A 57,090-nucleotide genomic window follows, 5' to 3' on the forward strand; every position below is an offset into this window, starting at 1 on the left:
CCGAACAGAGAAGTTAAGCCCGACTGCGCAGATGGTACTGCAGTTATGTGGGAGAGTATGTCGTCGCCTTTCTTTTAAAACCCTCATCATTTTTGATGAGGGTTTTTTGTTATTTGTAATTATACATGATTACTTATAAGTATATCTAATTTTGTATGTGCTATAAAAGATTTGTTTTAATTTATTTTTAGATATCTAAATTTAATAAATAACTCTAATGCATGTCTTTTTATTTATATATAAAAATGCTTTTGCGGAACATATAAGGTATTTGGAATAATAAAATTTTATATATAGAAAAATGTAAGTATTATGTTTGATAAATATTTTTTTTAATTATTATGATGTTTTTTTGTTGTAAGAAAGATGTTAAAAATAGGACATTTAAGTAAATCTTAATAAAATATTTTAATTATGTAGATTCTTGTTTTTGTTATCTTTTTTCTTTTATATTTGTTTTATGCAGTATTTTATAGATGTTATTTTGCCTTTAGCTGTTAAAAAAACTTTTACTTATGAGGTTTCAGAAGCTGAATTTAAATATATAATTAATGGGATGAGAATTGCTGTTCCATTTGGTAAAAGTAAAGTTTATACTTCACTGGTTGTTAATAAGCATACTGTATCTCCTTTGCTTTATAAGCCAAAAGAAATTGACTGCATTTTGGATAATGAAGCTATAGTTAATTCTAATCAATTAAAGCATTGGAATTGGATATCAGATTATTATATGTGTTCTTTAGGTGAAGTTTTTAGAAGTGCTTTACCTTCAGGTTATATGTTAGAAAGTGAAACTATAATTTCTGAAAAGAAAAATTTAAAACTTGACACTTCAGAGTTTAAGGATGATGAATATTTAATTTATGAAGCTTTAAAATCTCAATCTTCAATTACAGTAAAAGATATCATAAAGATATTAGGGAAAAAGACTGTTTTTCCTGTAATTAATGGCTTGTTAGCTAAGGGGATTTTAGTTTTACAAGAGGAAATCAAAGAGGTTTATAAGCCTAAATTGGTTAGATATGTAAAAATGCAAGATGAGTTTTTTAATAAGGAGAGATTTCAAGACTTGTTGAGTATTATTTCTAAAGCAAAGAAACAACACCAAATGGTATTGTCTTTTTTTCAACTATATGCTTCTGAAAATAAAGTTGTTACAGTTAAACAATTATTGGAATTTACTAATTCTACTTCTTCTGTTTTGAAAGCTCTGATTGATAAAGGTGTGTTTGAAGAATATTATTTAAATGAAGATAGAGTAATTTTTGAAAAGGATAATGATGTTTCTTTTATCTTAAGTTCTGTTCAAGAAAAAGCTTTAAATGAGATTAAGAGTATTAAAGATAAGTTTGATGTTACTCTATTGCATGGTGTAACTGCTTCAGGTAAAACGGAAGTTTATATAAAGTTAATTGAAGATTTTTTATTAATTGGTAAACAGGTTTTATTTCTTTTGCCAGAAATAGCTTTAACAACTCAATTGGTTCAACGGTTAACCTCTTATTTTGGGAATCAAATTTCGGTTTACCATTCAAAATATACTAATAATGAGCGAATAGAGGTTTGGAATAATGTTTTGGATCAATCTGAAAAGGCTAAAATAGTTATTGGTGTTAGAAATGCTTTATTTTTGCCTTTTTCTAACTTGGGATTAATAATTATAGATGAAGAGCACGAGCAAACATTTAAACAGCAAGATCCAGCACCTAGATATCATGCTAGAGACGCTGCTATTGTTTTAGCTAAACAACATAATGCTAAAGTTTTGTTAGGTAGTGCAACACCTAGTTTAGAATCCTATTATAATGTCGCAATTGGAAAATATGGTTTAGTTGAATTAAAGGAACGTTATGGTAATGTTCTTTTGCCAGAAATAAAATTAGTTGATATTAAGGATAAATATTTTAGAAAAAAAATGCAAGGACATTTTTCTGATGAATTACTTGAATCAATGAATGAGGCTTTAAAGCTTGGAGAGCAAATAATTCTATTTCAAAATAGAAGAGGTTTTTCTCCATTTGTAGAATGTATTACATGTGGTCATGTACCTCATTGTCCAAATTGTGATGTTAGTTTAACTTATTATAAGTTTAAAAACCAACTGAGATGTCATTATTGTAGTTATTCTATGGCTAATCCAACTCATTGTCATCAATGTCAATCTACTGAATTGTCTACTAAAGGGTTTGGTACAGAACAAATAGAAATGGAATTAAAAGCTTTATTTCCTGATAAATCTATTGGAAGAATGGATCAAGATACAACAAGAGGTAAATATGGTTATGAGAAAATTATAGATGCTTTTAAAAATCAGGAATATGATGTTTTAATTGGTACTCAAATGCTAGCCAAAGGGTTACATTTTGATAATGTAACGCTTGTGGGAATATTAAATGCAGATAACTTATTAAATCAGCCTCATTTTAGAGCATATGAAAGGGCTTTTCAAATGATGACTCAGGTTGCAGGAAGAGCAGGTAGAAAACAAAAGAAGGGAACTGTGATTATTCAAACTTATAATCCTTATCATAATACCATTCAGCAGGTAGTTACTAATGATTATAAAGCGATGTATCGTGAGCAAATATATGATAGACAAAACTTTAAATATCCTCCGTTTTTCAGGCTTATAAAACTTACTTTAAAACACAGGGATTTTGAGAAATTAAAAGAAGGATCTTTATGGTTGTATAATGTACTAGTTCAGCAACTGCAAATTCCTGTACTTGGTCCTGAGGAACCTGTAATCAGTAGGATTAGAAATGAGTATATAAGAAATATAATTATAAAGATTCCTTGTGATAATCATTTGGGTAAAACAAAAAAAACTATCGAAAAGGTGATAGTTAGTTTTGATTCTATTGCACAATATAGAGCAATTAAAGTAGTAATAAATGTTGATAATTATTAGATGGCTTCAATTGCTTTGCTTATAACATCTTTTTTATTTCTACTTATTGGTATTTTTTGACCATCAATTTCTGCAAATTTACTGTTGAATTTTTCAACTCTATCTAAATTTACTATGTATGATTTATGAACTCTTATGAATTTTCCTTGAGGTAATTCATTTTCAAATGATTTCATTGTGGATAATACTAAATGGCTTTCTTCGTCCGTTACTACTTTTATGTAGTCGCCATAAGCTTCAATCCATTTAATTTTGTGTGTAAATACTTTTAATTTCTTTAAATTACTTTTAATAATAATAGCTTCTCCTAGCTCTTCGTGTGATTCATTTCTTAATTGATGAAGTTCAATAGCTTTTTTTACTGCTTTTAGAAAACGATCTTTTGAAATAGGTTTTTGGAGGAAATCAGTAGCTTCATAATCAAAAGCCTTAACTGCATAATCAGCTTTAGAAGTAATAAAGATAATTTGTGGTTTTACTTTTAAGCCATCTAATAAATCAAAACCACTAATTAGCGGCATTTCAATATCTAGAAAAATTAAATCAACATCATTATTATTGAGGGAATTTTTAGTTTCTAATGCATTAGCAAAATCCCCAACTAAATGTAAATTAGTTGATTCATTAACTAGTTTTGTTATTGTCATCCTTTGTATCGCACTATCATCGACCACTATACAATTCAACTTCATATATCTAAATTTAAAGTTAAAAGTATACTAAAAAAATTAATAGAACAAATAAAAACGTAAATATTATGCAATTAATCGCAGATGTATTGTTATTTGAAATAATTTTTCTATTTTTGCACCCAATTTAAACAAAATTAATATTTATTATTATGAATCATTATGAAGCTGTTTTCATCTTGAATCCCGTTTTGTCTGAACAACAGATAAAGGAAACAGTAAGCAAATTTGAAGATTTTCTTACTTCTAAAGGGGCTGAGATGGTATCAAAAGAGGATTGGGGCTTAAAAAAATTAGCTTACGAAATTCAACACAAAAAAAGTGGGTTTTATCACTTATTTGAATTTAAAGCACCAGGAGAAATTATTGCAGGTTTTGAAACTGAATTCCGCCGTGATGAAAGAATTATGCGTTTCTTAACTGTTTCTTTAGATAAGCATGCAATTTCTTGGGCTGAAAGAAGAAGAGTAAAATTAAAATCTAAATCTAACTAATCATGTCAACTTTAGAACAATCTGCAAAAGGTAAAAAAGAAGGGGATATCAGATATCTTACTCCTTTAAATATAGAAACTAACAAACAAAAGAAATACTGTCGTTTCAAAAAATCAGGTATTAAATATATCGATTATAAAGATGCAGATTTCTTGTTGAAATTCGTAAACGAGCAAGGTAAAATTTTACCAAGACGTTTAACAGGAACTTCATTAAAGTATCAAAGAAAAGTGTCTGTAGCTGTTAAAAGAGCACGTCACTTAGCTTTAATGCCATATGTAGCGGATTTATTAAAATAATTTATAAATAAAGTTGTTGGTTTTCATATCATTGAAACCTAACTTCTATTAAAAGGACAACAACATGGAACTTATCTTAAAACAAGACGTTCAAAATTTAGGATTTAAAGATGATGTAGTAACTGTGAAAAACGGATACGGTCGTAATTATTTAATTCCTCAAGGATTTGCTACATTAGCCACTCCATCAGCAAAAAAAGTTTTAGCTGAAAACTTAAAACAGAAAGCGCATAAAGAGCAAAAATTAGTAGATGATGCTAACAGAATTGCAGAATCTTTAAAAGCTCTTGAAATTAAAATTAGTGCAAAAGCTGGTGGTGATAAATTGTTTGGATCAATTACGAGCATAAACATTGCTGAAGCATTACAAACTAATGGTCATTCAATTGATAAAAAATTCATTACTAGTGGTATTGTTAAGCGTGTAGGTAAATATTCTGCAAGTATAAGGCTTCATAGAAATGTAATTGTTGAATTACCATATGAGATTATTGCAGAAAAAGCATAATTTATAAAGAAAAATATTTATTAGCCCTTCATAATTGGAGGGCTTTTTTTTTATATTTACGCCATGAAGTATGTTAGACTTACCAAAGAGCAATTAGAAGAACTTCATCCGGAGTTTATTACTTTTTTAGCAACACAATCAATTGATAAAAAAGAATGGGATGATATAAAAAATAATAAACCAGAAATAGCAGAACAAGAGATAGATGTCTTCTCGGATATGATATGGGATAGAGCAATTTCTAATGTAAACTATATAGATCATTTTTCTAAAAATTATATTTTTTTGTTTAAATGTGTTGAAAATGCTATTTATTCTTATGTAATTAATAGTAATATTGATAACATAGATTTTCTTACTGTCGATGGAATTAATTGGCTAAGCGATAATATTTTTTCAGATGATATTGAAATAAAAAAAGGGAAAAAGGATATTTCAGAAGATAGAAATGGTTCTTTATTTTCAATTATCAAACAGGGTGGAATTATAAGTAAAGGAGAATTATTCACTAAATTAGATTATCTTTTAAATCAATAGTTTTATGGACATTTTGAATACGCTTCAATCTTTAAGAAACGAATTAAATCAACATAATTATAATTATTATGTATTAGACAAACCAACCATTTCAGATTTTGAATTTGATACCAAGTTGAAACAGCTTCAAGATTTAGAAATGAAACATCCAGAATTTTTTGATGAAAACTCTCCTACAGTTCGAGTAGGAGGAGCTGTTACTAAAAATTTTGAGACCATACAACATGAATATAGAATGTATTCTTTAGATAATTCTTATTCGAAAGATGATTTATTGGACTGGGAAAAGCGTTGTCAAAAAATATTAGGAGATGTTTCCTTAGAATTTACTTGTGAGTTAAAATATGATGGTGCTTCTATTAGTATTTTGTATGAAAACGGAAGTTTAAAAAGAGCAGTCACACGAGGTGATGGTTTTCAAGGAGACGACGTGACTAATAATATTAAAACTATAAAATCTGTTCCTATAAGGTTAAAAGGGGATTATCCTGATAAATTTGAGATTAGAGGTGAAATTATCCTTCCTTTTGCTGGATTTGAAAAAATGAATCAAGATTTAATTGAAATTGGGGAAACTCCTTATTCAAATCCTAGAAATACTGCTTCTGGAAGTTTGAAGTTGCAAAATAGTGCAGAAGTAGCAAAACGACCATTAGATTGTTTGTTATATACTTTAGTTGGGAATAATTTGCCTATTTCATCTCAATTTCAAGGTTTACAAAAAGCTAGAGAATGGGGTTTTAAAGTGCCAAATGAATCTAAGTTGGTAAAAAGTATTGAGGAAGTTTTTGAATTTATTAACTATTGGGATATTCATCGTCATGATTTGCCTTATGAAACTGATGGCGTAGTAGTTAAAGTAAATCAAGTTCAGTATCAAGAAGAATTGGGTTATACTTCGAAATCACCTCGCTGGGCTATGGCTTATAAGTTTAAGGCAGAACAAGTAGTCACAACTTTAAATTCAATATCTTATCAAGTAGGTAGAACAGGTGCAATTACTCCAGTGGCTAATTTAGAACCAGTACAGTTGGCAGGAACAATTGTAAAGAGAGCATCTTTGCATAATGCAGATCAAATTGAAAAACTTGACATAAGAATAGGTGATACTGTTTTTGTTGAAAAAGGAGGAGAGATTATTCCAAAGATTATTGGTGTAAATCTTGACGAAAGAAGACCAGATAGTCAACCTACACAATACATAACGCATTGTCCAGAATGTAACACGGAATTAATTCGAATTGAAGGTGAGGCGAATCACTATTGTCCAAATTTTTATGGTTGTCCACCACAAATAATAGGTAGAATTCAGCATTATATCTCTAGAAAAGCTATGGATATTGATGGTTTAGGAGGTGAAACAGTTACATTATTATATAATGCAGGATTAGTTTCTAACTATGCTGATTTATATGAACTTAAAAAGGAACAGGTAATTCCTTTAGAGAGAATGGCTGAAAAGTCAGCTGAAAATTTGATAAATGGAATAGAGAAATCTAAAAAAATTCCATTTGAAAGTGTTTTGTATGCCTTAGGAATTAGATATGTTGGTGAAACAGTTGCTAAAAAATTAGCTAAGCATTATAAAAATATTGATGCAATAGCCTCAGCAACTATTATGGATTTAATTTTAGTAGATGAAATTGGTGATAAGATAGCGCAAAGTGTCATTCAGTTTTTTGAAAATAATTCTAATGTTGAAATTATCGATAGACTGAAACGGTATGGAGTTCAATTTGAAATAAATGAAGCGAATAGTACAACAGTTTCAGATGTGCTTAAAGGTAGTATTTTTGTTGTATCTGGTGTGTTTGAAACTTATTCTAGAGATGATTTAAAAAAAGCTATTGAAAATAATGGAGGAAAGGTAGGTAGTTCCATTTCTTCTAAAACGAATTATGTTATAGCAGGATCTAATATGGGACCTGCTAAATTAGATAAAGCAAATCAATTAAAAATACCAATTCTTGATGAATATGAATTTAATAAAATGATTGATGCCTAAATTAAATGCTTCATTATTATTGTATGTTATTGCAGGAGTTATATATGTTATATCATCATGTATGTATAATGAATTTCTAACTTTAATAACAAAGCCAGTAATTATTCCATCAATTGTGTTTTATTATTTTACACAAATAAGGAGAAGGAGTGATGATTTATTTGTCTTGTCGCTTGTTTTGTTTTTTTTTGGAGATATTTTGTATCTGATTAATGTTGAAGATTATTATTTTTTTGGACTTTTTTTATTTCTTATACCTTATTTAATTATAATTCATTTTATTTATAAAGACTTTAAGTTATTGCTTCAGGTTAGGCAAATTAAAAAAATAGATGCTTCATTAATTATTGTTTTCCTAACAATGATTTATTTAGTTTATAGTTTACTGAATTTGATTGAATATAATTCTTATAAAGAGTTTGTTTATATTTTAATTTTTAGTTTAGAGCTAATTTTAATGTCAATTTTAACTGCTTTTGTTTTTTTTTATTCTACATACAGAAAAAATGCTTATCTAGCTTTTACAGTTCTGTCTTTTATTTTATCAGATGTTTTTTTTATGTTAGATAAACAATTTGGTTTAGTGGTTTTTAAACTTGTTAATACATTGGCACAAACCATTTCATATTATTTTTATGTAATGTATTTTTTAGAGAGAAGTTCATTAAGAAGGAGGTATCTTAAATAAAATTTAGCCTAAAATAATGTTTCTGGTGGTGTTATCGTATTTTGTGTCATCAGATAAATAAAAATCAATTCTACCTAAATTAATTCCAAAACAGCCTACTTGATTGATTAATACTTCTTTTCCTTCTAAGTTTTTTTCTAAAACTGGTTTGTCTAAAAAAGTATGGGTATGTCCACCAATAATTAAATCAATATCTTTCGTCTGTTGAGCAAGAGTTATATCACAAACCCTTTCTGGTTCATTTCTATATTTAAACCCAATGTGAGACAAGCAAATAACCAAATCACATTTTTTATCTTCTTTTAATGTTCTTGTAATGCTTTTTGCTACTTCAATAGGATTGTTGTAAATAGTTTCTTTATATAGTTTTTTATCTACTAATCCATCTAGTTCAACACCTAAACCAAAAACTCCAATTTTAATTCCATCTCTATTTATAATTTTATATGGTTTAACAATTCCATCTAAAATGGTGTTTTTAAAATCGTAATTAGCAGAAACAAAGTCAAAATTTGCATGACCCAATTGGGCGTGAAAACCATCTATTCCATTATCAAAATCATGATTTCCCATTGTTGCCAAATCATATTGCATCATGCTCATTAATTTGAATTCTAATTCACCTCCATAATAATTAAAGTAAGGTGTTCCTTGAAAAATATCACCTGCATCTAAAAGAATCACACTTTTTTCTTCTTTTCTAATTTGATCAATGATGGAAGCTCTTCTAGCAGCTCCTCCCATATTTGGGTTTCTTGGATGATCAGCAGGAAAAGGATCTATATGGCTGTGAACGTCGTTTGTATGTAAAATGGTGATTTTTTTTGTTTCTAATGTTGAAAAGCTGCTCAAGGACATTCCTCCTAAAGATAATAAAGCTGAACTTGCAACTGTTTTTTGTAAAAAATCTCTTCTTTCCATAATGTTTAACTTTATTTTATTATTACTCTTTCAGTAGTTATATTAGGTAGTGTGTCTATTTTTTTAAAATAATCTATAAATAAATTTCTTAACTTATAATCTAGGTCAAACTTAATTTTGCTATCTCTAAAGAAATTCATGTTATCTCCTCCATTTGCTAAATAATCTGTTGTAGCTACATAGTATGTTTTTGAATCTTCAATGTGTTTGTTGTTTACTAATATATCTATAACATTGGTTTCGCTAGAATCTGTATAAATTGTAAGCCCAGCTAATGGATGTGGTTTTTTTTCTTTTAAGAAATAGGCAGCTAGAGTTCTAACTTCGTCTGCAGATAAACCAACAATCATTACGCTGTTTTCAAATGGCATAATTTCAAAAGCTGTTCTAGAGGTTATGTTGCCTTCTGGAATGATAGATCTAATACCTCCATGATTTAAAAGACAAAAATCTATTTCTTTATTTTCTCTTTTCTTAAAAATTGGATTGCTTAACGCAATTGTGGTTTCAGCAAATAAGTTACCAATATTCGTTTGCCATTTCCCTTTACTTTTTTCCTGAGTGACGGGATTGAATGCTAAAATGCTATCTAGATCATTATTTATGTGTTTTCTATAAGGAGCAATAAAATTTTCAATATTTGAATCACTAATATATTGTTCATTTATATTAATTCTTTTTCCATCTACTTCATAAATATTGTTCTTATGAGTTTTACAAGATAATAGAGTTAGGAATGTTAATAATATAACAAAATAACTAGTATTTACTCTTTTCTTTTTTACATTTACCATCCTTTAAATAGGTTTAAATATTTATTTTTGTCAAACACGTAAAATTACTATGTTTTCTAGAATTATAAAGGACTTTTTCCTAAAAAAAAATATTAATAAAAAGTTAACAAAAATAACTGAAGCTTCTAATGATAAAATAAAAACAATTGGAATAATTATAGATTCAACCTATTTCTTTGATGCTGAGAAACTATTAACTGAGATAAAATCAAAAAAAAATGATTTTAATGAAATAAAAGTATTGTTTTTTAATGATAAAGTAGGTCATAAAGATAGTTTATCTCAATTGAGTTTTTCTTTAAGAGATATCAGTTTGTTTGGAAAAATAAAAGTGGTAGAAGTTCAGGATTTTATTGCATATCCATTTGATTTGTTGGTTAATTTTTATAATGAAGACAAACCTGCATTATCTTACGTTTCGTTATTTTCAAAATCAAAATTTAAGGTAGGTTTTACCGATATGAATATTTGTATTGGCAATCACTTATTAATAAAATCAAATGTTAAAGAATATAAAAACTTTGTTTCGGAATTGTTTAAATATTTAAAAATACTTAATAAAATATAGAATGAAAAAATTTGTTGGTACTGGTGTTGCACTGGTTACTCCATTTAAAAAAGATTTCTCTGTTGATGTTGATGGTTTAAAAAGAGTAGTGAATTATGTAATAGAAGAAGGAGTTGAATATTTAGTAGTATTAGGAACTACAGCTGAGACTGCTACTTTAACTCAAGAGGAGAAAGAGTTAATAATAGCTACAGTAATTGAAGCAAATGCAGATAGATTACCATTAGTACTAGGTGTTGGAGGAAATAATACAATGAAAGTTGTGGAAGAATTGAAAACTAGAGATTTTTCAAAATTTGACGCAATTCTTTCTGTTTCACCTTATTATAATAAACCAACACAAGAAGGTATTTATCAGCATTTTAAGGCAATTGCAGAAACATCTCCTATTCCTGTTATCTTATATAATGTGCCAGGAAGAACGGCTAGTAATGTCCTTCCAGCAACTGCTATTAGATTAGCAACAGATTTTAAAAACATAATAGCTATAAAAGAAGCTGCAGGAGATATTGTACAAGCTATGCGATTAATTCAAAATAAACCAGAAGAATTCTTAGTGATATCAGGAGATGATATGATAACTTTACCAATGGTTTTAGCTGGAGGTTCAGGGGTTATTTCTGTTATAGGTCAAGGATTTCCAAAAGAATTCTCTGAAATGGTTCGATTGGGTTTAAAAGGAAACATAAATGAAGCTTATCGGTTACATTATCAGTTAATGGATGCTGTAGATATGATTTTTGAACAAGGTAACCCTGCAGGAATAAAAGAAGTATTTAAAGCTAGAGATTTAGTCGAAAATACTGTGAGATTGCCACTGGTAAATGTGGATAGTAATTTAGCAGGTAGACTGCATAATTTTACAATAAAAAATAGCTAAAAAAGATTTCCATAGTATATAAATAATGTCTAAATTTGCAGTTGCTTTTTTAGGTGACTAAATTATGAATTTAAAAAAGTAAAAAAATAAATCAATGAATAAAATTATTAGTGTTCTCCTTATTATAATTTCACTTTCATCGTGTAGTGAATACCAAAAAGCTTTGAAAAGTGAAGATTTAGCATTGAAAAACAAAGTAGCTAATGAAATGTATGATAAAGGGAAGTATACAAAAGCTATAAGGATTTATGAACAAATAGTTCCTGCTTACAGAGGAAAACCTAATGCAGAGCGATTATTTTATATGTTTTCAAAATCATATTATAATACAAAACAATATTATTTAGCAGGTTATCAATTCGAAAGTTTTGCTTCAAATTATCCAAAAAGTGAAAAAAGGGAAGAGGCTGCTTTTTTATCAGCGGAGTGCTTTTATAGATTGTCTCCTAGATATAGTTTAGATCAAACTGATACTGAAAAGGCATTAACTAAATTACAAAAGTTTATAGATACTTATCCAGATTCAGAATATTTGACAAAGGCAAATGAATATGTTAAAGAATTAAGAGAGAAGTTAGAAAAAAAAGCATTTGAAATTGCTAAGCAATATTATACGATTTCAGATCATAGATTAGAGTATAATGCAGCATTGACAGCATTAGATAATTTTATTTCTGATTATCCAGGAACACCATTTAAAGAAGAAGCTTTATTCTTAAAGTTTAGTACAGCTTATAAATTAGCAATGAATAGTGTTCAATATAAAAAAGAAGATCGTTTAAATTTTGCTAAAACAACTTATAATAGTTTTACCAAATTTAAGTCAGATTCAGAATTTAAAGATAAAGCTGACCAAATGTTAGCTACAATTGATAAAGAATTACAACAATTTTCTAAATAAGTTAAATCATGGATTTAAAAAAAACGACTGCTCCAGTAAATACAATTACATATAATAAAAGTGTAATTGAAGAGCCAACAGGTAATATATATGAAGCCATTACAATTATGGCTAAGAGAGCTGGTCAAATTAATTCTGAAATTAAGAAAGAATTAATTGAAAAATTAGAAGAATTTGCAACTTATAATGACAGTTTAGAAGAAATCTTCGAAAACAAAGAACAAATTGAAGTTTCAAAATTTTATGAAAAATTACCTAAGCCTCATGCTTTAGCAGTTCAAGAATGGTTAGAAGAAAAAATTTATCATAGAGAAGCAAAGTAATACATGAATATGTCTGTATTAAGTGGTAAAAAAATCTTACTAGGTGTTTCTGGTGGAATTGCTGCTTATAAAACGGCACATTTAGTTAGACTTTTTATAAAGGCAGGTGCTCAAGTACAAGTAGTTATGACACCTGCTTCTAAAGATTTTGTTACACCCTTAACATTATCTACTCTTTCAAAGAATCCTGTTTATTCTTCTTTTTTTGATGAAGATCAAGAAAATGGTGTTTGGAATAATCATGTAGAACTAGCTCTTTGGGCAGATTACATGATTATTGCTCCTGCAACTGCTAATACGCTTTCCAAAATGGCTAACGGCAATTGCGATAATTTATTAATAGCTGCATATTTATCTTCTAAATGTCCTGTTTATTTTGCTCCAGCAATGGATCTTGACATGTATAAACACCCTTCTACTTTAGATAGTTTTCATAAATTGAAACAATTTGGTAATACTATTATTCCTGCAGAAAGTGGTGAATTAGCCAGTGGATTGTCTGGTGAAGGTAGAATGGCAGAGCCTGAAAATATTATTGCTTTTTTAGAGAACGACATTTCTTCTAAATTACCTCTAAGAGGAAAACATATCTTAATAACAGCAGGTCCTACTTATGAAGCTATTGATCCCGTTCGGTTTATAGGAAATCATTCTTCAGGTAAAATGGGATTTGATATAGCTAAAATAGCTGCTCAAAATGGTGCAAAAGTAATTTTGGTAACAGGTCCAACTCATCTTTTTGTTGATAATGCTTTAATTACTTTAGTTCGTGTTAAATCGGCTCAAGAAATGTATGATGCTTGTTTTTCTTATTTTGATATAGTTGATGTAACAATTGCAGCTGCAGCCGTTGCAGATTATAGACCAAAAAAGGTAGCGCAACAGAAAATAAAGAAGGATGATACTACGTTTATAATAGAGTTAGAGAAAACAAAAGATATTTTAGCTTCTTTAGGGAAAGTGAAAAAAAATCAGTTTTTAGTAGGTTTTGCATTAGAAACAGAGAATGAAATTGAACATGCAAAATTGAAAATTCAGAAAAAAAACTTAGATTTGATAGTTTTAAATTCATTAAATGATAAAGGTGCAGGTTTTGGACATGATACTAATAAAGTAACTTTTATAGATAAGAACTTTAGTATTCAACCTATGGATTTAAAAAGTAAAGAGGAAGTAGCACAAGATATTATTAATAAAATTATTCAACATTATGCGTAACTGGTTAACTATTTTTATTATCGTATTTTCATTTCAAATGAATAGTGCGCAAGAGCTAAATGCAACTGTGTCAGTTAATGCTGATAGAATGACCGACGTTAATCCACAAATATTTAAAAACTTAGAGAAACAAGTTACTGAGTTTTTAAATAACACAAAATGGACAAATAGGGAATACAAACTAAAAGAAAAAATAGCCTGTAATTTTTTTATTAATGTATCTGAATTTAATTCTAATAATATAGTTGCTACATTACAAATTCAATCATCAAGAATCGTATTTAATTCTACATATAGCTCTCCTATTTTAAATTTAAATGATAAAGATTTTTCATTTCGATTTATTGAATTTGAGCAGTTAATTTATGATCAAAATACTTTTAATTCCAATTTAACCTCTGTTTTAGCTTTTTATGTTAATATTATTTTAGGTGTTGATATGGATACTTATAGTGATTTAGGAGGAACAAAGTATTTAGAAATTGCTTCAAACATAATGAATGTTTCTCAATCTAGCGGTTACAAAGGATGGGAGCAATCTGAAGGAAACAATAATAATCGTTATTTTTTAATTTCTGATTTATTATCAAACACTTATGTTTCTTATAGAAAGTCACTTAATCAATATCACTTTAATGGTTTGGATTTAATGGCTGATGATTTAAAGAAAGGAAAGGAAGGAGTTTCAAATTCTATCGAAACATTAGCTCAAATACAAAAATCAAGACCTAATGCTTTACTTACTAGAACTTTTTTTGATGCAAAAACAGATGAAATAGTTCAAATATTTTCAGGCGGACCACAAACAAATAATAGTAACTTATTAGAAAATCTAAATAGAATTTCTCCTTTGAATTCTATGAAGTGGAATAAAATAAGATAATTTCTTAAACCTTTTACAGCAAATATATTATGCTTTTATCACTTTCGATAAAAAATTACGCATTGATAGAGTCGTTAGAAATAGATTTTTCTAATCAGTTTTCTATTATAACTGGAGAAACAGGTGCTGGTAAGTCTATATTACTAGGTGCTCTTGGTCTTGTTTTAGGTAATAGAGCTGATCTAACAGCTTTAAAAGATAAAAGCCAGAAATGTGTTATTGAAGCTATTTTTTCTTTATCTAATTATAATTTAGAAGATTTTTTTTCCAAAAATGATTTAGATTATGAAAAGCAAACTATTATTAGAAGAGAAATTTTACCTTCAGGTAAATCTAGGGCTTTTATTAATGATAGTCCAGTTAATTTAAGTGAACTACAACAATTAGGTGTTTTTCTTATTGATATACATTCTCAACATAAAACTAGAGAATTGTTGAATGAAGACTATCAATTTAAAATTATAGATGCAGTTGCTAAAAATGAGAAACGAATTTCTAGTTACAGAAAAGGATTAGAAGTTTTAAATAAATCTAAAAAAGAGTTAACTAAGTTAATTGCAGAAAAGGAATCACTTTCTAAAGAGCAAGAATATAATAACTTTTTATTAGAGGAATTATTAGCGGCTAAATTAAAAGAAGGGGAACAACTCGAATTAGAAACAGAACTAGATCAGTTAAGTAATGTTGAGTTTATTAAAGAGAATTTAGACAAAGTTTTAAGCGTGGCCAATGAAGAACAGTTAGGAACATTAATAACTTTGAGTGAAATAAAACAATCTTTACAAAAGATTGCAGGTTTTTCAAAAGAATATACCGATTTTCATGACCGCATTTCAAGTGTCACTATTGAATTACAAGATATTATTAACGAATGTTTTTCTAATGCTGAAAAAATAATTAATGATCCAGAACGATTAGAGTATGTTTCAGCAAAGTTGCAAACTATTTATACTTTACAAAAAAAACATCATGTAAATTCTGTTGAAGAATTGTTAGTTATTCAAAATGATTTAGATGGGAAGTTACTTCGTTTTGACGATTTAGATGCTGAAATAATAAAGAAACAAAAAGAACAGGACGAAATTATCGAAAAAGTAAATCAGGTTGCTACTTTGATTACTAATGCTAGATTAGAAGCAATTCCTGTTTTGTCCAAACAAATAGAAAGTATTTTATTCCAGTTAGGAATGGCAGATGCAAAAATAGTTTTTGATTTGCAACCAACTGAAAATTTCACAAAATTTGGTAAAGACACTATTAATTTATTGTTTTCAGCTAATAAAGGAATGGAAATTGGAGCGATAAAAAAAATGGCTTCAGGTGGAGAAATGTCAAGAATAATGTTAGCGATAAAAGCCGTTTTAGCCAATTATTCTAAATTACCTTCTATTATTTTTGATGAAATAGATACTGGTGTTTCTGGAGAAATAGCTATAAAAATGGGAGAAATTATGAAAGAGATGAGTAAAAACATGCAGGTTTTTGCCATTACTCATTTACCTCAAATAGCAGCTAAAGGAAATCAACATTACAAAGTGTTTAAGTATAATGTTGATAACGATACACTTTCTGAATTGAAATTACTTAAAGAAGAACAACGAATTATAGAAATTGCCGAGATGTTGTCAGGGAAAAATATTTCAGATTCGGCTATAAACCATGCTAAAGAGCTATTAAATTAGAAAGCAATAGTGCTCTTATAGTTAGTTTATTAGAATCAAAAACCTTGTTTTTGGTCTTCATATTACTAAAAATATGCAGAGTAATTCCAAGAGAGTTTATGATAAAATGACTATTTTTGAAAAGTTAAATTCAACAAATAAAATTAAGATGATAATAGAACCTAGAATGAGAGGATTCATTTGTTTAACATCTCACCCAGTAGGATGTGAACAGAATGTAAAAAATCAGATAGCATATATTAAATCAAAAGGAGAAATAGATGGTCCTAAGCGTGTTTTAGTGATAGGAGCTTCAACTGGTTTTGGTTTAGCATCAAGAATTACAAGTGCTTTTGGGTCAAATGCTTCTACAATAGGAGTGTTTTTCGAAAAACCGCCATCCGAAGGGAAAACCGCTTCACCTGGTTGGTATAATTCAGCTGCTTTTGAAAAAGAAGCTAGTAAAGCAGGTTTGTATGCGAAAAGCATTAATGGAGATGCTTTTTCTAATGAAGTAAAGCAACAAACGATAGATATGATTAAGTCTGATTTAGGTCAGATTGATTTGATAATTTACAGTTTAGCTTCACCTGTAAGAATGCATCCAGAAACTGGAGTGTTACATCGCTCTACTTTAAAGCCAATAGGAGATAAGTTCACTAATAAAACTGTAGATTTTCATACAGGAAAGGTAAGTGAAGTTTCAATTGAACCTGCTAATGAGGAAGATATTGAAAATACAGTTGTGGTTATGGGTGGTGAAGATTGGTCAATGTGGATTGATGCTTTAAAAGAAGCAGATGCTCTAGCGGATGGAGTAACTACACTTGCCTATTCTTATATAGGACCTGAAGTTACCGAAGCAGTTTATAGAAAAGGAACAATTGGAAGAGCTAAAGATCACTTAGAAGCAACTGCTTTTGAAATAACTGATAAACTAAAAGATATTAACGGAAAAGGGTATGTTTCTGTAAACAAAGCTTTGGTTACTCAAGCAAGTTCTGCAATTCCTGTTATTCCTCTATACATTTCTTTATTGTATAAAATAATGAAAGCTGAAGGAATTCATGAGGGTTGTATTGAACAAATTCAACGTTTATATGCAGATAGATTATACAATGGAAAATCTATTCCAACAGATGATAAAGGAAGGATTCGTATTGATGATTGGGAAATGAGAGATGATGTTCAAGAGCGAATTGCTAAATTATGGGAAGAATCAACAACAGAAACATTAGTTAAATTAGGTGATTTAGCAGGTTATAAACAAGACTTTTTGAATTTATTTGGTTTTGGATTTGATGGAGTTGACTACTTAGCAGATGTAGACGAAATGGTTCAAGTACCAAGTATAAACTAATTAAAATAAAAAACAAAAAGGAAAAGTTGCAAAATTTACTCTTGCAGCTTTTCCTTTTTTAATTCTTTTTTTGACAAATCATCAATTTTTGCACGCTTTGAGTGTGTTAGATTATGAATTTCGTAAAAAATATTTTTTTGTCAAATTTCATGAAATATTTTTTTTAAAATTACGTTACTATACCCTTATATATACATTTTTTAAAATGAATGTTGATTAAAAATTTAAAAAACAGATAGTTATACTAAAAAAATTGGAAACTATTTAAAATATGATTTTATTAAAAATAAATAAAAACATCATTTATTTTTAGAGTTAGTTATTTCTAAAATTAATTTTCATTACAAACAAACAAACGATAATGAAAACAAAAATCCCGATTTTAAATCGGGATTTTCTGTTTTTATATTTCAACTAGTTGTTTCTATTTTTACTTTTACTTTTTAAATTTATTTAATCTATTAAAATAGTTAAAAATTCCAATTGCAGAAACAAGCGTCCAAGAAGCTTCAAGAATAATAAAGGGTAAATAGTTTAATAAAACAGAAGCTAAACAAGCTAAACCAGCTCCAATAAAATTTAAAAGTAAATAAGTTACGCTTTCTTTTTTTAATATGTTTCGAAGATTAAGAAAGTAAGCAATTAATAATATGGTTACTCCAATAAATCCTATCCAATCGGTTTGTGTCATGATCTCTTATTGTTTTATTCTTTAATCTTCTTCAATTCGGACAATCTTCTTTTATATCTATCAAAAATATAATCAGGATTCCAATTCTCATCTTCAGTTTTTCCGTGACCTAATGATATTAAGGTAAGTAATTCTCCGTTTTTTGTATAATATTCACAATTCCATGACATTTGATTGAAATGATTTTTTGGAACATAATTTTCAGTTTCTTTGACATACATAAGCGAACCCTTTTTCTCAAAATAAATTTCTTCAAAATAGATTTCTTTTTCATAAGATTGAATTTTTAAAATACGATTCCCATTTTTTAATTGGCAAATGCTCCAAAATTCTTTCTTATTGTTAATATCTGTTACAGCATTTACATTAAAACTACATTTTGAAGCATTCTGATGAAAATCTAAATTTATAACTGATCTAATCTTTTCTTCTTTTTCTTTTTGAGTTTGTGCATTAGAACTAAAAAATGCTAGAAAGAATAGTAAAGTAGAAAGTAAGTATTTCATGATAATATAAAATTATAAAGTGTATGAAATTGGTTTAATTAATTTTAACAAGTACTCTTCTTTTGGACAATTAAAATGGTATGTTTTTCTTCACTACCATCTGTTTTCTTGTACTTTTCAAAATATAATCTACTTACTTCAAACAAATTTTCTTTTAGTATTTTTTCAAGAAACTCCAAATTATGATAATAAAAGTAAGCTCTATTACCATTACTTCCAGAAATAAAACCTGATTTTTCGTAATCTCCTTCTACAAAACTTAGATAAAGTACTCCTGAATTATTTAGTAGATTATAACAATCTATAATAAGTTTCAGGCAGTCTGATTGTGACATATAAGGAATACAAAAACCACATAATATTGCATCAAAAATTTGATGTAAAGAATCTATTTCTCTACTATCTATTACTTCGAATTGAGCTAATGGGTTATTTTTTTTAGCTAGCTTGATCATATTTTCTGAAATATCAATTCCTTTTATTTTTAAATTGGCATTTTTACTTAAAAGGTATTTAGTTATATTTCCAGGTCCACAACCAATATCTAAAATACATGCGTTTTTTTTGGGAATTAATTCAAGAAAACTATCATAGGATTTATTATACAAGTCTAAATCCATAAACTTGTCTTGATAGATTTGGGCTATTTTATTCCAAGTATCAAATGTTTCTTTATACTTGTCCATATTTAATTTAAAAATAGAATTGAATGACTCAGTTTAGACATAAAGTAGAAGCAAGTTAATGGTAATTATTTAGTATTCCTACTCCCTTTTAGGATTAAGAAAAATCTGTTTTAGCTACTTTTATAAAAGGTGTTTCAATGTCATGATAAAATAAAACAATCCAGTTTTTATTTTTAGCTACTTTTTTCCATTTTTTACGTAATGATAATGCCGTCAATCCATCATAATCATTTTTGAATGCCAGATTTAATTTCCAGTATGATAATTTAGGAAGGTTGTCTGCTCCAAAGAAAATTGTTTCTTCATTTTCTTTAAGCCAAAAAACTTGATGAAAAGGAGTATGGCCTCCAGAAACCTGATAAAAAATGGCATCGGATATTTTTCCTTCATTATCATTTAGCATTACAATGTTAGGAAGTGTTTTTAAATATTTTAATACTTTAAAATCATATGAAGGGTTGTTTTCTTGTGTTAATGCAAAATTTAATTCACGTTGCTGTAAATAAATTTTAGCATTAGGAAAGTTTTCTTTGAAATTGTTCCCTAAGAAATGACCAATTCCTCCAATATGATCTTTATGTAAATGAGAAATAAGAATTTTAGTAATTTGTTCAGGAGTTATACTTTCTTTTTTTAAACTTTCAAATAATAGTGGTTCTCCATTGTTTAGAAAATTTATACCTGTGTCTAATAGAATAAAATCATTTGCTGTAATAATCAAAAACGGACGAATAGCCATTTTTAATTCTGAAGTGTTTGTAGAATGTGTAAACAAAGAGAAATTTTTCTCTTTATTTACTACATAATTACCTTGTGTTAACTCTATTATTTTCATCGAACAACATTCATTAAATAGTCGTAGTATAATTGCATAGCAAGTAAAATGAATGAAACTTAAATTAATTTAGGAACAAAATTTCTACTCATTTTATGTGTTTTTGTAAATATAGAAAAACGACTTTGATAAAATGTCAAAGTCGCTATTGTTTTCTAAATGACGAATTAATTTTCAACAGGTTTGTTTGTACTTATTGCTATTCTATTCCAAGCATTAATTGTAGTGATAGCCATTATTATTTGTGAAAAATAATTTTGATCGAAAATAGAAAGAGCTTTTTTATATGTTTCTGTTGTGAGTCCCTTTTTATGAATTAAGGTTACCTCTTCGGTTATTTTTAAAAGAGTCCTTTCTTCTTCAGTAAATAAGGTGGTTTCTTTCCAAGCATTAAGTAAGAAAATACGTTGTGGAGTTTCTCCATTCTCTATAGCCGCTTTTGTGTGCATATCAATACAAAAAGCACATCCATTTATTTGAGATGCTCTTATTTTAATAAGCTCTTTATGCACTTTTTTTAAGTCACTTTGTTGTAAATACTTTTCAAGAGCAAACATTGCTTTGTATGAGTTTGGTTCCACAATGTCTAGTTGAATTCTTTTTTCCATTTTACTATTGTTTTAAATTAATAGTACAAAGGTCAGTTACAAAAAACGCAAAATACTTAAACTGGTTTAAGAACGTTTTTTATTTCTAATTTCACTTAAATATTCTGGAGTGAAACCTAAAAAGGAAGCAATTAAATATTGTGGAACACGCTGTACAAATTCGGGATGATTTTTACAAAGATGATCATAAAACTCTTCTTTTGTAAAATCATAAAGATATTTCATTCTTATTTGGGATGCTGCATAAGCACGTTGATATATAAATCTGAAATAGCGTTCCATTTTAGGGAAATCTTTTAGTAGTTTTTCTTGGGAATATTTATCTATAACTAAAATTTCAGAGTTTTCTACAGCTTGAATATAAAACGCAGTTGGAGTTTCTTGTTCATACGATATGTTATCAGTAATCCACCAGTTTTCAATAGCAAATTCTGTAGTTTGTTCTATACCTTTGTTATTTATAAAATATTTTCTTAAACAGCCATTAAGTACAAAAAAATTAGTTTTGCAAATTTGACCTTCAAGAACTAAATCTTCTTTCTTCTTAACTTTTATAGTTTTAAAAAATGAGAGAATAGAAGTAAACTCTATTTCATCTATTTTAATGAATTTTTCTAAATGGTGATGAAATACTTGTGACATTATTTTTTTGAAAGGATTATTTTATAAACAATGTTGACAATGCTCCAATTAATACGGAAATCATAACAATAATGATTACAAATGTCAATCTTTTCTTATCAGTCATAAATTTTATGCTATTGAAACAATACTATAAATTTAAGCCAAAACTTTCTAAGTACAAAAAGCACTTTTGCTTTTTTGTAGAAAATTACGAGATAATTTTAAGATTGGAGATTACTAAAAAAGCTTTATTTACTTTATGGTTATTCTTGTTTTAGATTAACTTTCTGGATAATTATTTACAATTAAAATGTACTATAATAAGAGATAAAAGAGTAAGATGCTAATCAAATACTGAGTATTTAGATTTTCTTTAGTTTTAGTGCGTAAAATTTGGAGTAATCCAATAACAATCGGTAAAATATAAACTTGTAAAATAACAGTTTTTTTAGCCATGTTATTTTTTATAAATTTAGTCTTAGTGAGAGTTTGTGCAACGGTTACTAATGTTAGTGACTGTATTTTTTATTGTATTAAAAGAATTATTTTTCTATATGAAACTGCATTTGTGTCGTCAGTTATTTTCAAAAAATAGATTCCGTCAATACAATTTCTAATGTCTAATAGATATTGGTTGCTCTTTATGTTTTCCTTTTTTAAAATTATTTGTCCTAACTCATTAATCACTTCAACTTTTTCAATATAATTATTTTTTAAAATTGCTGTAAAAATGTTTTTCGATGGATTTGGAAAAACAGTTAAATCGTTTTCACTATTATTGGTTTGCTTTATGTTAAGTACAGGTAAACAAGCTGCATTAGAAAATAAGTTATCAAATGAACCATCAGTTATATCATTGTTCCAAATTTCCCAATAACAAAAGCTGTTTGAAATGGCAAGATTAAGAGCATCTTGAAGACCTCCACTGCCGAAAGCAGTTGGGTTTGAAATACCGCTTGCCACCATTTGTAGACCAGTAAATAAATTTGTATTTGCAGAATTTTGTAAGATTGAGTATTGTGATGGATATACAGAAGTATTGTTTTGTGACCACCACCAACCACTCGCACCATATCTACTATCAATATTTACTTTTGCATAATTGTATATAGAGTCTGCCACCATATCACTGGAATTAACAGGATGAAAATCGTTGGTCAAATAATGATTTGGGAATGAGCTATTAAATACATCAATAACTTGCTCCCAAGATTCAATCATCTTTTGGTCAGTGTAGGATATTGAAGTATAAGATGGAGTTGGATTATATGGTATCTGCATCTCAAAACCGTTTTGTGATGAGTTAGTTATATATACTAACTGTATGGTAGTGTCATTTTGATATCTGTTTCCTAGTTCTGAAATAAATTCAGTCCATTTATCCAAGAAGATGGGATCCCAAGGCACAGGTATTGTTCCATTAAACGGCAAAGAATAGTTTAATGTTTCAATGCCTAAAAGATATAACCAATTAGGTGAATTTGGACCACCTCCAATCGCTATAGATATTTTTTTTCCATAAGACTGAGCTGCACTTATTTGATTGTCAATTAATGACCAGTTATACGTATTATCGATAGGCTCAATATCTTTCCACAATACTCGAACTAAAATCCCATTCACATAAGGTTTAGAAGCCACAACAGGGTCTACAGAACCATTTCCAATACCAGTTGTTGGTGGACAACTACACCAAATTCCAGTTGGTGCGGGATAATTTGGTTGTGCATATGTTAAATTTACAAAAGCGAAAAGTAAAATTCCTGCTAATATTTTTACCATATTTTTTTCGTATTTAGATATTATTTGTTTCCACTTCGGTTTTTTTCGATGTTGCCACTAATGGTTTGAGTATTTGAAAAAAGAGGTCATAATTGAGTACAAAAATTTAATAGAATTACTAATGTTCAAATACTTCCGTTAGTCTTTACTATTGCAAATACCAAGTTAGCGGTTACCATTTTATTATCATTTCAAAAATTTGTCCCTATACTTTATTAAAGATTTTTTTGAAACAGGATTTCCGTGTCCAAGATAAAATTTTTCTGTATTTAATGAAAGTATAGTATTGATACTATTCTTCACTTGTTCTAAATTGTCATGAAAAGGAGGGTGTTTTATTCTTGAATTAAAAGCAATTCCGCCAAGAAGTATTCCTGACGAGGCTAAATCCATTATTATAGCATCTCCATTTTCAAACACAACAGATATAGAACCTGGAGTATGCCCTGGAGTATGTATTATTTTTCCATTTATTCCATATATTGATAAATCATATTCTTCATTTTCATTTAATATTATGTCAGGGGTACAAAATGTTGCTCTATCTTTTGTTAATTTTGGTTTAAGAATAAAATTCCATATTTTATTATTAGGCTTTAATGTTTCAAACAAACTTTCTCCCGTTTGAAGTGCTTTTTTATCTAAGTCATGTATAAGTATGGGAACTCTTAAAATGTCCTTTAGTTCTTTTGCACTACCAAAATGGTCAATATGACCGTGAGTTATGATCATTAAGGCAATATCTTCTATTTTGATATTGTGTTGCTTTAGTTGTTTGATAATTTTTGCTTGGCTATTGGGAATACCTGTATCAACTAGAATGTGTTTCCTTTCTCCTTTTATGAGAAAACAATTTATCATACCAAATGGAAAAATTGATAACTGAATTATTTTATGCATTTTTTATTTTTTTGAATGTTTATGCAAAGTTCAGTTCTTAAAAATAAATACAACTTGATAAATGTTAGAAAATTATTTTTTTTCTAATTCTACTTAAAGACTCTGGCTTAATTCCAATGTATGAAGCAATATATTGTATTGGTACATTTTGAATAATTTCAGGTTGTTCTTTCATCAATTTTAAGTATCGTTTTTCTGCAGTTAACACAATGAAATCCATGCTTCTTTGCTGATTGTGGCTAATAACTTTTTCATAAATCTGTTTACAGAAAGTATTCCAAAAAACACTTTCTTTAGATAAAATCTCGTAATCTGATTTGGTAATATAAAATACTTCACAATTCGAAATACATTGAATATTTTCTTTTGAAGTACTTCCTGAAGTAAAACTATTAAAGCTTGTTATAAATTTATTTTCTCCTACAATTTGAGTAGTAATTTCTAAGCCATCTGAGCTAAAAAATGACCTAGCAAAACCATTTGTAATAAAATATAGTTTCTTAGCCACAACGTCTTCCTTTTCAATGATTGTTCCTTTAGCAAAATCTGTAGGTTTAAAAAAATGTGACAGTAGTTTTTTGTCACTATCATAAATGTCAACGAGATTTGAAACATATTTAATTAAAGGGTTGATTATCATTTTATATCTGTATGATTGTCATTGACTTGTTTAAATGTATAATAAATGATATAAATCTATCTAAATTTGGCTAGATAGGTATACTAAAATCATTTTATAAAGCTAATGTAAATAAAAAAATAAAGACATAAAAATTTTGTGGTAAACTGTATTGTAAAATTAATTTTGCCACAAAAAAGTGTGGTAATTGAGTTTTAAATTAAAAAAATGCCCCAAAAATCATTTCACCACAATATCATATTTGGCTAATAAGCCTTGTAAACCTTCGAGAGAAAATTGGGCTTTTTTAATTTTGTTAATTTCTGGATCTAGTGCGTAGTTGAAACTGGTAGTAAAATCTGCCTTGTTGAGGTTGGTTTCTATGAAAACAGTTCTGCGTAAATCGCAATGAGCGAAAATAGCTTCCGTTAAATCGGTTTTCATGAAATCGGCTGCTACCAAACTGCAGCCTGTGAAACGTATTTTCTTTAGTTTTAGTGCGTAGAATTTGGAGTAATCCAATAAACAATCTGTGAAATTAAAATCATAAATGACTTGGTCAGTCATGGCAAAATTCACATTCGTAAAGTCGCATTTTAAAAATTCTACTCCACGTAAAGAAACATAATTAATTTTGGTATCGTTAAAATTACATTCGGTAAACGTACAATCAATAAAATAGACGCTGGTAAAATAACAGTTTCTAAAATCGCAATTCACGAATTGGCAATTTTCATATTCTTTGAACTTGATGTCGTCTTCTTTAAAAATAATATCGGTGAATTGTTGATCTTGAAAAAAATCGCTTGGCATGTATTTGTTTTATTAGAATGTTTCTCGATACATTTTTTATTTCATAACTTAAGAAAATAAGAAAACTTGTAGCGATGATGTATATTGATTAATTCTCAATGCAAAACATCACTTGAAATGTGAATTGTATCGAGAAGGTTTTATTTTTTCTTTCTTTTTGCTGCTTTTTTAGCATCGGCTGCTCTATTTCTTGGAGCCGTTTTTCTTGGTTTTGTTTTTCCTGGTCCACCAAGATTTACTTTTTTATTTTTTTCTTTCTTTTCATGGAAAGCAGCTCCTTTGGTTTCCTGATTGATTTTTTTGCCTATTGACTTAAATCTGCGTTTGTCTTTTTCAAACTCTAATTTTTTTTCGTCTATTTCAACTGCTGTAGGTATTTCTGTTACATCAATTTCCATATTCATTAGTGTTTCCACGTCTAGTAGGCTTTCTTCTTCATAAGGAGCCACAAAGCTAATAGCAACTCCTTCTTTATCTGCACGACCAGTACGACCAATGCGATGCATATATTTTTCCGGACTTTCAGAGAATTGTAAATTGAATACATGAGTAATATCAGAAATGTCAAGTCCGCGTGCCATTACATCAGTAGTAATCAATCCTCTCAGTTGACCGCTTTGGAAATTAGCCATAGTACTCAAACGGTAATTTTGTGTTTTATTAGAATGAATTACTCCAAATTGATCTGGAAAGGCTTCATTTAATAATTCATAAGCGAGATCAACGATTCTTTTATTATTTACAAATATTAGCACTCTTTCGGTAGTTTCATCTGTTGCCAAAAGGTGTTTTAAAAGATTAGCTTTGGTAAGGAAATTAGGAACATGATATAATTGCTGTGTAATTTGTTCCAATGGTGTTCCACTTGGAGCCAAAGAGACTTCTTCTGGAAATTCAAAAAATTCATCTAAAACATCATCGACATCTTCTGTCATCGTTGCCGAAAACATGATATTTTGTCTTTTGCTTTTCATCATAGACAAAATAGAAGTCAATTGAACACGGAAACCAAGATTTAATATTTCGTCGAATTCATCGATAACCAATTTTTGTAAAGCATCAAAACGCAACACACCATCAAGTGCTAAATCCATTGTTCTACCTGGAGTTCCTACTAAAATATCAACTCCTTGTGCTAAGTCTTTTCGTTGGGTGTTTATATTTACACCACCATAAATTCCTAGTGAACGCACCGACATGAATTGGGTTAATTTTTCTACTTCTTCCACTACCTGAACAACAAGTTCTCGTGTAGGAACAAGAATAACTACTCTTGGAGATTCGTTATTTTGAAACTTCCATTGCTTTAGAATAGGTAGTAAATAGGCAAAAGTTTTACCAGTACCCGTTTGTGCAATTCCCATCATATCTCTACCAGATAAGATTACCGAAAAAGATTTTTCTTGAATAGGAGTAGGCTGAACGAATCCTAATTCGTCTAATGCTTTTTGTAGTGATTTAGGTAAATCGAAATCTTGGAATGTTTTCATTTATGCTGAATTTTGTGCAAAGGTACGTAATCTTTTTTTGGATTAGAAAAGCTATTTTTATGTAACATTTATTGCATCTTAACCATTTAGAAATTAGTAAATTTGTATTCTAAAAAGATATAATAATGAACGCAAAATTTAATGCTCTAATTAATGAAAATCAATTAGTTTTAGTTGATTTTTATGCAGAATGGTGTGGTCCATGTAAAACGATGTCTCCAATATTGCAAGAAACAAAATCGGTTTTAAAAGATGAGGTAAAAATAATTAAGATTAATGTGGATCACTATCAAGATTTGGCAACAGAATTTAGTGTAAGAGGTGTGCCTACTTTAATTTTATTTAAACAAGGGAAAATGTTGTGGAGGCAATCTGGAGTTTTATCATCTAGAGATTTGGTTTCTATTGTAAAAGAACATTTGAATTAATTTTTTACTATTTTTACAAACGATTATTGAAGAGCATAATTTTTAAACAAATATTTAGATAAAATGAAAGTAAGAATTGGAATTGTTTTTTTGGTATTTTTTGTTTCTATTTCATGTGTAAAGTCGCAAACAGAAGGAGTAACTTTAGTAGATGTTCCTACTTTTGAACAAAAAATGGAAGAACAGGAAGTTCAGTTAATAGATGTAAGAACACCAGATGAATTTGCAAGTGGTCATTTAGCCAATGCAGTAAATATTAACATTAACGATACTGATTTTAAAGCTAAAATGGAAGCACTTGATAAAACAAAACCCGTTTTGGTATATTGTAAATCAGGAGGAAGAAGTGGAAGAGCTTGTGGACAATTAAAAGAAATGGGTTTTACTAGTATTACAGATTTAGATGGCGGAATTACCGATTGGAAAGCCAAAGGAAAACCTGTAGAGAATTAAGAATAAAAAATAAGAATATAAAAAAACCGACCATTTGGTCGGTTTTTGTTTTTTAGAAGTTGGGAGATAAATTGTGTAAAGTTTTACATGCTTTATAACTTTCGAAGATTTGTAAAATCTTGGTGTTTCAAAATTGGAAGTAATTACTTTTTACTAATTAAATCTTGCATGCCATAATATTTGATAGCTTTTTGTTTTAAAGGATTTGTACTCCATTCTTCCCACTCGTTTGTATATGGGTTATAACCACATTTTAAAGGTTTTGAATAGTGGTTTTCTGGCTCTTCTACATAAGCACGACAATCTGTACAAATATGACGAAACTCACAATCTTTGCAAACGTCTATTTGGTCTTTTGTAATATTCCAGAACTTTTTAAAATCTTTATGACTTAATGCTTCCTCTAATGTAGTGTCTTTTATATTACCAAAATTTTGAGGCATTGATGGACAATTTTTAATGTTACCTTCTTTATCTATGGATATTTTTCGGTTTAAACAGGAGTTGTGATTTTGAGATTCACTAAACAAGTTAATATTCGAATAAAAATATTCTGTATTAATTATTCCGCAATGTTTTTCATTAAGTATATTTCTTTCTACTTGTAAGATATAACCCATATTTTCATTTATAGGGTTATAACTTTTAGTAATGGGTGAGTTATAAATAATTACAGCATGAATTCTACTGTTTTGTGCTATCAATTCATTTAATGCTTCTATACTAAAAGTTTCATTATAAGGTATAATAAAATCAATAGAAACGATTCTAGATTTTTCATTATTAAGATACTGAACAATTTTATTTATAAAATCAAGATTAATTGTTTTAAAAAATCGCATTTGAACATAAGAACATTTTAAAACTTCAAATTGTTTTATTACTTCTTTATAATCATGTATGATTTCATCAAAATCGATAATAGCATTTGTTATTATTGAAGGACTATGCCATTGCAAATCTATTTTAGGAAATAAATTAGGGTTAGCATTAAAAAAAACTAATTTGTTTTCAACCAAAAAATCAAAATACTCATCGATAATTTCGTCATATTCATGGTTGAAATCTTCTTTTATAGTTTCAATAGTTTTACCATTATAAGTTTCTAGAATATCATACAATCCATTTGGAATAAAAAAATAGTTATTATTCTTAGTGTCACAAATAATACTTCTATTGATTCCTTTTACAGGAATACAATCTGAAAAAAGAATAATATGGGATGATTTCAAGTTAGATTATTTTAGAAATTGGTTTTACAAAAGGCTTTGTTATATTTCTAGCGTTTTGATATGCTTTTATAGCTACCAATTTACTTTTTGGTTTCTCTGAAATTTGACTTTGATTCTCTTTTTGAACCTTAAGACCGTTAAAAATATTTATAGGTTTTCTATTGTTCATTTTTAATTTTTGTTGCTAAAAGATTTTCGATATAAAAGTTACAAGCATTATTTATAAAACTTATTTGACCTGTAGGATTAATTTCTAAAAAATAATAGTCTTCCTTACTATACATTAAATCAGCAGAGCCATAATTCATATTAAATCTTTTAAAAATTTTATCTAGTTTATTCTCTATTTCAGCAGGTAATTGAAAAGGGATTATTCTTAAATTTTCCTTATTTCTCAATTTAGTTCTGTAATCTATTACTGTATTATCAAAATTGTAAATACAGGCTGAGTAAAACACTCCATCAACATAGATAACTCTTATTTCAAAATCGGCAATAATTCTTTCTTGAAACAATGAAATGGCAAATTCATTAGGAACTTCATTTAAAACTGTTGGAGTTATAGGGAAAGTTAAATTAAAGTTGTATAAATACTCATCATCTTCATAAAGATAACTATCTAGTATTCTTTTAGCTATTATTCCGTTTTTAGATTCGTATAAATCAAAGAAATCCTTAAGTTTTGTTTTATTTCCTGTTATTAAAGTATGGGGAATCTTAAAACCTTGTTGTTTAGCTTCTAGCATGACATCTAAACGATTGAATTCTATATCAACTTTTCTTTTTCCTATTTTTTTAATTGTCTTTTGTAGAAAAAAAGTATCGTTTAATATTTCATAACATTTGTTTTCATAATCACCACCATCAGATAGAATACAACCTCCGTTAAACCATGCACTTGTAATATTTTCAAGGTTGATATTTGATAGATATGAATTTTTAACAAGATAGGAATTAGAATCATTACTAAAATCCATTTCTTCAATAGAAGTCACTTCTTTCTCATTAATTCTAATAAAATCAACCTCTAAACAATCGATAACCTGATTCACAAAATCATCAACATCTTTACTGTAGATTAAAACCATAAAGAATTATTTTTCATAAAAAAACCAATCATCGGTAAGTTTCATTACAAAATTGTAATTTTCTTTGTAGTATTCATCTCTTTCTTTTTCTATTGCCTTTTCATAAGGAATTACATCATACTCGTTGTTATAAAAAATGAAATTATGCGGATTATTAAACATGAATTTCATTTTCCTAACCATTCCCTCATTATTATTACTACAAGATTTTGAATTGTAAAGATTGCCTTTGTAAACATGAAAACAAGAATTATTTATGCCAGACTTTAATCTATTTCTTTTATAATCATATTCTAAGTTTTCACCAAATTTCACTAATAGTTTATCGAGGTCATTGAGATTTTCAACTTTTTTTTGCCATGCATGAGTAATCAATACGTTATAATCTGGATAAAATAATAAAGTAGAATCATTCTTAGTATAAACTCCTATTTTTTCTTCAGAAGGATAACCTTCTTTTCTAAGTAGTTCAATTAATTTATCAGTAACTCTAACTGTTGTCTCATACAGTACTTTAGGCTCTTTTCTGTTAGCCAAACCATAATCTGCTTGATCTTCTTCTGTTAAAGCTTCTATTTGTGTTTTTAAATTTTTATTAAATTTTTCCAAACTTTCCTTATAAATAGAATCATAACGTACTGTAAAATTCTTCCAACCTGGATTTCTTTTTAAAACAGTAAATACCGATGCATTAAAATATTTTATAGGAACTCCTTTTGGAGCTAATTTTTCTCCCCAATAAAAAGCATTTTTATAATCTCTTGATAAAACTCCACATCTCACCGCATTATGGATATCTCTTGCAAATAGAACAGGGTATTCTTTATCTAACAGCAAGTATTCTTCTTTAGCTTTTGCATATTGTCCTCTTAAAATAAAATCTTCAGCTCTTTTTGTAAACAAATAATAAACAGAAAGTTTTGAATCTTGGTCTTCTTTTTGTGAATCATTAATTAATTCATTATTAAAAATAAGCTGTTTAAAACCTATTTCTTTTTTTTGTGGTATATTTTTATTATTCTTTTCTGGTTTAAAAACCATAGCTCCTATGTCAAAAACTTCTGAATAACAAGCTCTTCCTCCAAAAGCTAAAGTGGAATTTTTATTGATTTTTCCTTTTATTTTGAAAGGTCTTTTTTCCTGTGAATTTGTGAGATAATGCGAATATTTTTTAAAATAAAAAGAAGGAAAGGAATCTAAAACCACATAATCTTTAACGATTTGGTTGTTAAATGTAGTTTCTACTGTACTAGTATCGGCTACATTTTTAAAATAGTGATAACTTACCGTATCTCTTTTATTACCCAAGAATATATCAATAGTATTCTCTATCTTTTTATCTCTACCTTTTTTATTGCCCCATCCACCACTTACAAATCCTTGAATTTCAATTATACTATCGTTAGGGGTAAAAGTACATTTTTCAAATTCTACATTTAAATAATACATAGCCACATCTTCTATGAAGTTAAAGGATTCATAATTTTTACTTTTAAATTCTACTCCATAATTAATAATGCCTTTGTAACTTCTAGTATCAACAAAATAGGATATAGTATCTTTATCAATAGGAGTCCATCTGTTTTTATAAATTCTTAATTCGTAAACGTCTTCTAAAACTTTATTTTTATCAAAATCTTTTTGATAAAATTTTTTTTTATTTTGCTGGTTTTGACCTGATGAAAAATTTATAAAACACACATTTAATAAAAACACTAAAACTATATTTATACTATTATTCATTTTATTAAATCTTTTTTTAATTATAAAAACTAAAGACTAAAATAGTTCTTTCAGCCTTTAGTTTAATAATAAAACTATGTTTTTTTATTCTATACATAAAGTCTTAAAAGCATGAGACCTATCATGATAAGTTCTAAAGGCATTACCATTCTCATCTATTCTATCTACATCATAACCAAATTCGTAGCCAATACCTTGTCCTAACTGATCAACATAACAGTTAATACCACCACCAGTTTTTGTTCCACCACCATTTAGTGTAAACATTTGTTCTCTTTTTAAAACAGCATCCTTAAACTTGTTTTCTTTTAAACTTTCTAGTTTCATAATTTGTAAATTAAATTGTTAGTAAAATCATTTGATAAAATTTTACGTGCACTTAAAACCATAAACAAATAATTCCTTTTTTTATTGTAGCCAATTACTTAATTATTTTTGTATTTACCGAATATTTCTAGTGCATATTTTTTGTAATTATTATGTGCAATTTGTTTATTTTTTGCATTTTTGTATAAAACAAAATCTAATGGTTAAGGAAAAACTAAAACAATATAGAAAGAAGAAAGGTTTTACACAAGAACAACTTGCTAAACACTTAGCTACTGATACTTCTAATTATAGTCGTAAAGAAAATGGAGAAGTTAAAATAACTCCAGACGAATGGGAAAAACTAGCCTCTTTTTTAAATTGTGAGATAGATGATATTTATGAAGAGAATAATACTAATGTCATTTACAAGAATAAAGGAAATAGTTCAGTTAACAATTCTGGAACAATTCATTATTTTAATGTTCCTGATTTTGTTTTAGAACACCTAGAATTATTAAAAAAAGAGAATAGTCGTTTACAAGAAGAAATTAAAGAATTGAAAGGAAAACTTAATAGTTAAATTTAAAAACCGACCATTTGGTCGGTTTTTGTTTTTTAGAAGTTGGGAGATAAATTGTATTTTTTGTAGAAGTTATCTAAGGCTTCTAAGACTTGGTCTTCATTGTCTACTATGGTAAATAAATCTAAATCTCCAGGACTTACATTATTGAATTTTTCTAATAAAGTTGATTTAACCCAATCCATTAAACCGCTCCAGAATTCTGTTCCAACTAATATAATAGGGAATTTTGCAATTTTCTTAGTTTGAATTAGGGTAATTGCTTCAAATAATTCGTCTAGTGTTCCAAAACCACCAGGCATAACTACAAAACCTTGAGAATATTTTACAAACATTACTTTTCTTACGAAGAAGTAATCGAAGTTTAAGTTTTTATCTCTATCAATATACGGATTGAAATGTTGTTCAAATGGTAAATCAATATTTAGTCCTACAGAAGTTCCTCCACCATAATGAGCTCCTTTGTTACCAGCTTCCATAATTCCAGGACCACCACCAGTAATTACTCCGTAACCACCTTTGCTAATTTTGTAAGCAATTTTTTCAGCTAATAAATAATATTTGTCTTCAGCTTTTGTTCTTGCGGAACCAAAAATAGAAACACAAGGACCTATTCTTCCCATAGCTTCATATCCGTTAACAAATTCGGACATGATTTTGAAAATTGCCCATGAATCATTGGTTCTTATTTCGTTCCAAGTTCTTTGTTTGAACTTTTCTTGTATTCTTTGATCGTCGTTTTCGTATTGATCTAATGCCATCTTCTTTTCGTATTTTAAAATTAAACAAGCTTGCTAAGATAATTCTTTTTTCAAAAACTGAGCAGTATAGCTTTTTTTATTTTTAATGATTTCTTCAGGAGTACCTTTGGCAACTAATTCTCCACCACCTTTACCTCCTTCATAGCCTATGTCGATTACGTAATCGGCTAGTTTTACTACATCTAAATTATGCTCGATGATTAAAACCGTATTTCCTTTGTCAACCAATTTATTAATTACATCCATTAAAACACGAATGTCTTCGAAATGAAGTCCGGTTGTAGGTTCGTCTAAGATATAGAAAGTATTTCCGGTATCTTTTTTTGATAATTCGGTAGCCAATTTTACACGCTGTGCTTCACCACCAGATAAAGTAGTACTTTGCTGTCCTAATGTTATGTAACCTAAACCAACATCTTGAATGGTTTTTACTTTTCGATATATTTTTGGAATGTTTTCGAAGAATTCTACTGCTTCATCAACTGTCATATTTAAAATATCGGAAATGGATTTTCCTTTGTATCTGATTTCTAATGTTTCTCTGTTGAAACGTTTTCCTTGGCATGTTTCACATTCGACATAAACATCAGGTAAGAAACTCATTTCTATTGTTCTTACACCAGAACCTTCACAGGTTTCACAACGACCTCCTTTTACATTAAAACTAAAACGACCAGGTTTATAACCACGAATTTGTGCTTCTGGAGTTAAAGTAAATAAGCTTCTTATTTCAGAAAAAACATCTGTATAAGTTGCAGGATTACTTCTTGGTGTTCTACCAATAGGGCTTTGGTCAATGTCAATTACTTTATCAATATGTTCTAAACCTTCAATCTTTTTATAAGGTTGAGGTTTTTTTACTGCATTGAAAAAATGGGCATTTAAAATAGGGTAGAGGGTTTCATTTATTAAAGTAGATTTGCCACTTCCAGAAACTCCTGTTACACAGATTAATTTTCCTAATGGAAATGAGACAGAAACATTTTTTAAGTTGTTCCCACTGGCACCACTTAATTTTAATGTTTTTCCATTTCCTTCTCTTCTAGTTGTTGGAATTTCAATTGCCATTTTACCGTTAAGATATTGAGCCGTAATTGTATCGTGCTTTACTATTTCTTTTGGTGTTCCTTCGCTAATGATTTTTCCTCCAAAACGACCTGCTTTAGGGCCAATGTCAATAACATGATCTGCGACTAAAATCATGTCTTTATCATGTTCTACAACAATTACAGAATTTCCTAAATCGCGTAGACTTTGTAAGGATTTGATTAGTCTTTCATTGTCTCTTTGGTGTAAACCAATACTGGGTTCATCTAGAATATATAAAACCCCTACTAATTGCGAACCGATTTGTGTTGCCAATCGGATGCGTTGTGCTTCACCTCCAGAAAGAGTTTTAGAACCTCTATTGAGGGATAAATAATTTAAACCAACATCTAATAAAAATTGAAGTCGAGCTGTGATTTCTTTTAAGATTTCTGTTGCAATTACAGCTTGTTTTTCTGATAAATACTTTGGTAAAGTAGTAAACCATTCTGATAATTCAGAGATATCCATTTGTACTAAATCACCAATATTTTTTTCGTTTATTTTAAAATATAAAGATTCTTTTCTTAACCGGGAACCTTCACATGCTGGACATGTATTTTCGTCCATAAAATCTTTTGCCCATCTTTTAATGGAAGAAGAACCGCTTTCATCATATTGATTTTTGATAAAGTTTGAGATTCCTTCAAAGTCAATTTTATAGTCTTTTGTAATTCCCATTACTTTAGAAACCACGGAAAATTTTTCATTTCCACCATGTAATATCATTTTCATGGCATCTTCAGGAATGGTTTCTATTGGATCAGTTAATTTGAAATCATATTTTTGGGCAATAATTTCTAATTGTTTAAAAATCCAAGAAGTTTTATATTCGCCTAAAGGTGCGAAACCACCACTTTTAATGGATGTTTTTGGATTAGGAATTATTTTATTTAAGTTTATTTCATTTACCACACCAAGTCCGTTACAATTGGGACAAGCTCCTTTAGGGGAGTTAAATGAGAAATTATTAGGTTCAGGGTTTGGATAAGATATACCAGATGAAGGACACATTAAGCTTCTACTGTAAAATCTAACTTCTTGACTTTCTTGCTCGATAATTAACAATACATCATCACCATTATACATAGCTGTGTTGATGCTTTCTGCTAATCTTTTTTCAGTTTCTTCGTTGTTTTCGATAGCCATTCTATCTATTACAATTTCGATATCGTGGGTTTTGTATCGATCCACTTTCATACCAAATTCTAAATCACGAATTTGACCATCTACACGTACTTTTAGAAACCCTTGTTTTGAAATTTGCTCAAAAAGCTCTCTGTAATGTCCTTTTCTTGAACGAATAACAGGAGCTAAAATATTAATTCTTTTGCCTTGAAAGTCAGATATAATTAAATCTTTAATTTGCTCATCTGAATAAGAAACCATTTTCTCTCCAGTATTATAGCTGTAAGCATCTGCAGCACGAGCATATAATAAACGAAGAAAATCATAAATTTCTGTAATTGTTCCTACTGTAGAACGAGGACTTTTACTAGTGGTTTTTTGTTCAATAGCAATAACAGGAGAAAGGCCATCAATTTTATCAACATCTGGGCGTTCTAAACCACCTAAAAATTGACGAGCATACGCAGAAAAGGTTTCAATGTATCGACGTTGTCCTTCTGCATAAATAGTGTCGAAGGCTAGTGATGACTTTCCTGAACCAGATAAACCAGTAATTACCACTAGTTTTTCTCGAGGAATAATAACATCAATATTTTTAAGATTATGGGCTCTTGCACCAATAATTTCTATAGTTTCTTCTGTATTTAGCATAATTTTTGACAAAGTGCAAAGATACAAGTTTACAAGAATAAAAGCTAATGAAGAAAGAGATTACATTTGTGTTATTATGACAAAATGTAATCTCTTATTTTTATATTATAGGTTGTTGCTTAATTTGGTACAACTTATGTAAAAAAATAATTTAGCTATACTGTACTTAAGCTAGGTTCATAATTGGTAATATCATTTCTTAACCAATCTGGAATTTCAATTGATTTTCCTATTGATGCATCAATTAAAACTTGTACACTTTTTCCTTTAGCATGAATAATTTCGTTTCCTTCTTTATCTAGGCTAGTCACTAAATATTCAATTTCAAAACTTTTAGAACCTAAAGAAGAAGATCTAAGCTTAATTAGAGGCTCTTTTGCTGTCAATTTTAATTCTTTATAATAATCACATTCAATATGTGCTATCACAAACATGTTTTTAGTCCAATCCCATTGTTTACTTGCTGCCATCATATAATGACCACGACCTATTTGAAAATATTCAAAATAATAGACGTTGTTTACATGATTTAATGGATCTAAATCATTCCAGCGAATGTTTAAAGGCATTGAAAATTTGAAATCTTGTGAATTTATAGTACTCATTTTTATAAAAATTATCCTGCAAATTTAATATATTTGGTTTTTAAAGTTGTCTAAATTATGAAATTATTAGGAATAGGTTCTAGAATTAAACATCCTGAACATGGAATGGGTGTTGTTACAAATGTTACATCTAAATATTATTGGGTAACCTTCATAGAAAAAGGTGTAGAAACTATTGAATTAGATGAGGAGATAGAAATTATTGAGTCTGTTGAAGATGAAGTTGATACTGTTAGCTTTTTTGAAGTAGAAAAGATGCTTAAAAGTATATTGGAAAAATATAGTGATATAGGTCCAAAAGTTTCTATTGCTGATAAATGGAAAGGAGGTAAATTGATACTAGAACCAGGAACACAAACGCAGAACAAAGAAGTTCCAATTGATACTTTTTTTAATAAAATTGTAATGGTGAGGGATAGAATTAGAGTTATGGAACAAAAAATAAATTCTAGTAATTTAGAACAAAGCGAAAAAATTGACTTACAACAATATATAACTAGAATATATGGTAGTTTGACAACATTTAATGTGTTGTTTAAAAATCAAAGTGATTATTTTGTAGGTGAAAAATCGAAGTAATTTTTAATAATCGAATTGTTTTGAAATTGCTATAATCAAAATCAGATATAAAAAAGCTCCAACTAGATTGGAGCTTTTATTTTATTTTTGAGTCTCTAATAATTCTACTACAAAAACCAAATCTGTATTTGGTGGAATTAAACCACCACCAGCTCCAGTCTTTCCATAACCTAATGCTGAAGGAATATAAAGAATAGCTTTGTCACCAAAACTCATATTGTTAATGCCTTCTAAGAAGCCTGGAATTAAACCACCTTTATTGCCATATTGAAATGGAAAAGGAGCATATCCATTTTGATTGGCTCTATTTTGATCAAACTTGCCATATTCTTTGCTCACTTCTTCATAGCTACTATCAAATAGTTTTCCGTCTTCAAAGTAACCTGCATAATGAATATATACTTGTGAATTGTTTTCAGGTTTTACACCAGCACCTTTTTGAATTATTACATATTTTAAGCCAGAAGGTAATTCGATAGCTTTTTCTTTGTTTGTAGCAAAATAGGCTTTTTTATTAGCAATGGTTTGTACTAGCTTTTCTTCTAGTTCTTTTCGTTTTTGAGCTTCTATTTTTTCTTTTTCTGCTTTTTCTTTAAAATAATTTTCAAATATTTTTTCTGCTTTGAATTTTTTAGCAAGTTTCCCTTTTCTAATAATGGTTACTTTTTCAATAATATCATTTTGAGCAATATTGTCAACTACATTCTGTCCTTCAACCACATGTCCAAAAACGGTATGTTTACCATCTAACCAAGGAGTTTCTTTGTGAGTAATAAAGAACTGGCTGCCATTTGTTGCAGGACCAGAATTTGCCATAGAAAGAATTCCTGCTTTGTCATGCTTTAATTCGGTTACAATTTCATCATCAAATTTATAACCAGGATCACCAGCACCTGTTCCCAAAGGATCACCACCTTGAATCATGAAATCTGCAATTACTCTATGGAATTTTAGACCATCATAAAATGGTTTTCCTTTTAATTCTTCTTTAACGGATTTGTTTTTTCCTTCAGCAAGTGAAACAAAATTCGCAACAGTTATAGGAGCTTTTTCAAATTCTAATTGAAGTACTATTTTGCCTTTTGATGTTTGTATTTCGGCAAATAATCCTTCTGCTTTTTGAGCTGTTGAAGTGTAAAAAGTACTTATTAATAGTGTGAAAAGAAATGCTATTTTTTTTGTATTCATTGTTTGTATAATTAATTTGGCAAGTTTTCTGTTATTTCTATTTCAAAAATTATATCAGTGTCAGGAGGTATTACATTGCCAGCTCCTTGACTTCCGTATGCTAATTTAGATGGAATATAGGCTATTATTTTATCTCCAAAAGATAATAATTCTATTGCCTCAATAAATCCTGAGATTAAACCTTGTTTGTTACCATATTCAAAAGGAAAAGGGTTGTATCCTTTTTGTTGAGCTCTATTTGCATCGTATTTTCCATAAGCTTTAGAAACATCTTCATAATTGGAATCAAATAATTCTCCACTTTGAAGAAAACCAGCATAATTGACAAATACTTTTGTGCCTTTTTTAGGTTTAGTACCTTCTCCTTTTTTTAGTATTTTGTAAATTAGACCTGATTTAGTTTTTGTTCCTTCATTTTTAAGAGTAGCAATTTCTTCTGCTTTTATTTTTTTTGTTTCTTCAACTTTTATAGCTTCTAATTTTTGTTGTTCTGCTTCTTTCTTTTGAACTTCTGCTTCAACAGAATAGTAATCTTTAAAAGTTTTTACAGCGTCAAATTTTTTCGCATCTGCTCCTTTTCTAACAATAGTTATTTTTTTAATTGTATCATTCATTTGAATAGAATCTACAACTTGTTTTCCTTCTACAACTTCACCAAAAACAGTATGAACGTTGTCTAACCAAGGAGTTTCTTTATGTGTAATAAAAAACTGACTTCCGTTTGTCTTTGGGCCTGCATTTGCCATTGAAAGGATTCCTCCTTTGTTGTGTTTTAAGTCAGGATGAAATTCATCTTTAAATTTATAGCCTGGATTTCCAGAACCATCTCCAGCAGGATCACCACCTTGAATCATAAAATCAGGAATTACTCTGTGGAAAATTAATCCATCATAAAAAGGTTTTCCTTTATATTCTTCTGAAACGAAAGGGTTTTTACCTTCGGTTAGAGAAACAAAATTGGCAACTGTAATAGGAGTTTTCTCAAATTCTAATTTTACAATAATATCTCCTTTGTTGGTTTCAATATTGGCATACATTCCATCTTCAAATTTTGAGAATTTGTCATTACATGAGATGAAAAAAAGAAAAATGCTTAATGAAAAAATGCTTAAATGTTTCATAAATATAAATTATTATTGAATAGTGTCTTTTTTTATGTCTTTTAAAATTACAGTACAAATTAAAGGTTCGTTTGAATTAATTCTATTCTCATCACCATGATAGCCAAATCCCATATGTGATGGAAATAAAAAAGTAACAGTTTCACCTTTTTTCATCAATTTGATTCCATCTCTTAATCCCATCATTATATTTTGTTTATCTACGACATATTGCTGGGTTTTTAATTCTTCTTTGGAATAAATGACTGTATTGTTAATGTCATTGATTTCATAATCAAAATATGCAATATCTCCTTTTACTGGAGAATCAGTATCTTCTTCTATTTTAGTAATATACTTATACCAATAGCCTTTGCTTGAGGCAATATATCCTTCTAAAGTATCTTTTTTTATTATAGAATCAATCAGTTTTTCTTCATCAGCGACTAACTTTTTATTTCTTTCGATAGATTCTTTAATGAAGTTGCCATCTGTTTGTGAAATAGGTTTTCTTGCCTGTTGTTTTGAACAACCTGTTAATATGATTAGTAAACTTATTATTGAAAATATTTTTTTCATTTTTCATTTTTTTTCTTCTGCTAAAATAGCAATAAATTGATTGACTGTTTCTTCTAAACTTGAAAAAGATTTTCCACCAGCCGCATTTATATGTCCACCACCATTAAAATGTTTTCTAGCAAATTCGTTTACATCGAAATCGCCTTGTGATCTAAAAGAAATTTTTATAATACCTTCTTCTTTATTCTCAATAAAAATAGCTGTTACAATAATTCCTTGAATGCTTAAACCATAGTTTACAATTCCTTCAGTATCTCCTTTTTTGTAATCAAATGCATTTAATTCCTCTTGGCTTAGACTTATATATGAGGCTTTGTATTCTGGTAATACTCTTAAATTTTGTAATGCTTTTCCTAGTAATTGTAAACGTTCATAGCTAGAGTTGTCGAATAATAGATTGTGAATCTCACTATTATTTATTCCCTTTTCAATTAAGTTTGCAACACATTTATGAGTTTCTGAAGTCGTTTTTGGGAAACGGAAACTTCCAGAATCTGTAACAATTCCTGTGTAAAGACAAGTTGCAATTTCTTTATTGATTAAATTATTATACCCCAATGCATTTATGAAATCGTATATCATTTGACAAGTTGATCCGTAGCTAACATCTGAAAAAGTGTATTTAGCGTAATCGTCTGGGAATTGATGGTGATCAATCATGATCATAGGATTAGAAAGAGTTTCTAATATTTTTTGCATAGCATCACCTGTTCGATGAATTGCATTAAAATCTAGAGTAAAAATAAGATCACTTTTTTGTAAAATAGGTAATGCTTTGTCATATTCTCTTTCAAAAATCACTACTTTATTAGTCTCGGGTAGCCAAGCTAGGAAATCTGGAAACTCATTGGGAGAAATAAAAATGACTTCGTGATTAAGTTGTTTTAAAAAGTGAAGTAACCCCAAAGAAGATCCCATAGCATCACCATCTGGATTTCTGTGTGAAATAATAGTTATTTTTTTTGGAGTATTTAATAGCGATTTTATTTCTGTAATTTCTTTTTCTGAAAGCATTTTATTTTGTTAAGTATATACCTATTCCTACAAATGCAATACCAATAACGACTGATAGCATAATGTATAATAGCGTTAATAAATAGTTTTGAGACTGTAAAAGATTAAAATTTTCTAGTCCAAATGTAGAGAAAGTTGTAAATCCTCCACAAAAACCAGTTATTAATAATAATTTAAAGGCTTCGTTTTCTGTTTGATTTTTTTGGAAATATCCGACTAGTAGTCCTATAACTAGACAACCAATTATATTTACAAAAAGCGTAGCAATATACGTTTTATTTGGATAACTTTTGTTTATGAATAAGTTACATAGATAACGGAGGACACTTCCGATGCCACCTCCTAAAGCTATAAAAAGTAAGTTTTTAAGCATTTTTTATCGTTTCATTGAAAAATGACTTTTTACTGTTTTTCCATTAGTTAATTCTAAGACAAACCAATAATCTGAAGAAGGTAATAGATTGCCATTGAAAGTTCCGTTCCATCCATTTCCTAAAGAGCTAATTTGTTTTAGTAGTTTTCCGAATCTATCAAAAATATAAATTTTACTGTTTTCTAAGCCTCTTTTTTCTAAATTTTCAATTTTCCATGTATCATTTATACCATCTCCATTTGGTGTAAAAAACTTTGGAAAATCTAAAATGTAAAATGCTTCAGAAGAAACTCCACAACCATTTTTATCTCTAACAAAAACCGTGTATTCTCCTGCTATTAGATTATTAAAAGTTGCAGAATCTTGATAATTAATTCCATTTAATGAAAATTCATATTCACCATTACCAGATGGAATTATTGTAGCTGAATTGTTTTCAGCTATGTCAATAATATTAATATCTTCAATTGTTGCAATTCCAGATTCTTCAACAGAAATTGTAATTGTTTTGAAACAACCATTTGTGTTTTCTAGAGTTACTAAATATTCTCCACCTGATGTAACCGTTATTGTTTGTGAGTTCTGCACTGGTGCAGTGTTCCATTTGTAAGAAATAAAACCTGAACCTGCATCTAAAATAATTGAAGAACCTGTACATAAATAAACAGTTTGATCTAAAGCGATTTCATTAAAAGTGTTGATGTTTAGAGTAATAGGGATATTATAACAATATCCTAAATTATCCACTCTTGCATAAATTATTTGTTGAAATGGAGTTGTATTTGTGAAATTCATTGGTAAAGGAAGAGTACTAGTTTCGTCATTATAAAAGCTAACAGTGAAACCAGTTGGTAAATTTTGAAAAATTTGTGTACCAATGGTATTTAAATTAAATATGCGGATTCCATCTTGAACAGCATCATCATCGCATTCTGTGAAGACATCTTCTAATATGGTTAAATTAGGAGCAAATTCTAATTTTATTTCTGAGATGCTACTACAAGTAGGATTATATACAAGTTCTACTGAATAAGTTCCATCTTGAGTATTTGGATCATGAGGAGCAGGAAGTGTTAAAAGTGGGTCAGTTGTAGGAGATGTTATAGGACTATTATTAAAAAACCATTGATAGGTTTGTACTCCAGTTGCTGTTGCATCTAAAATTAAATCTTCTGAAGGACAAACTGGATTTTCATTAGCAATTGTTCTATCTTGACCTAAATCGATACCTAAATTAAAACTGCCTCCTTTTAAGAAAATAGCTGAATCAAAACGAGCATCGTCTTCATCAGCAATCACTAATTTAATATGATATTGTGTTCCTGGGATTACACTTGATTGTGCAGTTAAAACTACTGTTTGTCCGTTATATACTGTTGGGTATTCTGTTGGATTAAATTGATCGAAGTACTGTTCGTTTTGAGCAGGACAACCTCCATTTGCAGTTATTGTAGGGTGTACAGTAGTTACTTTTACTGGTGTAGTTGTATTAGGAATTAATGCTAAGTTTTGATACACTGAAGCGCCTGTGGGTTTTAAAAGAAACGCAAAACCATCTGAATATTGACAAGGGTAATTTGTGTTTTCTTCATATTCTTCTGAAGAAAAAATATAATCAAAACTGATCATATCACCTAAAGGAATAAAATCAAATTCTAAAACTGTTGCATTACTAGAATTTACATTTAAAATTTGATCTAAATCAGGATCTCCATTCCAAACAATATTTTCTCCTTCATCTGCGGTTGGAGTAGTTGGTCCAGGTGCGATGGATACCTTTCCAGAGCTTAAGATGATTCCATCTTGAAATGGAAAAGTAGTACCTGCTCCACTAAAGTAACCATAAGATAATTCACCAGTTGGGAAATTAGCTCCTGTTACTGAAACATTACTAATTGAAGCACAATTGCTGTTAATTAATACATTTTCAACTAATTGTTGAGCAGTGTAATTTTCATCAATAGAAATGTATTGTGAAACTATAACTTGTGATAAGAAAAAACTAAATAATACTAAGGTATACTTCATTTCGTGTGTAGACAATTATAGCTGCAAATATACTATAAAAGTATTTTTTGGGTATTTAATTTCTAAATAAATGCTGGTTTTTAGGGTAAAAAAAACTCAAAAAATAATTTTGTTTTTTTGTGTTTTAAAGATAACGAGGTTTAATTGTAAATATTATCGTTTAAGTGTAAAATGACTTCTTACACGGGAGCCGTCTTTTTTTTCAAGAACAAACCAATAATCACTAGAAGGAAGTAAATTTCCATTGTAAATACCGTTCCAACCTTCACTTAAAGGACTAATTTGCTTAATTAGTTTACCATATCTATCAAAAATGTATATGGCACTATCTTCTAAACCTTGTTTGTTTAAATTTTTAATTTGCCAAGTGTCATTGTAACCATCACCGTTTGGTGTGAAAAATTTAGGAAAGTCTAAAATATAAAATGATTTTGATATTTGACCACAACCATTCTTGTCGTTTACATAAACAGTATATTCTCCTGAAGTAAGATTTTCAAAAATATTTGAATTTTGGTAATCCAATCCATTAAGTGAATATTCATAAAGGCCATCACCTGTAACAATAATGGTTGCTGAGTTATTTTGAGCAAAATCATTAATTTCTATATCTAAAATTGTAGCAATTTCTGAGCCAACAACATTAAATGTCTTAGTTTTAAAACACCCTAAAGCATTTTCTAAAGTAACTGAATAATTTCCTGAATTTGTTACAATAATTGTTTGGCTTGTTTGTATTGGATTTGTATTCCAGCTATAAGATAAAAAACCGTTTCCAGCATCTAAAATAATAGAATTATTTTCACAAATTCCTATAGTTTCATTTGAATAATCTTCCGTAAATGTATTTATTATTAATGTGATTGGAAATGAAACCGTATCATAGCAATTAGATATATTTGTAACTTTAGCATACAAAGTCTGTTGATAAGGTATTGTGTTTTGATATGTCAATGGTAATGCAGAAGTTGCCATTGGACTTTCAAATAAACTTATTTGATAATTAGCAGGTAAATTTGTAAATAGTATTGGAATAATTGCGCTTAGGTCAAATGTAGTTATTCCATCTTGAATAGCATCAGCATCACATTCTGGAAATGTATTATTTGAGCTTTGAATTAGAGTAGGTGCAAATTCAATTACTATTTCATCAGTTGGAGAGGATGTACAGCCAGGAATAGTGACTTCTACAGAATATATTCCACTTTGAGTGACTGTTAAAGTAGAATTAGTTTCTCCTATAATTTCATTTCCGTTTAAAAACCATTTATGATTTCCCGTTAAAGAGGTATTTAAATCAAAACTACTACAAACAGGATTTCCATTAGCTACGGTTCTATCATCACCCAAATTTACATTTGTATTAAAACTACCACCTTTTAAAAAAATAGCAGAATCATATCGATAGTTTCCTTCATCTGCAATTACAAGTTTAATATGATATGGCGTTCCTGGTGTAACATTTGACTGAGCGGTAAGTACTTTGGTTTGACCATTAAAGTTGGTAGGGTAATTTATTCCATTAAATGCGTCAAAATATTGTTCATTTGCTGCAGGACAAATTGTACCTGAACCTCTTATGGTATTTATTTTTATTGGTATAGTTGTACCAGGAACTAATGCTAGGTTTTGATAGTTTGTACTTCCTACCTCGCGTAATAGAAATGCAAAACCATCAGTATAATTACATTGATTAGAGGAAGGATTAGTTAGATATTGTTCAGATGATAGTAGAAAATCAAAACTAATTTGGCTTCCTAATGGGACGAAATCAAATTCTAAAACCGTAGCATTAATGCTATTGGATAAGTTTAATGCGGTATTTAAATCGTTATCACCTTGCCAAGAAATATCTCCACCATCATCTAATAGACTATTATTTGGACCTGGAGCGTTATTTATTTTTCCAGTACTTAATATAATTCCTTCATTAATGGGGAATGAGGAACCATTATTATTGAAATATCCATACGTTTTTTCACCAGTTGGATAGTTTCCTCCTGAAACAACGACATTGGTAATGGATGCACAACCACTGTTAATTAGAATGTTTTCAACTAGTTGCTGAGGTGTATAGTTTTCATCAACAATAATACTTTGAGTAAAACTGTTTTGAAAAGAAAGAACAGTAATAAGGATTAAAAAATATCTCATTTTTACTTTTTAATAGCAAAGGCAAAGATACTATAAATCTCTTTTTCTCAATATATAATAGGATAAATAAATAAAAATAGCCGTCCAAACGCAAACAATTGCGATTTCTCCAAAATGAATACTATAGTCTCTAATAGCCTCTTCTCCTGTAATTGTAGTTTCTATGTTTTTAATAGCTGATAGCCTAGAGAACGGTTCTTTTATTAAATTGCTCATTGACTCTAATGGAAAAAACTGATTAATTTTTGCATAAGTATTAGTATCTGGAAAGATTTTCCATCTTAATAAAGCCGAAATTATCCCTTCAGCAATATTCCAAATTAATAAAAAACCTAATGCAAAAGCACTTCTTTTAACTAAAATTCCTAAAAATAAACAAAATGAAAAAAAGCCTACTAACTTCAAAAAGAAACCTAAAATGTATTCTAAATCAGAAAATACAATTCCAAATTCAGTGTAAGATGAAAAGGAATATCCTAAGATTAAAGACATTATAAATATAAAAATGCTTGAAGCTAATGCAAAAACAATTACTGTTAGAAATTTGGATAAAATGAATTCTTTTTTACTCATTCCATCAATTAAATTCTGTTTTAATGTTCCATAAGTGTATTCATTTGCCATCATGGATACTATTACAATAGCAAGGAATAATTTAAAATAACCTGCAATATAAGTATTAAAATGCCATATGTATGGAAAGTTAAAAATACCTTGTTCAGCAATATGTAATCTAAATGTACCAAATTCAAATTTAATAGATGCAATAAGTGCAATGAATGATAGTAAAATAAAATAGGATATGATTAAAAATTTGCTAGCTCTATTTTTTAATAGCTTCTGAAATTCTATCTTAAGTAATCGTTTCATCTTTAGTTTTTGTTTGTTAATTGTAAAAATTGTTCCTCAAGGCTGTTTTTTCTTTTTACTAAATGCTGTAAAATAATTCCTTTTTCAAACAAATACTTATTTAGTTCGTTGGCTTCTAAACTGTCTTTTAGATAAACAAACAATTTGTCTTCTTCTTCTTCTTTTATACTATCTATCGAAGGGTGGTTTAATAAAGTCTCTTTTAAATGAGTATTATTGTCAGATTTTAATTCAAAAAAGCCTTCGTTAGAAAGCATACCATCAACAGAACCATGATAAAGCATCTCTCCATATCTAAGAACCACTACATGACTACAGACTTTCTCTACTTCATCTAGTAAATGGGATGCTAATAAAATAGTTGTGCCCTGTGAAGCAATTAATTTTATTAAATCTCTTATTTGTCTAATTCCTTGAGGGTCTAAACCGTTAGTAGGTTCATCTAGAATTAAAATCTCAGGGTCGTTCAAAAGGGCAGAAGCAATAGCTAAACGTTGTTTCATTCCTAAAGAAAAGGTTCTGAACTTACTGTCTTTTCTATCAATTAGTCCAACTAGATCTAATTTTTCATTGACTTTTGAGTATGGAATCTCTTTTATTTTACAAACTAACTTTAAATTTTCCTCAGCAGTCATGTAAGGATAAAAGTTTGGTCTTTCTATAATAGCTCCAACCTTCTTTAGGGCATCATGAGTTGGTAAATTACCATTAAACCATTTATAATCTCCCGAAGTTTTGTTAACAACATTTAAAACTATTCCTAGAGTGGTTGATTTCCCTGATCCATTAGGTCCTAAAATTCCATAGACATTACCTTTGTAGATTTCAAAAGAGACATTTTTAACAGCATGAACTCTTTTATTGAAAATTTTATTAAGGTTGCTTATTGTAAGTATTGTTTCCAAAATAGTTTGTTTTTATTTAAAGTAGACGAGATTCCTTTAGATTTGTTACAAAAAATGAAGTTATTAAAATTTATAATAAGTTTTTTTGAAACTATTTTTATTTTTAAAACATTAAAATGCTATTTTTAGAGTGATTTAAAAGAGACACAAAATGGAAATTTTCTTTTATATAATTTCATGTATTGTTTTATTAGTTAATCTTCTTCCATTTTTTTCAAATCAACATTGGTTTTTTAGAATTTGGGATTTTGGAAAAATTCAACTTCTTTTTTTATTACTAGTTTTATTCATTATCAGCTTTGTAATTATTGATGATATAAGTAAAAGAATACTTCAGTTAGTTCTTGTAGTTTTTATTTTTTATAATATCAAGATTTTATTGCCTTACACAAAAAAAATTAATAAGAAAAAGTAGGTTCTATCAATGCACCACCAAGACCTACTGAAGAAGAAAATTTAAAAGAACGGGATGGTGAACTGCTCTCAATTGCTAAAAAAGTTGTTAAAAGTGAGTATCCAGTTATTGTTTCTGGTGATTTTAATAATGTTGCATGGGCTAAGTCTTCTATTTTGTTTTTAAAAATGGCTCAGTTAATAGATCCAAGAATAGGTAGAGGGTTTGTGTCTACTTTTCATGTAAATTATAAGCTTTTTTCGATTTTCAATTGATTTATTTTTCTTATTCTGCTACTATTTTTATAGAAGAATTTAAGACCTTAGAACCAATAGGTTCTGACCATTTACCTTTACATTGTAAATTTTACATAGCGGAAAAAATAATAAAAAGATTGATTTAGAAAAGATAGATAAAAAAAAGAAGAAGAGATTCAAGGTATTATTGTAGAAGCAAAGACAGAAGAAAGTGATAGGGAAGAAAAAGTAGAAGAGTAAATAAATTAATCGTGTAAGTCACTTTTTTTTTAAATAGTTACTTACACGACATGTTCTGTTTTAAATCTTTCTTCTTCCACTGATTAATGATAATATAAAAAGTACTATAAAAATAAAGAATAGTATTTTTGCTATACTAGCTGCTCCAGCTGCAATTCCACCAAATCCGAATATTCCAGCGACTACTGCTAAAATAATAAATGTAACTGTCCATCTTAACATAATAATAAATTTTTAGTTTGTAAATAGTTTTAATAGATAATAAGAAATAATTGTCGTCTCATTTTCTTATACAAATTTAAAGAGTCTATTAGGCCTTCTCCTTATAAGATTTTTTAAAACAGTTATAGTATTTCCATATAATAGTTTTTGAATGTATTAAATGGTAATTATAGAATGCTTCTTTAGTATTTATACAAAAAGAGCAATTTTAGGAGGATGTATGTCTTTAGTAATTATGTTGACTGTAACTTTTTTACTTGGTAAATTAAGTGGTTATGAAGCTAAGGTTCTTATTCGACATTCATTAACTGGAATGTATACTTTATGCAATACGATTTCATTAGTATTGACTACAATTTTAGCATTATTGTTAACTTTATTGGGAATTAGTTCTAGTTCAAAATCTAAACTAAAAAAAGATCATTACAGACACATTTTACAAATTGTGAAGTTAGATACAGTGGTTTTTGTTGCCTGAGTTATAACTTTACTAATAACAGAATCTGAAAATGTACCTTATAATTGGTTTAATTTTGTTTATTATATTTCTGTAGCTATTTCAAGTATACTTAGTTCTTGTTTGATTATGGTTGTTTTAATGCTGTATAATACTATTGTAAATATTATTTTGTTGGATTAGGAGTTGTAGATCATCCTTTGGTTAGAAAAGAGAATGAGGAATAATTAGAATTTAAAATTTTTCAAAAATACCAAGACCAAAAAGAGCAAAATCATATTTTACAGGATCACTTGGGTCAAGTTTTCTTAAATTTGTATCTAGTTCTAATAAAGCTTTAGCATCATTTTGTTTTCTTGTTAGTAAACCTAATTTTCGAGCTACATTACCAGAATGAACATCTAGTGGACAAGATAAACTAGCAGGGGATATGGTTTTCCAAATTCCAAAATCGACTCCTTTATTATCCTTTCTAATCATCCAACGAAGAAACATGTTTATTCTTTTAGCAGCAGAATTATTTAGAGGGTCAGAAATATGTTTAGTCGTTCTCTGCTGGTGGGGAATTTCAAAAAATACTTTCTTAAATTCAGAAATACTTTTTTGGTTTGAATGTGACTCACTATTTTTTGCAAAAATGGATTCCAAACCATTATGATTTTGATAAATATTTTTTAATCCTTTTACAAATGTTACTGCATCTAAACTATTAAATGTGCGATGAACAAAACCATCTAATTTTTCTAAATCATCTTCTTTGTGAGACATAATGAAATCATATGGTGTATTTCCCATAATATTCATTAATTTTTGGGCATTATTGATAATCATTTTGCGGTTTCCCCATGCAATTGTTGCTGCGAGAAATCCTGCAATCTCTATATCTTCTTTTAAAGTATAAGCATGTGGAATTTGAATAGGATCACTCTCAATAAATGTAGGATTGTTGTATAAAACTACTTTTTCGTCAAGAAATTCTTTGAGTTCAGTTTGAGTCATTCCAATTATCAATTTTTAGGAACAATATTACCATCAACCATTACTAATTTTCGATCAGCCATATTTGCTAAATCCTCATTATGAGTCACAATAACAAAGGTTTGACCAAATTCGTCTCTCAATTTAAAAAATAATTGGTGTAAATTTTCAGCAGAATGGGTGTCTAAATTACCAGAAGGTTCATCTGCAAAAATAACAGCAGGCTTGTTAATTAAAGCTCTAGCAACTGCGACACGTTGTTGTTCTCCTCCAGAAAGTTCACTAGGTTTATGGTGTAATCGATGTGATAAACCTAAATATTCTAATAGTTTTTTGGCTTCAGCTTCAACTTCTTTTTTGTCGCGTTTTGCAATTAGGCCAGGAATATAAACGTTTTCTAAAGCTGTAAACTCTGGCAATAACTGATGAAATTGAAAAATAAACCCTAAATGTAAATTTCTAAACCGTGATAAGATTTTATCATTCATTTTTGTTACTTCTTCTCCATTTATTTCTAAACGAGTATTTGGTTCCGAAGAGGGTTTGTCTAAAGTACCTAAGATTTGTAATAAAGTGGTTTTTCCAGCTCCTGAAGCTCCAACAATAGAAACAATCTCTCCTTTTTTAATATGTAAATCAACACCTTTAAGCACATGCAAGGTGTCATAGTATTTATGTAAATTAGTAGCTTTTATCATCAGTAAATCATTTCTACAAAGAAACTATTTTTTTTCTAATTCTTAATTTTAAACCATTCTCAATTTAATTTCGTAAATAATAAATATAAGTTAAAATGTAAATTTGTTTAGCTTATTTAGTATATTTGTTAAACAAAAAATAATAATTCAATGAAATATTTGTTTTTAGTAAGTTTTTTTATTTTCCAATCTTGTCATTCGCAAGAAGGAAAATTTAAATCAAAAGAATTTAAAGAACCAATCGCAATTAAAATGAATGATAATTTAGAGGTGGCCACTTTTGCAGGTGGTTGTTTTTGGTGTACTGAAGCTATTTTTTTAGAAGTAAAAGGAGTTAGCAAGGTAGTTTCTGGTTATATAGGGGGAAAGACTAAGAATCCAACTTATGGAGAAGTTTGTAGTGGTACATCAGGACATGCAGAAGCCATACAGATAACATTTAATCCGAAAGAAGTGGCTTACGAAGATTTGTTAGAAATTTTCTTTGGTACTCACAATCCAACAACATTAAATAGACAAGGTGCTGATACAGGAACACAGTATAGAAGTGAGATTTTTTATTATTCACAAGATCAAAAAGACAAAGCAGAAAATTACATTCAATTAATTACAAGGGAAAAATTATATAATGATCCTATTGTAACACAAGTTTCCTCTGCTACAGAATTTTATCTAGCGGAAGAATATCATCAAGATTATTATGGACAAAATTCGTTGCAAGGCTATTGCCAAATGGTTATTGCACCAAAGTTGGAAAAACTAAGAAAATATTACAAATCGAAATTAAAATAGGAAGGGAAAAATTGCTATGAACACTACAATTGAAAAGGAAATTTTTGACATTATTGGGGACAACCACCAAATGACTTCTGCGGAAACACCACTAAGAAAAGATGCTTTCGAAAAATCGAATGAAGCAAAAATGGAAGTGATTGAAGAGCATTTTGAAATTATAATGAAAGAATTAGGTTTGGACTTAACTGATGATAGTTTAAGAGGAACACCTCATAGAGTTGCAAAAATGTTTGTACAAGAAATTTTTTCTGGACTAAATCCAGCCAATAAGCCTAAAATTTCAGTCTTTAACAATTCGTATAATTATGATAAGATGTTGGTAGAAGCAAATATAAGTTTTAATTCTACTTGCGAGCATCATTTTTTACCTATTGTTGGAAAATCACATATTGGCTATGTTTCTTCTGGAAAAGTAATAGGCTTGTCAAAATTGAATAGAATTGTAGATTATTATGCAAGAAGACCTCAAGTACAAGAAAGAATGATTATGCAAATTTTTAACGAATTAAAAACCGTGTTAGAAACTGAAAATGTAATGGTTGTAGTTGAAGCTGAACATTTATGTGTTTCTAGTAGAGGAATCAAGGATGAGAGCAGTTTTACTTCTACTTTACAATATGGAGGAGTATTTAATCAAAAGGAATTTAGAGATGATTTTTATAAATTAATCAAAAAAGAGTAACTACTTTGGCACTTATTTTGCTATATTTAAAGTAATTAACTTTTAATTTTTTAAAATGAGTGAAGAAGTACAAATTATAACGGAGTCGAAAGATTCTAGTAAAAAATCAAAATTGATATTAAGTATTTTATTTGATATTATTGGAATGCTCTCTTATATTGTTCCTTTATTTGCAGAAGTAACAGATATTGTTTGGGCACCTATTTCAGGTTTGATTTTAATGTATATGTACAAAGGTCTTACTGGTAAAGTGGCAGGTATTATTGGTTTTATAGAGGAAGCTTTTCCGTTTATAGATTTTATACCTACGTTTACATTAACATGGATTTATCAATACGTAATTAAGAAACAAGAATAAAAAATAGAATCCCGAGTAATCGGGATTTTTATTTTAATTGATTATCTACAAAATCAGCAATAAATCCTAGTTTCATTCGATAAAGCATCTTTTTTTCGAAAGCCCAAAAGAATTTAAACTGTCCAAACAAAGCACCTATTATAACTAATAGTATTTGGTAAATGGGAAATATAAGTAATAACCGAAGTGGCCAATATAGAGACCAATGTAAATTTTCCTTAGTAATTCCTAAAACTGATGTAAATGGTTTTGATAAATAAGCTGCAGTTGAGCCTGTTATAGCAAAAACAATAAGAATAATTATTAATTGCCAATTAGATGTAATGTTCCAGCGTTGTTTGAGTTTATTCATTTATGTTAAATTCTTGCTGTAAAACTACCTAATTTTTGATTATTTCTCAATTGAAAATAGACTAAATAATTGTATATCATATAGTTCACTTCATAACCATAATCAATGTTACTGCTGTAATTAATTTGCATTTCATATAGATTAGAATTATACTGCATTGGCAAGGATGCTCTCCTGTTCCATTCTAAAATCCAAGCTCTATTTCTAGTTTCCAAATAACTTTGAGAATAATAATTTCTAGGCTTAGCATTAGAGTTAAACCATGAGCTATAACCTACGTCAATAATAGTAACTTCATATTCAATTTTGTCATTAGCTATTCTTATAGTGTCATTTTCTAATTTAGGTTTATCATTAGATGAAAAATTCTTAGTAGAATTACAAGAGATAGTAATTCCAAGTACACTAAATATTATGAAAAAATATTGTTTCATAGCTTTTATTTCTGTCATAAAGATAAAAAAAAGCACCGACAATGTCGATGCTTTTAACATATTTTGAAGTGGTTTCAATTATTTTTTTCCGAAAAGACTTCCTAAAAGCCCACCTAAACCCCCTTTTTTCTTGGTAACAGCAGAAATTGCATCACTAACGTCTAGTTTTCCATCATTATTTTGATCTAAAACAGATGTTAATAATGTTCCTCCTAATGAACTCCCATCATTTGAAGAGCCTCCTAAAAGGCTACCTAATATGCTTCCTAAACCAGAACCATCTGAAACACCATTACTTTTGGATTGTTTTCCTAAATAACCCATAATGATAGGAGCAAGCATAGGTAATATTTTTGAAATAATACCACTAGAAACTCCAGTTTTTTCACTAATTCCTGTTTCTACAGCACCTAATTTATCTCCTAATAAATGCCCTAAAATTTTAGAACCATCATTAAAATCACCACCATTTATAAAACCACCTAGATTATCTAAAATACTACCATCATGTTTACCACTAGTAACAGCATTAACAAGACCTTCTGCACCGTTTCCTGACAATAAGTTTCCTTGCATAGCGCCTAATAAAGCGGGTAAACTCGAGGAAACCACATCATTAGCTTGTGAGGAGTTAATTCCAGTTTTTTCACTGACACTACTTACAATTTGTTTTCCTAAATCGCTATTTAATAAATCTAAAATTCCAGACATAATTATATTAGTTAAAGTTGGATGTTAAAGTTAGTGATTTTTTTAATTATTTTTTAATAAACTTATAATCTGTTCAGCTAACTCTGTTCCAATTCTATCTTGTGCTTCTACTGTTGCAGCTCCAATATGAGGCGTTAATGAAATTTTTGGATGCATTAGTATTTTCATTTCTGGTGTTGGTTCACTTTCGAATACATCTAAACCGGCAAATAAAATTTTATCTTCATCTAAAGCTTCTACCAAAGCTACTTCATCAATAACTCCACCACGAGCTGCGTTAACAATCCCTACATCTTCTTTCATCATTTTTAATTCTTCTCTTCCTATTACATAACCATCTTGTGCAGGAACATGTAAGGTGATAAAATCAGAGTGTTTTAGAAGTTCTTCCATAGGTTCTGTTTTGATATCAACATTGATAAACTGACCGTTGTAAAAATCCACACGAATTACAGCTTCACCCACATATTTATCAGAAGCAATTACTTTCATGCCAAGCCCTAAAGCCATTTTTGCAACCGCTTGTCCAATTCTTCCAAAACCTATAATTCCAATCGTTTTTCCTTTTAATTCTATACCATTAGCATAAGCTTTCTTCAAACCATTAAAATTGGTATCTCCTTCAAGAGGCATATTTCTATTAGAATCATGTAAAAAACGAACACCAGTAAATAAATGAGCAAAAACGAGTTCCGCAACACTTTCACTTGATGAAGCTGGTGTGTTAATTACATGAATTCCTTGTTTACGAGCGTAATCAACATCAATATTGTCCATTCCTACACCACCACGACCTATAATTTTTAAACCAGGGCAGTTATCAATTATGTCTTGTCTTACTTTTGTAGCACTACGGACTAGAATTACTTTAACATCATGTGTGTTGATGAAACTGGCTACTTGTTCTTGTGCAACTTTGGTAGTAATAACTTCAAAACCAGCTTTTTCTAATACTTTGATTCCAGCTTTTGAAATACCATCATTCGCTAATACTTTCATTCTGTTTATTTTTAAAAATTTAAGGTTTAAAATCTTTTATTTAATTAAAACCTTAAGTATTTGTTATTAAATATTTTTTTCTAATTCTTTCATTACATCTACTAAAACTTTAACGCTTTCAAGAGGCAATGCATTATACATTGAGGCTCTATAACCACCTACTGAACGGTGACCATTTATACCTGAAATTCCAGCTTTTTTCCACATAGAATCAAATAGTTCTTGGTGAGCTTCATTTTCAAGTAAAAAAGTAGCATTCATTATACTTCTATCTTCTTTAGCAACAGTTCCTTTAAACAATGGGTTTCTGTCTATTTCTGAATACAATAAATTTGCTTTAGATTCATTAATTTTTTCTATAGCGGCAATTCCTCCTAATTTTTTTAACCATCTTAATGTTAATAAAGACGTATAAACAGCAAATACAGGAGGAGTATTATACATACTTTCTTTAGTAATATGTTGTTCGTAATTTAAAATATTTGGAATAGTTCTCCCTGATTTTCCTAAAATTTCTTCTTTAACAACTACTAGAGTTGTCCCAGCAGGTCCCATGTTTTTTTGAGCACCAGCATAAATAAGATCAAATTTTGAGAAGTCTATATCTCTGGAAAATATATCAGAACTCATGTCACACACTAAAGGAATGTCAGTAGTAGGGAAAGATTTCATCTGTGTACCAAAAATTGTGTTATTTGAAGTACAATGAAAGTAACTAGCGTCAGATGGAATTGTGTACTCTTTAGGAATGTAATTATAATTACTGTCCTTGGATGAAGCTACTACTACAGTTTCTCCAAAAGCTTTTGCTTCTTTTATTGCTCCACTTGCCCAAGTACCAGTATCAAGATAAGCTGCTTTTCCTTCTACTTTCATTAAATTATAAGGTACCATTAAGAATTCTAAACTAGCTCCACCTTGTAAGAATAAAGCTTGATATCCTTTTCCTTCCAAATTCATTAGCTCAAGTACCAAAGCTCTAGCTTCATCCATTACAGCAACAAAATCTTTACTTCTATGGGAAATTTCTAATATAGATAACCCAGAATCGTTAAAATTTAAAATTGCTTTTGAAGCTTCTTCGAAAACTTCTTGAGGAAGAATGCAAGGTCCTGCACTGTAATTATGTTTTTTCATTTTTTATAATTTTATTTCAAAAAAGATTTGAAATGAGTTGTGAAATATTAGTTTTAGCAAATTTCGGAAATAGACTTTATAATAGTAATTCTTTTTTTTATTAATTATTCAATGTTATTAACAATAACGTTTGAGTAAATGTATTATAAAGTTACTAAAAACTCAATTGTGTCAATATTATCAGCATAATCCCAAAGATTTGGTAGTTGGGTTTGTCCGAAATTAATGCTTTTAAGAAAACTATCTTTACCGACGATACATTGAATTTTTTCAACATCATTTTGTAGTTTTTTCTCTAATTCATCTAAATTATCATAATACTCATAAA

63 protein-coding genes and 1 rRNA gene (1 of these 64 only partly in view) are annotated in these 57,090 nt (G+C 28.8%); 24 read left to right on the top strand and 40 right to left on the bottom strand.

The window, feature by feature from the left end:
* Together rrf and priA are read left to right on the top strand one after the other, a co-directional pair.
* Positions 1-72, top strand: a 5S ribosomal RNA gene (gene rrf / locus FIA58_RS21865); the annotation flags it as partial.
* 388 nt (positions 73-460) lie between these two features.
* A complete protein-coding gene (gene priA / locus FIA58_RS02735) occupies positions 461-2,911 on the top strand; it encodes a replication restart helicase PriA (protein ID WP_140959815.1) in 2,451 nt (816 codons plus the stop codon).
* Here the strand turns inward: priA and FIA58_RS02740 are convergent.
* Positions 2,908-3,603 (bottom strand): LytR/AlgR family response regulator transcription factor, encoded by a 696-nt coding sequence (locus FIA58_RS02740; RefSeq protein ID WP_140959817.1) that lies wholly within the window; start codon positions 3,601-3,603, stop codon positions 2,908-2,910. The genes priA and FIA58_RS02740 overlap by 4 nt on opposite strands.
* Positions 3,604-3,752: 149 nt before the next feature.
* Between FIA58_RS02740 and rpsF the strand changes: the two genes are divergently transcribed.
* The 6 genes from rpsF (at position 3,753) to FIA58_RS02770 (ending at position 8,131) form a co-directional block, all read left to right on the top strand.
* Complete coding sequence (gene rpsF, locus FIA58_RS02745; protein ID WP_140959819.1) at positions 3,753-4,094, top strand: 30S ribosomal protein S6; 342 nt, start codon at positions 3,753-3,755, stop codon at positions 4,092-4,094.
* A gap of 2 nt (positions 4,095-4,096) precedes the next feature.
* The gene (gene rpsR / locus FIA58_RS02750) at positions 4,097-4,393 is read left to right on the top strand and encodes a 30S ribosomal protein S18 (protein WP_045971798.1); all 297 of its coding nucleotides are present in this window, start codon (positions 4,097-4,099) and stop codon (positions 4,391-4,393) included.
* Between the two features lie 64 nt (positions 4,394-4,457).
* Entirely contained in the window at positions 4,458-4,901 is a 444-nt protein-coding gene (gene rplI / locus FIA58_RS02755; protein ID WP_140959821.1) for a 50S ribosomal protein L9, read from the top strand.
* A 63-nt stretch (positions 4,902-4,964) separates the two neighbouring features.
* A complete protein-coding gene (locus FIA58_RS02760; RefSeq protein WP_140959823.1) occupies positions 4,965-5,438 on the top strand; it encodes a DUF6495 family protein in 474 nt (157 codons plus the stop codon).
* A 4-nt stretch (positions 5,439-5,442) separates the two neighbouring features.
* Positions 5,443-7,443: an NAD-dependent DNA ligase LigA gene (ligA, locus tag FIA58_RS02765; RefSeq protein ID WP_140959825.1), complete on the top strand. Its 2,001-nt coding sequence runs from the start codon at positions 5,443-5,445 to the stop codon at positions 7,441-7,443.
* A complete protein-coding gene (locus FIA58_RS02770; protein ID WP_140959827.1) occupies positions 7,436-8,131 on the top strand; it encodes a hypothetical protein in 696 nt (231 codons plus the stop codon). The genes ligA and FIA58_RS02770 overlap by 8 nt, the downstream gene beginning before the upstream one ends.
* 3 nt (positions 8,132-8,134) lie before the next feature.
* Here the strand turns inward: FIA58_RS02770 and FIA58_RS02775 are convergent, their stop codons facing one another.
* Positions 8,135-9,052, bottom strand: a complete 918-nt coding sequence (locus FIA58_RS02775; protein WP_140959829.1) for a bifunctional metallophosphatase/5'-nucleotidase — start codon at positions 9,050-9,052, stop codon at positions 8,135-8,137.
* A gap of 11 nt (positions 9,053-9,063) precedes the next feature.
* Positions 9,064-9,846: a 5'-nucleotidase C-terminal domain-containing protein gene (locus tag FIA58_RS02780; RefSeq protein WP_140959831.1), complete on the bottom strand. Its 783-nt coding sequence runs from the start codon at positions 9,844-9,846 to the stop codon at positions 9,064-9,066.
* A 49-nt stretch (positions 9,847-9,895) separates the two neighbouring features.
* Between FIA58_RS02780 and FIA58_RS02785 the strand changes: the two genes are divergently transcribed.
* From FIA58_RS02785 to fabV, 8 genes are all read left to right on the top strand, one after another.
* Positions 9,896-10,414: a DUF6913 domain-containing protein gene (locus FIA58_RS02785; RefSeq protein ID WP_140959833.1), complete on the top strand. Its 519-nt coding sequence runs from the start codon at positions 9,896-9,898 to the stop codon at positions 10,412-10,414.
* 1 nt (position 10,415) lies between these two features.
* Positions 10,416-11,294: a 4-hydroxy-tetrahydrodipicolinate synthase gene (gene dapA / locus FIA58_RS02790; protein WP_140959835.1), complete on the top strand. Its 879-nt coding sequence runs from the start codon at positions 10,416-10,418 to the stop codon at positions 11,292-11,294.
* Between the two features lie 94 nt (positions 11,295-11,388).
* Complete coding sequence (locus FIA58_RS02795; RefSeq protein WP_140959837.1) at positions 11,389-12,195, top strand: outer membrane protein assembly factor BamD; 807 nt, start codon at positions 11,389-11,391, stop codon at positions 12,193-12,195.
* An 8-nt stretch (positions 12,196-12,203) separates the two neighbouring features.
* Positions 12,204-12,518 carry a DNA-directed RNA polymerase subunit omega gene (locus FIA58_RS02800; RefSeq protein ID WP_140959839.1) on the top strand — a complete coding sequence of 105 codons (315 nt, stop codon included), beginning with the start codon at positions 12,204-12,206 and terminating at the stop codon, positions 12,516-12,518.
* 9 nt (positions 12,519-12,527) lie between these two features.
* On the top strand, positions 12,528-13,736 hold the full coding sequence (gene coaBC, locus FIA58_RS02805) for a bifunctional phosphopantothenoylcysteine decarboxylase/phosphopantothenate--cysteine ligase CoaBC (RefSeq protein ID WP_140959841.1): 1,209 nt from the start codon (positions 12,528-12,530) through the stop codon (positions 13,734-13,736).
* On the top strand, positions 13,729-14,619 hold the full coding sequence (porD, locus tag FIA58_RS02810; protein ID WP_140959843.1) for a type IX secretion system protein PorD: 891 nt from the start codon (positions 13,729-13,731) through the stop codon (positions 14,617-14,619). Before coaBC ends, porD begins: the two co-directional genes overlap by 8 nt.
* Positions 14,620-14,648: 29 nt before the next feature.
* On the top strand, positions 14,649-16,301 hold the full coding sequence (recN, locus tag FIA58_RS02815) for a DNA repair protein RecN (RefSeq protein ID WP_140959846.1): 1,653 nt from the start codon (positions 14,649-14,651) through the stop codon (positions 16,299-16,301).
* A gap of 148 nt (positions 16,302-16,449) precedes the next feature.
* The gene (gene fabV, locus FIA58_RS02820; protein WP_140959848.1) at positions 16,450-17,640 is read left to right on the top strand and encodes an enoyl-ACP reductase FabV; all 1,191 of its coding nucleotides are present in this window, start codon (positions 16,450-16,452) and stop codon (positions 17,638-17,640) included.
* Between the two features lie 436 nt (positions 17,641-18,076).
* On the opposite strand, the gene FIA58_RS02825 is transcribed toward fabV, so the two are convergent.
* The 11 genes from FIA58_RS02825 to FIA58_RS02875 all read right to left on the bottom strand — a co-directional run bounded on the left by FIA58_RS02825 (position 18,077) and on the right by FIA58_RS02875 (position 27,194).
* Complete coding sequence (locus FIA58_RS02825; protein ID WP_140959850.1) at positions 18,077-18,331, bottom strand: CBU_0592 family membrane protein; 255 nt, start codon at positions 18,329-18,331, stop codon at positions 18,077-18,079.
* 14 nt (positions 18,332-18,345) lie between these two features.
* On the bottom strand, positions 18,346-18,837 hold the full coding sequence (locus tag FIA58_RS02830) for a hypothetical protein (protein WP_140959852.1): 492 nt from the start codon (positions 18,835-18,837) through the stop codon (positions 18,346-18,348).
* Between the two features lie 44 nt (positions 18,838-18,881).
* Positions 18,882-19,523, bottom strand: a complete 642-nt coding sequence (locus FIA58_RS02835) for a class I SAM-dependent DNA methyltransferase (RefSeq protein ID WP_140959854.1) — start codon at positions 19,521-19,523, stop codon at positions 18,882-18,884.
* Positions 19,524-19,617: 94 nt separating this feature from the next.
* On the bottom strand, positions 19,618-20,358 hold the full coding sequence (locus FIA58_RS02840; protein ID WP_140959856.1) for an MBL fold metallo-hydrolase: 741 nt from the start codon (positions 20,356-20,358) through the stop codon (positions 19,618-19,620).
* A gap of 167 nt (positions 20,359-20,525) precedes the next feature.
* A complete protein-coding gene (locus tag FIA58_RS02845) occupies positions 20,526-20,966 on the bottom strand; it encodes a carboxymuconolactone decarboxylase family protein (RefSeq protein WP_140959858.1) in 441 nt (146 codons plus the stop codon).
* 66 nt (positions 20,967-21,032) lie between these two features.
* Positions 21,033-21,608: a Crp/Fnr family transcriptional regulator gene (locus FIA58_RS02850; protein WP_140959860.1), complete on the bottom strand. Its 576-nt coding sequence runs from the start codon at positions 21,606-21,608 to the stop codon at positions 21,033-21,035.
* A gap of 507 nt (positions 21,609-22,115) precedes the next feature.
* Complete coding sequence (locus FIA58_RS02855) at positions 22,116-23,372, bottom strand: T9SS type A sorting domain-containing protein (RefSeq protein ID WP_140959862.1); 1,257 nt, start codon at positions 23,370-23,372, stop codon at positions 22,116-22,118.
* Between the two features lie 186 nt (positions 23,373-23,558).
* Complete coding sequence (locus FIA58_RS02860; RefSeq protein WP_140959864.1) at positions 23,559-24,272, bottom strand: MBL fold metallo-hydrolase; 714 nt, start codon at positions 24,270-24,272, stop codon at positions 23,559-23,561.
* A gap of 64 nt (positions 24,273-24,336) precedes the next feature.
* Complete coding sequence (locus FIA58_RS02865) at positions 24,337-24,912, bottom strand: Crp/Fnr family transcriptional regulator (RefSeq protein WP_140959866.1); 576 nt, start codon at positions 24,910-24,912, stop codon at positions 24,337-24,339.
* A 219-nt stretch (positions 24,913-25,131) separates the two neighbouring features.
* The gene (locus tag FIA58_RS02870; protein WP_140959868.1) at positions 25,132-25,704 is read right to left on the bottom strand and encodes a pentapeptide repeat-containing protein; all 573 of its coding nucleotides are present in this window, start codon (positions 25,702-25,704) and stop codon (positions 25,132-25,134) included.
* 140 nt (positions 25,705-25,844) lie between these two features.
* Positions 25,845-27,194 carry a DEAD/DEAH box helicase gene (locus tag FIA58_RS02875; protein ID WP_140959870.1) on the bottom strand — a complete coding sequence of 450 codons (1,350 nt, stop codon included), beginning with the start codon at positions 27,192-27,194 and terminating at the stop codon, positions 25,845-25,847.
* Between the two features lie 125 nt (positions 27,195-27,319).
* Here FIA58_RS02875 and trxA point away from each other — a divergent pair, with 125 nt between their 5' ends.
* Both trxA and FIA58_RS02885 read left to right on the top strand, forming a co-directional pair.
* Positions 27,320-27,622: a thioredoxin gene (gene trxA, locus FIA58_RS02880; protein ID WP_140959872.1), complete on the top strand. Its 303-nt coding sequence runs from the start codon at positions 27,320-27,322 to the stop codon at positions 27,620-27,622.
* A 63-nt stretch (positions 27,623-27,685) separates the two neighbouring features.
* Positions 27,686-28,075, top strand: a complete 390-nt coding sequence (locus tag FIA58_RS02885) for a rhodanese-like domain-containing protein (RefSeq protein ID WP_140959874.1) — start codon at positions 27,686-27,688, stop codon at positions 28,073-28,075.
* 143 nt (positions 28,076-28,218) lie between these two features.
* On the opposite strand, the gene gwsS is transcribed toward FIA58_RS02885, so the two are convergent.
* From gwsS to FIA58_RS02910, 5 genes are all read right to left on the bottom strand, one after another.
* Positions 28,219-29,307 carry a grasp-with-spasm system SPASM domain peptide maturase gene (gene gwsS / locus FIA58_RS02890; RefSeq protein ID WP_140959876.1) on the bottom strand — a complete coding sequence of 363 codons (1,089 nt, stop codon included), beginning with the start codon at positions 29,305-29,307 and terminating at the stop codon, positions 28,219-28,221.
* A gap of 1 nt (position 29,308) precedes the next feature.
* Positions 29,309-29,476, bottom strand: coding sequence for a hypothetical protein (locus FIA58_RS02895; RefSeq protein ID WP_165928838.1), 168 nt, complete (start codon positions 29,474-29,476; stop codon positions 29,309-29,311).
* Positions 29,466-30,395 (bottom strand): ATP-grasp domain-containing protein, encoded by a 930-nt coding sequence (locus tag FIA58_RS02900; RefSeq protein WP_140959878.1) that lies wholly within the window; start codon positions 30,393-30,395, stop codon positions 29,466-29,468. The genes FIA58_RS02895 and FIA58_RS02900 overlap by 11 nt, the downstream gene beginning before the upstream one ends.
* A gap of 6 nt (positions 30,396-30,401) precedes the next feature.
* Positions 30,402-32,138 carry a hypothetical protein gene (locus FIA58_RS02905; protein WP_208022744.1) on the bottom strand — a complete coding sequence of 579 codons (1,737 nt, stop codon included), beginning with the start codon at positions 32,136-32,138 and terminating at the stop codon, positions 30,402-30,404.
* 84 nt (positions 32,139-32,222) lie between these two features.
* On the bottom strand, positions 32,223-32,465 hold the full coding sequence (locus FIA58_RS02910; protein WP_140959880.1) for a hypothetical protein: 243 nt from the start codon (positions 32,463-32,465) through the stop codon (positions 32,223-32,225).
* Positions 32,466-32,664: 199 nt separating this feature from the next.
* On the opposite strand from FIA58_RS02910, the gene FIA58_RS02915 reads away from it, so the two are divergent.
* Positions 32,665-33,027: a helix-turn-helix transcriptional regulator gene (locus tag FIA58_RS02915; RefSeq protein WP_140959882.1), complete on the top strand. Its 363-nt coding sequence runs from the start codon at positions 32,665-32,667 to the stop codon at positions 33,025-33,027.
* Between the two features lie 35 nt (positions 33,028-33,062).
* Here the strand turns inward: FIA58_RS02915 and FIA58_RS02920 are convergent, their stop codons facing one another.
* From FIA58_RS02920 to FIA58_RS02930, 3 genes are all read right to left on the bottom strand, one after another.
* Positions 33,063-33,788: an LOG family protein gene (locus tag FIA58_RS02920; RefSeq protein ID WP_140959884.1), complete on the bottom strand. Its 726-nt coding sequence runs from the start codon at positions 33,786-33,788 to the stop codon at positions 33,063-33,065.
* Between the two features lie 33 nt (positions 33,789-33,821).
* Positions 33,822-36,653, bottom strand: a complete 2,832-nt coding sequence (uvrA, locus tag FIA58_RS02925; RefSeq protein ID WP_140959886.1) for an excinuclease ABC subunit UvrA — start codon at positions 36,651-36,653, stop codon at positions 33,822-33,824.
* 155 nt (positions 36,654-36,808) lie between these two features.
* Positions 36,809-37,258 (bottom strand): acyl-CoA thioesterase, encoded by a 450-nt coding sequence (locus FIA58_RS02930; protein WP_208022745.1) that lies wholly within the window; start codon positions 37,256-37,258, stop codon positions 36,809-36,811.
* Between the two features lie 57 nt (positions 37,259-37,315).
* On the opposite strand from FIA58_RS02930, the gene FIA58_RS02935 reads away from it, so the two are divergent.
* Positions 37,316-37,837 carry a hypothetical protein gene (locus FIA58_RS02935; RefSeq protein WP_140959888.1) on the top strand — a complete coding sequence of 174 codons (522 nt, stop codon included), beginning with the start codon at positions 37,316-37,318 and terminating at the stop codon, positions 37,835-37,837.
* Positions 37,838-37,918: 81 nt separating this feature from the next.
* On the opposite strand, the gene FIA58_RS02940 is transcribed toward FIA58_RS02935, so the two are convergent.
* The 10 genes from FIA58_RS02940 to FIA58_RS02985 form a co-directional block, all read right to left on the bottom strand.
* The gene (locus FIA58_RS02940) at positions 37,919-39,025 is read right to left on the bottom strand and encodes a peptidylprolyl isomerase (protein ID WP_140959890.1); all 1,107 of its coding nucleotides are present in this window, start codon (positions 39,023-39,025) and stop codon (positions 37,919-37,921) included.
* Positions 39,026-39,036: 11 nt separating this feature from the next.
* Entirely contained in the window at positions 39,037-40,146 is a 1,110-nt protein-coding gene (locus tag FIA58_RS02945; RefSeq protein WP_140959892.1) for a peptidylprolyl isomerase, read from the bottom strand.
* A 12-nt stretch (positions 40,147-40,158) separates the two neighbouring features.
* Positions 40,159-40,704: a gliding motility-associated peptidyl-prolyl isomerase GldI gene (gldI, locus tag FIA58_RS02950; protein ID WP_140959894.1), complete on the bottom strand. Its 546-nt coding sequence runs from the start codon at positions 40,702-40,704 to the stop codon at positions 40,159-40,161.
* A gap of 3 nt (positions 40,705-40,707) precedes the next feature.
* Complete coding sequence (locus tag FIA58_RS02955) at positions 40,708-41,718, bottom strand: DHH family phosphoesterase (RefSeq protein WP_140959896.1); 1,011 nt, start codon at positions 41,716-41,718, stop codon at positions 40,708-40,710.
* A gap of 1 nt (position 41,719) precedes the next feature.
* On the bottom strand, positions 41,720-42,091 hold the full coding sequence (gene crcB, locus FIA58_RS02960) for a fluoride efflux transporter CrcB (protein ID WP_140959898.1): 372 nt from the start codon (positions 42,089-42,091) through the stop codon (positions 41,720-41,722).
* Between the two features lie 3 nt (positions 42,092-42,094).
* Positions 42,095-44,119, bottom strand: a complete 2,025-nt coding sequence (locus tag FIA58_RS02965; protein ID WP_140959900.1) for a T9SS type B sorting domain-containing protein — start codon at positions 44,117-44,119, stop codon at positions 42,095-42,097.
* Positions 44,120-44,272: 153 nt separating this feature from the next.
* Positions 44,273-46,273, bottom strand: a complete 2,001-nt coding sequence (locus FIA58_RS02970) for a T9SS type B sorting domain-containing protein (RefSeq protein ID WP_140959902.1) — start codon at positions 46,271-46,273, stop codon at positions 44,273-44,275.
* 30 nt (positions 46,274-46,303) lie between these two features.
* Entirely contained in the window at positions 46,304-47,143 is an 840-nt protein-coding gene (locus FIA58_RS02975) for an ABC transporter permease (RefSeq protein WP_140959904.1), read from the bottom strand.
* A gap of 2 nt (positions 47,144-47,145) precedes the next feature.
* Positions 47,146-48,048, bottom strand: a complete 903-nt coding sequence (locus FIA58_RS02980) for an ABC transporter ATP-binding protein (RefSeq protein WP_140959906.1) — start codon at positions 48,046-48,048, stop codon at positions 47,146-47,148.
* A gap of 951 nt (positions 48,049-48,999) precedes the next feature.
* Positions 49,000-49,161 carry a DUF1328 domain-containing protein gene (locus FIA58_RS02985; RefSeq protein WP_140959908.1) on the bottom strand — a complete coding sequence of 54 codons (162 nt, stop codon included), beginning with the start codon at positions 49,159-49,161 and terminating at the stop codon, positions 49,000-49,002.
* A gap of 160 nt (positions 49,162-49,321) precedes the next feature.
* Between FIA58_RS02985 and FIA58_RS21380 the strand changes: the two genes are divergently transcribed.
* Positions 49,322-49,639, top strand: a complete 318-nt coding sequence (locus FIA58_RS21380) for a hypothetical protein (protein WP_243754628.1) — start codon at positions 49,322-49,324, stop codon at positions 49,637-49,639.
* Between the two features lie 213 nt (positions 49,640-49,852).
* Here the strand turns inward: FIA58_RS21380 and FIA58_RS02995 are convergent, their stop codons facing one another.
* Together FIA58_RS02995 and FIA58_RS03000 are read right to left on the bottom strand one after the other, a co-directional pair.
* Positions 49,853-50,617: a TIGR02757 family protein gene (locus tag FIA58_RS02995; protein ID WP_140959910.1), complete on the bottom strand. Its 765-nt coding sequence runs from the start codon at positions 50,615-50,617 to the stop codon at positions 49,853-49,855.
* An 8-nt stretch (positions 50,618-50,625) separates the two neighbouring features.
* Positions 50,626-51,294 carry an ABC transporter ATP-binding protein gene (locus tag FIA58_RS03000; RefSeq protein ID WP_140959912.1) on the bottom strand — a complete coding sequence of 223 codons (669 nt, stop codon included), beginning with the start codon at positions 51,292-51,294 and terminating at the stop codon, positions 50,626-50,628.
* Positions 51,295-51,546: 252 nt separating this feature from the next.
* On the opposite strand from FIA58_RS03000, the gene msrA reads away from it, so the two are divergent.
* From msrA to FIA58_RS03015, 3 genes are read left to right on the top strand one after another with little or no spacing between them, the layout of a single operon-like run.
* The gene (gene msrA / locus FIA58_RS03005; protein WP_208022756.1) at positions 51,547-52,086 is read left to right on the top strand and encodes a peptide-methionine (S)-S-oxide reductase MsrA; all 540 of its coding nucleotides are present in this window, start codon (positions 51,547-51,549) and stop codon (positions 52,084-52,086) included.
* Between the two features lie 16 nt (positions 52,087-52,102).
* The gene (folE, locus tag FIA58_RS03010; protein WP_140959916.1) at positions 52,103-52,771 is read left to right on the top strand and encodes a GTP cyclohydrolase I FolE; all 669 of its coding nucleotides are present in this window, start codon (positions 52,103-52,105) and stop codon (positions 52,769-52,771) included.
* Positions 52,772-52,826: 55 nt separating this feature from the next.
* Positions 52,827-53,129 (top strand): hypothetical protein, encoded by a 303-nt coding sequence (locus FIA58_RS03015; RefSeq protein ID WP_140959918.1) that lies wholly within the window; start codon positions 52,827-52,829, stop codon positions 53,127-53,129.
* A gap of 28 nt (positions 53,130-53,157) precedes the next feature.
* On the opposite strand, the gene FIA58_RS03020 is transcribed toward FIA58_RS03015, so the two are convergent.
* The 6 genes from FIA58_RS03020 to FIA58_RS03045 form a co-directional block, all read right to left on the bottom strand.
* Positions 53,158-53,481: a DUF6787 family protein gene (locus tag FIA58_RS03020; protein WP_140959920.1), complete on the bottom strand. Its 324-nt coding sequence runs from the start codon at positions 53,479-53,481 to the stop codon at positions 53,158-53,160.
* 5 nt (positions 53,482-53,486) lie between these two features.
* Entirely contained in the window at positions 53,487-53,915 is a 429-nt protein-coding gene (locus FIA58_RS03025; protein WP_165928839.1) for a DUF6146 family protein, read from the bottom strand.
* A 78-nt stretch (positions 53,916-53,993) separates the two neighbouring features.
* Positions 53,994-54,626, bottom strand: coding sequence for a DUF937 domain-containing protein (locus FIA58_RS03030; RefSeq protein WP_140959922.1), 633 nt, complete (start codon positions 54,624-54,626; stop codon positions 53,994-53,996).
* A gap of 42 nt (positions 54,627-54,668) precedes the next feature.
* Positions 54,669-55,625 (bottom strand): D-2-hydroxyacid dehydrogenase, encoded by a 957-nt coding sequence (locus FIA58_RS03035; RefSeq protein WP_140959924.1) that lies wholly within the window; start codon positions 55,623-55,625, stop codon positions 54,669-54,671.
* A gap of 66 nt (positions 55,626-55,691) precedes the next feature.
* Positions 55,692-56,762, bottom strand: coding sequence for a 3-phosphoserine/phosphohydroxythreonine transaminase (serC, locus tag FIA58_RS03040; RefSeq protein WP_140959926.1), 1,071 nt, complete (start codon positions 56,760-56,762; stop codon positions 55,692-55,694).
* A 143-nt stretch (positions 56,763-56,905) separates the two neighbouring features.
* Positions 56,906-57,090, bottom strand: partial view of an acyl-CoA reductase gene (locus FIA58_RS03045; protein WP_140959928.1) — the end only. 874 nt of this gene lie beyond the right edge of the window; only the last 185 of its 1,059 coding nucleotides appear in the window; the start codon falls outside the window, past its right edge; it ends in the stop codon at positions 56,906-56,908.

The sequence above is a fragment of the Flavobacterium jejuense genome, from assembly GCF_006491595.2.
Taxonomy (GTDB): domain Bacteria; phylum Bacteroidota; class Bacteroidia; order Flavobacteriales; family Flavobacteriaceae; genus Flavobacterium; species Flavobacterium jejuense.

What these genes read in the sequence shown, in the direction of transcription:
- FIA58_RS02845 (WP_140959858.1), bottom strand. Translation starts at nt 20,966, where the DNA reads ATGGAAAAAAGAATTCAACTAGACATTGTGGAACCAAACTCATACAAA.
- crcB (WP_140959898.1), bottom strand. Translation starts at nt 42,091, where the DNA reads ATGCTTAAAAACTTACTTTTTATAGCTTTAGGAGGTGGCATCGGAAGT.
- FIA58_RS02760 (WP_140959823.1), top strand. Translation starts at nt 4,965, where the DNA reads ATGAAGTATGTTAGACTTACCAAAGAGCAATTAGAAGAACTTCATCCG.
- FIA58_RS02955 (WP_140959896.1), bottom strand. Translation starts at nt 41,718, where the DNA reads ATGCTTTCAGAAAAAGAAATTACAGAAATAAAATCGCTATTAAATACT.
- serC (WP_140959926.1), bottom strand. Translation starts at nt 56,762, where the DNA reads ATGAAAAAACATAATTACAGTGCAGGACCTTGCATTCTTCCTCAAGAA.
- recN (WP_140959846.1), top strand. Translation starts at nt 14,649, where the DNA reads ATGCTTTTATCACTTTCGATAAAAAATTACGCATTGATAGAGTCGTTA.
- ligA (WP_140959825.1), top strand. Translation starts at nt 5,443, where the DNA reads ATGGACATTTTGAATACGCTTCAATCTTTAAGAAACGAATTAAATCAA.
- FIA58_RS02940 (WP_140959890.1), bottom strand. Translation starts at nt 39,025, where the DNA reads ATGAATACAAAAAAAATAGCATTTCTTTTCACACTATTAATAAGTACT.
- FIA58_RS02935 (WP_140959888.1), top strand. Translation starts at nt 37,316, where the DNA reads ATGAAATTATTAGGAATAGGTTCTAGAATTAAACATCCTGAACATGGA.
- gldI (WP_140959894.1), bottom strand. Translation starts at nt 40,704, where the DNA reads ATGAAAAAAATATTTTCAATAATAAGTTTACTAATCATATTAACAGGT.
- FIA58_RS02740 (WP_140959817.1), bottom strand. Translation starts at nt 3,603, where the DNA reads ATGAAGTTGAATTGTATAGTGGTCGATGATAGTGCGATACAAAGGATG.
- FIA58_RS02945 (WP_140959892.1), bottom strand. Translation starts at nt 40,146, where the DNA reads ATGAAACATTTAAGCATTTTTTCATTAAGCATTTTTCTTTTTTTCATC.
- FIA58_RS02930 (WP_208022745.1), bottom strand. Translation starts at nt 37,258, where the DNA reads ATGAGTACTATAAATTCACAAGATTTCAAATTTTCAATGCCTTTAAAC.
- FIA58_RS02910 (WP_140959880.1), bottom strand. Translation starts at nt 32,465, where the DNA reads ATGAAACTAGAAAGTTTAAAAGAAAACAAGTTTAAGGATGCTGTTTTA.
- FIA58_RS02915 (WP_140959882.1), top strand. Translation starts at nt 32,665, where the DNA reads ATGGTTAAGGAAAAACTAAAACAATATAGAAAGAAGAAAGGTTTTACA.
- coaBC (WP_140959841.1), top strand. Translation starts at nt 12,528, where the DNA reads ATGTCTGTATTAAGTGGTAAAAAAATCTTACTAGGTGTTTCTGGTGGA.
- FIA58_RS03000 (WP_140959912.1), bottom strand. Translation starts at nt 51,294, where the DNA reads ATGATAAAAGCTACTAATTTACATAAATACTATGACACCTTGCATGTG.
- fabV (WP_140959848.1), top strand. Translation starts at nt 16,450, where the DNA reads ATGATAATAGAACCTAGAATGAGAGGATTCATTTGTTTAACATCTCAC.
- FIA58_RS02850 (WP_140959860.1), bottom strand. Translation starts at nt 21,608, where the DNA reads ATGTCACAAGTATTTCATCACCATTTAGAAAAATTCATTAAAATAGAT.
- FIA58_RS02975 (WP_140959904.1), bottom strand. Translation starts at nt 47,143, where the DNA reads ATGAAACGATTACTTAAGATAGAATTTCAGAAGCTATTAAAAAATAGA.
- FIA58_RS02860 (WP_140959864.1), bottom strand. Translation starts at nt 24,272, where the DNA reads ATGCATAAAATAATTCAGTTATCAATTTTTCCATTTGGTATGATAAAT.
- FIA58_RS02905 (WP_208022744.1), bottom strand. Translation starts at nt 32,138, where the DNA reads ATGAATAATAGTATAAATATAGTTTTAGTGTTTTTATTAAATGTGTGT.
- FIA58_RS02885 (WP_140959874.1), top strand. Translation starts at nt 27,686, where the DNA reads ATGAAAGTAAGAATTGGAATTGTTTTTTTGGTATTTTTTGTTTCTATT.
- FIA58_RS02970 (WP_140959902.1), bottom strand. Translation starts at nt 46,273, where the DNA reads ATGAGATATTTTTTAATCCTTATTACTGTTCTTTCTTTTCAAAACAGT.
- FIA58_RS02840 (WP_140959856.1), bottom strand. Translation starts at nt 20,358, where the DNA reads ATGAAAATAATAGAGTTAACACAAGGTAATTATGTAGTAAATAAAGAG.
- FIA58_RS02785 (WP_140959833.1), top strand. Translation starts at nt 9,896, where the DNA reads ATGTTTTCTAGAATTATAAAGGACTTTTTCCTAAAAAAAAATATTAAT.
- FIA58_RS02995 (WP_140959910.1), bottom strand. Translation starts at nt 50,617, where the DNA reads ATGACTCAAACTGAACTCAAAGAATTTCTTGACGAAAAAGTAGTTTTA.
- trxA (WP_140959872.1), top strand. Translation starts at nt 27,320, where the DNA reads ATGAACGCAAAATTTAATGCTCTAATTAATGAAAATCAATTAGTTTTA.
- FIA58_RS02830 (WP_140959852.1), bottom strand. Translation starts at nt 18,837, where the DNA reads ATGAAATACTTACTTTCTACTTTACTATTCTTTCTAGCATTTTTTAGT.
- rplI (WP_140959821.1), top strand. Translation starts at nt 4,458, where the DNA reads ATGGAACTTATCTTAAAACAAGACGTTCAAAATTTAGGATTTAAAGAT.
- FIA58_RS02895 (WP_165928838.1), bottom strand. Translation starts at nt 29,476, where the DNA reads ATGAACAATAGAAAACCTATAAATATTTTTAACGGTCTTAAGGTTCAA.
- porD (WP_140959843.1), top strand. Translation starts at nt 13,729, where the DNA reads ATGCGTAACTGGTTAACTATTTTTATTATCGTATTTTCATTTCAAATG.
- FIA58_RS02965 (WP_140959900.1), bottom strand. Translation starts at nt 44,119, where the DNA reads ATGAAGTATACCTTAGTATTATTTAGTTTTTTCTTATCACAAGTTATA.
- msrA (WP_208022756.1), top strand. Translation starts at nt 51,547, where the DNA reads ATGAATGATAATTTAGAGGTGGCCACTTTTGCAGGTGGTTGTTTTTGG.
- FIA58_RS02825 (WP_140959850.1), bottom strand. Translation starts at nt 18,331, where the DNA reads ATGACACAAACCGATTGGATAGGATTTATTGGAGTAACCATATTATTA.
- FIA58_RS02855 (WP_140959862.1), bottom strand. Translation starts at nt 23,372, where the DNA reads ATGGTAAAAATATTAGCAGGAATTTTACTTTTCGCTTTTGTAAATTTA.
- rpsR (WP_045971798.1), top strand. Translation starts at nt 4,097, where the DNA reads ATGTCAACTTTAGAACAATCTGCAAAAGGTAAAAAAGAAGGGGATATC.
- FIA58_RS02985 (WP_140959908.1), bottom strand. Translation starts at nt 49,161, where the DNA reads ATGTTAAGATGGACAGTTACATTTATTATTTTAGCAGTAGTCGCTGGA.
- rpsF (WP_140959819.1), top strand. Translation starts at nt 3,753, where the DNA reads ATGAATCATTATGAAGCTGTTTTCATCTTGAATCCCGTTTTGTCTGAA.
- FIA58_RS02795 (WP_140959837.1), top strand. Translation starts at nt 11,389, where the DNA reads ATGAATAAAATTATTAGTGTTCTCCTTATTATAATTTCACTTTCATCG.
- folE (WP_140959916.1), top strand. Translation starts at nt 52,103, where the DNA reads ATGAACACTACAATTGAAAAGGAAATTTTTGACATTATTGGGGACAAC.
- FIA58_RS03020 (WP_140959920.1), bottom strand. Translation starts at nt 53,481, where the DNA reads ATGAATAAACTCAAACAACGCTGGAACATTACATCTAATTGGCAATTA.
- FIA58_RS03030 (WP_140959922.1), bottom strand. Translation starts at nt 54,626, where the DNA reads ATGTCTGGAATTTTAGATTTATTAAATAGCGATTTAGGAAAACAAATT.
- FIA58_RS21380 (WP_243754628.1), top strand. Translation starts at nt 49,322, where the DNA reads ATGGTAATTATAGAATGCTTCTTTAGTATTTATACAAAAAGAGCAATT.
- FIA58_RS02775 (WP_140959829.1), bottom strand. Translation starts at nt 9,052, where the DNA reads ATGGAAAGAAGAGATTTTTTACAAAAAACAGTTGCAAGTTCAGCTTTA.
- FIA58_RS03035 (WP_140959924.1), bottom strand. Translation starts at nt 55,625, where the DNA reads ATGAAAGTATTAGCGAATGATGGTATTTCAAAAGCTGGAATCAAAGTA.
- FIA58_RS02835 (WP_140959854.1), bottom strand. Translation starts at nt 19,523, where the DNA reads ATGGACAAGTATAAAGAAACATTTGATACTTGGAATAAAATAGCCCAA.
- priA (WP_140959815.1), top strand. Translation starts at nt 461, where the DNA reads ATGCAGTATTTTATAGATGTTATTTTGCCTTTAGCTGTTAAAAAAACT.
- FIA58_RS02875 (WP_140959870.1), bottom strand. Translation starts at nt 27,194, where the DNA reads ATGAAAACATTCCAAGATTTCGATTTACCTAAATCACTACAAAAAGCA.
- uvrA (WP_140959886.1), bottom strand. Translation starts at nt 36,653, where the DNA reads ATGCTAAATACAGAAGAAACTATAGAAATTATTGGTGCAAGAGCCCAT.
- FIA58_RS02870 (WP_140959868.1), bottom strand. Translation starts at nt 25,704, where the DNA reads ATGCCAAGCGATTTTTTTCAAGATCAACAATTCACCGATATTATTTTT.
- FIA58_RS02900 (WP_140959878.1), bottom strand. Translation starts at nt 30,395, where the DNA reads ATGGTTTTAATCTACAGTAAAGATGTTGATGATTTTGTGAATCAGGTT.
- FIA58_RS02770 (WP_140959827.1), top strand. Translation starts at nt 7,436, where the DNA reads ATGCCTAAATTAAATGCTTCATTATTATTGTATGTTATTGCAGGAGTT.
- dapA (WP_140959835.1), top strand. Translation starts at nt 10,416, where the DNA reads ATGAAAAAATTTGTTGGTACTGGTGTTGCACTGGTTACTCCATTTAAA.
- FIA58_RS03015 (WP_140959918.1), top strand. Translation starts at nt 52,827, where the DNA reads ATGAGTGAAGAAGTACAAATTATAACGGAGTCGAAAGATTCTAGTAAA.
- FIA58_RS03025 (WP_165928839.1), bottom strand. Translation starts at nt 53,915, where the DNA reads ATGAAACAATATTTTTTCATAATATTTAGTGTACTTGGAATTACTATC.
- FIA58_RS02800 (WP_140959839.1), top strand. Translation starts at nt 12,204, where the DNA reads ATGGATTTAAAAAAAACGACTGCTCCAGTAAATACAATTACATATAAT.
- FIA58_RS02920 (WP_140959884.1), bottom strand. Translation starts at nt 33,788, where the DNA reads ATGGCATTAGATCAATACGAAAACGACGATCAAAGAATACAAGAAAAG.
- FIA58_RS02780 (WP_140959831.1), bottom strand. Translation starts at nt 9,846, where the DNA reads ATGGTAAATGTAAAAAAGAAAAGAGTAAATACTAGTTATTTTGTTATA.
- FIA58_RS02865 (WP_140959866.1), bottom strand. Translation starts at nt 24,912, where the DNA reads ATGATAATCAACCCTTTAATTAAATATGTTTCAAATCTCGTTGACATT.